Source organism: Arthrobacter sp. TJ-266, assembly GCF_058269115.1.
Map to the genome: position 1 here is coordinate 115,344 of NZ_JBZCNC010000002.1, position 56,035 is coordinate 171,378.

49 protein-coding genes and 2 tRNA genes (2 of these 51 only partly in view) are annotated in these 56,035 nt (G+C 70.5%); 30 read left to right on the plus strand and 21 right to left on the minus strand.

Annotated elements, in window-relative coordinates:
• A protein-coding gene (locus AC4D12_RS05335; RefSeq protein WP_490949487.1) for a DedA family protein crosses the window boundary here: on the plus strand, window positions 1-15 show its end. Its footprint begins 666 nt before the window's first position; the window shows 15 of its 681 coding nt (coding positions 667-681); the start codon falls outside the window, past its left edge; it ends in the stop codon at window positions 13-15.
• Window positions 12-815: a GNAT family N-acetyltransferase gene (locus tag AC4D12_RS05340; protein WP_490948886.1), complete on the plus strand. Its 804-nt coding sequence runs from the start codon at window positions 12-14 to the stop codon at window positions 813-815. The genes AC4D12_RS05335 and AC4D12_RS05340 overlap by 4 nt, the downstream gene beginning before the upstream one ends.
• Here AC4D12_RS05340 and AC4D12_RS05345 read toward each other — a convergent pair.
• Entirely contained in the window at window positions 714-1,355 is a 642-nt protein-coding gene (locus AC4D12_RS05345) for an HAD family hydrolase (protein ID WP_490948887.1), read from the minus strand. The two genes, AC4D12_RS05340 and AC4D12_RS05345, sit on opposite strands and share 102 nt — an antisense overlap.
• Before the next feature lie 96 nt (window positions 1,356-1,451).
• Here AC4D12_RS05345 and AC4D12_RS05350 point away from each other — a divergent pair, with 96 nt between their 5' ends.
• Window positions 1,452-2,444: an exonuclease domain-containing protein gene (locus AC4D12_RS05350; RefSeq protein WP_490948888.1), complete on the plus strand. Its 993-nt coding sequence runs from the start codon at window positions 1,452-1,454 to the stop codon at window positions 2,442-2,444.
• A 96-nt stretch (window positions 2,445-2,540) separates the two neighbouring features.
• Here AC4D12_RS05350 and AC4D12_RS05355 read toward each other — a convergent pair whose 3' ends face one another.
• Window positions 2,541-3,455: an SDR family NAD(P)-dependent oxidoreductase gene (locus AC4D12_RS05355; protein WP_490948889.1), complete on the minus strand. Its 915-nt coding sequence runs from the start codon at window positions 3,453-3,455 to the stop codon at window positions 2,541-2,543.
• Window positions 3,456-3,529: 74 nt separating this feature from the next.
• Entirely contained in the window at window positions 3,530-4,627 is a 1,098-nt protein-coding gene (locus AC4D12_RS05360) for an ADP-ribosylglycohydrolase family protein (protein WP_490948890.1), read from the minus strand.
• A 166-nt stretch (window positions 4,628-4,793) separates the two neighbouring features.
• Here AC4D12_RS05360 and AC4D12_RS05365 point away from each other — a divergent pair, with 166 nt between their 5' ends.
• From AC4D12_RS05365 to AC4D12_RS05380, 4 genes are all read left to right on the plus strand, one after another.
• On the plus strand, window positions 4,794-5,924 hold the full coding sequence (locus AC4D12_RS05365; RefSeq protein WP_490948891.1) for an MIP/aquaporin family protein: 1,131 nt from the start codon (window positions 4,794-4,796) through the stop codon (window positions 5,922-5,924).
• Between the two features lie 210 nt (window positions 5,925-6,134).
• Entirely contained in the window at window positions 6,135-7,298 is a 1,164-nt protein-coding gene (locus tag AC4D12_RS05370; protein ID WP_490948892.1) for an exonuclease SbcCD subunit D, read from the plus strand.
• Window positions 7,299-7,305: 7 nt separating this feature from the next.
• Window positions 7,306-10,359, plus strand: coding sequence for an AAA family ATPase (locus AC4D12_RS05375; RefSeq protein ID WP_490948893.1), 3,054 nt, complete (start codon window positions 7,306-7,308; stop codon window positions 10,357-10,359).
• Window positions 10,360-10,561: 202 nt separating this feature from the next.
• Window positions 10,562-11,866 (plus strand): MFS transporter, encoded by a 1,305-nt coding sequence (locus AC4D12_RS05380; protein ID WP_490948894.1) that lies wholly within the window; start codon window positions 10,562-10,564, stop codon window positions 11,864-11,866.
• A 4-nt stretch (window positions 11,867-11,870) separates the two neighbouring features.
• Here AC4D12_RS05380 and AC4D12_RS05385 read toward each other — a convergent pair whose 3' ends face one another.
• The gene (locus AC4D12_RS05385) at window positions 11,871-12,665 is read right to left on the minus strand and encodes an alpha/beta fold hydrolase (RefSeq protein ID WP_490948895.1); all 795 of its coding nucleotides are present in this window, start codon (window positions 12,663-12,665) and stop codon (window positions 11,871-11,873) included.
• A 255-nt stretch (window positions 12,666-12,920) separates the two neighbouring features.
• On the opposite strand from AC4D12_RS05385, the gene AC4D12_RS05390 reads away from it, so the two are divergent.
• Entirely contained in the window at window positions 12,921-13,748 is an 828-nt protein-coding gene (locus AC4D12_RS05390; protein WP_490948896.1) for a hypothetical protein, read from the plus strand.
• A gap of 31 nt (window positions 13,749-13,779) precedes the next feature.
• Here AC4D12_RS05390 and AC4D12_RS05395 read toward each other — a convergent pair whose 3' ends face one another.
• The gene (locus AC4D12_RS05395; RefSeq protein WP_490948897.1) at window positions 13,780-14,697 is read right to left on the minus strand and encodes an oxidoreductase; all 918 of its coding nucleotides are present in this window, start codon (window positions 14,695-14,697) and stop codon (window positions 13,780-13,782) included.
• Window positions 14,698-14,861: 164 nt separating this feature from the next.
• Here AC4D12_RS05395 and AC4D12_RS05400 point away from each other — a divergent pair, with 164 nt between their 5' ends.
• Window positions 14,862-15,665, plus strand: coding sequence for a transglutaminase-like domain-containing protein (locus AC4D12_RS05400; protein WP_490948898.1), 804 nt, complete (start codon window positions 14,862-14,864; stop codon window positions 15,663-15,665).
• A 33-nt stretch (window positions 15,666-15,698) separates the two neighbouring features.
• Here AC4D12_RS05400 and AC4D12_RS05405 read toward each other — a convergent pair whose 3' ends face one another.
• The 7 genes from AC4D12_RS05405 to bcp form a co-directional block, all read right to left on the minus strand.
• Window positions 15,699-16,262, minus strand: coding sequence for a MarR family winged helix-turn-helix transcriptional regulator (locus AC4D12_RS05405; RefSeq protein WP_490948899.1), 564 nt, complete (start codon window positions 16,260-16,262; stop codon window positions 15,699-15,701).
• A 90-nt stretch (window positions 16,263-16,352) separates the two neighbouring features.
• Complete coding sequence (locus AC4D12_RS05410) at window positions 16,353-19,571, minus strand: efflux RND transporter permease subunit (RefSeq protein WP_490948900.1); 3,219 nt, start codon at window positions 19,569-19,571, stop codon at window positions 16,353-16,355.
• Window positions 19,572-19,622: 51 nt separating this feature from the next.
• Entirely contained in the window at window positions 19,623-21,107 is a 1,485-nt protein-coding gene (locus AC4D12_RS05415) for a malate:quinone oxidoreductase (RefSeq protein ID WP_490948901.1), read from the minus strand.
• 161 nt (window positions 21,108-21,268) lie between these two features.
• Complete coding sequence (locus AC4D12_RS05420; protein WP_490948902.1) at window positions 21,269-22,975, minus strand: ABC transporter substrate-binding protein; 1,707 nt, start codon at window positions 22,973-22,975, stop codon at window positions 21,269-21,271.
• Between the two features lie 217 nt (window positions 22,976-23,192).
• Window positions 23,193-23,906 (minus strand): fasciclin domain-containing protein, encoded by a 714-nt coding sequence (locus AC4D12_RS05425; protein WP_490948903.1) that lies wholly within the window; start codon window positions 23,904-23,906, stop codon window positions 23,193-23,195.
• A gap of 368 nt (window positions 23,907-24,274) precedes the next feature.
• A tRNA-Leu gene (locus tag AC4D12_RS05430) sits at window positions 24,275-24,359 on the minus strand.
• Between the two features lie 146 nt (window positions 24,360-24,505).
• Entirely contained in the window at window positions 24,506-24,979 is a 474-nt protein-coding gene (gene bcp, locus AC4D12_RS05435) for a thioredoxin-dependent thiol peroxidase (RefSeq protein WP_490948904.1), read from the minus strand.
• Between the two features lie 165 nt (window positions 24,980-25,144).
• On the opposite strand from bcp, the gene AC4D12_RS05440 reads away from it, so the two are divergent.
• A complete protein-coding gene (locus AC4D12_RS05440) occupies window positions 25,145-25,654 on the plus strand; it encodes a MarR family winged helix-turn-helix transcriptional regulator (protein ID WP_490948905.1) in 510 nt (169 codons plus the stop codon).
• A 150-nt stretch (window positions 25,655-25,804) separates the two neighbouring features.
• The gene (locus tag AC4D12_RS05445) at window positions 25,805-26,665 is read left to right on the plus strand and encodes a sigma-70 family RNA polymerase sigma factor (RefSeq protein WP_490948906.1); all 861 of its coding nucleotides are present in this window, start codon (window positions 25,805-25,807) and stop codon (window positions 26,663-26,665) included.
• 77 nt (window positions 26,666-26,742) lie between these two features.
• On the opposite strand, the gene AC4D12_RS05450 is transcribed toward AC4D12_RS05445, so the two are convergent.
• Complete coding sequence (locus AC4D12_RS05450; protein ID WP_490948907.1) at window positions 26,743-27,747, minus strand: glycosyltransferase family 9 protein; 1,005 nt, start codon at window positions 27,745-27,747, stop codon at window positions 26,743-26,745.
• 109 nt (window positions 27,748-27,856) lie between these two features.
• Between AC4D12_RS05450 and AC4D12_RS05455 the strand changes: the two genes are divergently transcribed.
• The 7 genes from AC4D12_RS05455 (at window position 27,857) to AC4D12_RS05485 (ending at window position 34,748) form a co-directional block, all read left to right on the plus strand.
• Complete coding sequence (locus AC4D12_RS05455; protein WP_490948908.1) at window positions 27,857-28,405, plus strand: D-glycero-alpha-D-manno-heptose-1,7-bisphosphate 7-phosphatase; 549 nt, start codon at window positions 27,857-27,859, stop codon at window positions 28,403-28,405.
• Window positions 28,402-29,505, plus strand: coding sequence for a glycosyltransferase family 9 protein (locus tag AC4D12_RS05460; protein WP_490948909.1), 1,104 nt, complete (start codon window positions 28,402-28,404; stop codon window positions 29,503-29,505). The genes AC4D12_RS05455 and AC4D12_RS05460 overlap by 4 nt, the downstream gene beginning before the upstream one ends.
• Window positions 29,502-30,518, plus strand: a complete 1,017-nt coding sequence (locus tag AC4D12_RS05465; RefSeq protein ID WP_490948910.1) for a glycosyltransferase — start codon at window positions 29,502-29,504, stop codon at window positions 30,516-30,518. The genes AC4D12_RS05460 and AC4D12_RS05465 overlap by 4 nt, the downstream gene beginning before the upstream one ends.
• Entirely contained in the window at window positions 30,515-31,807 is a 1,293-nt protein-coding gene (locus AC4D12_RS05470; RefSeq protein ID WP_490948911.1) for a glycosyltransferase, read from the plus strand. The genes AC4D12_RS05465 and AC4D12_RS05470 overlap by 4 nt, the downstream gene beginning before the upstream one ends.
• Window positions 31,808-31,983: 176 nt before the next feature.
• On the plus strand, window positions 31,984-32,553 hold the full coding sequence (locus AC4D12_RS05475) for a D-sedoheptulose-7-phosphate isomerase (RefSeq protein ID WP_490949488.1): 570 nt from the start codon (window positions 31,984-31,986) through the stop codon (window positions 32,551-32,553).
• Window positions 32,550-33,917: a PfkB family carbohydrate kinase gene (locus AC4D12_RS05480; RefSeq protein ID WP_490948912.1), complete on the plus strand. Its 1,368-nt coding sequence runs from the start codon at window positions 32,550-32,552 to the stop codon at window positions 33,915-33,917. Before AC4D12_RS05475 ends, AC4D12_RS05480 begins: the two co-directional genes overlap by 4 nt.
• Before the next feature lie 114 nt (window positions 33,918-34,031).
• Window positions 34,032-34,748, plus strand: a complete 717-nt coding sequence (locus AC4D12_RS05485; RefSeq protein WP_490948913.1) for an SDR family oxidoreductase — start codon at window positions 34,032-34,034, stop codon at window positions 34,746-34,748.
• Here AC4D12_RS05485 and AC4D12_RS05490 read toward each other — a convergent pair.
• Entirely contained in the window at window positions 34,714-35,799 is a 1,086-nt protein-coding gene (locus AC4D12_RS05490; RefSeq protein ID WP_490948914.1) for a glycosyltransferase family 9 protein, read from the minus strand. The two genes, AC4D12_RS05485 and AC4D12_RS05490, sit on opposite strands and share 35 nt — an antisense overlap.
• A 456-nt stretch (window positions 35,800-36,255) precedes the next feature.
• Between AC4D12_RS05490 and AC4D12_RS05495 the strand changes: the two genes are divergently transcribed.
• The 4 genes from AC4D12_RS05495 (at window position 36,256) to AC4D12_RS05510 (ending at window position 40,412) form a co-directional block, all read left to right on the plus strand.
• Window positions 36,256-37,725: an aldehyde dehydrogenase family protein gene (locus tag AC4D12_RS05495; protein ID WP_490948915.1), complete on the plus strand. Its 1,470-nt coding sequence runs from the start codon at window positions 36,256-36,258 to the stop codon at window positions 37,723-37,725.
• Window positions 37,725-39,293 carry a PfkB family carbohydrate kinase gene (locus AC4D12_RS05500; protein WP_490948916.1) on the plus strand — a complete coding sequence of 523 codons (1,569 nt, stop codon included), beginning with the start codon at window positions 37,725-37,727 and terminating at the stop codon, window positions 39,291-39,293. The genes AC4D12_RS05495 and AC4D12_RS05500 overlap by 1 nt, the downstream gene beginning before the upstream one ends.
• Window positions 39,290-40,153, plus strand: a complete 864-nt coding sequence (locus AC4D12_RS05505; RefSeq protein ID WP_490948917.1) for a glycosyltransferase — start codon at window positions 39,290-39,292, stop codon at window positions 40,151-40,153. The genes AC4D12_RS05500 and AC4D12_RS05505 overlap by 4 nt, the downstream gene beginning before the upstream one ends.
• A 70-nt stretch (window positions 40,154-40,223) precedes the next feature.
• Entirely contained in the window at window positions 40,224-40,412 is a 189-nt protein-coding gene (locus AC4D12_RS05510) for a DUF2795 domain-containing protein (RefSeq protein WP_490948918.1), read from the plus strand.
• 78 nt (window positions 40,413-40,490) lie between these two features.
• Here the strand turns inward: AC4D12_RS05510 and AC4D12_RS05515 are convergent, their stop codons facing one another.
• Window positions 40,491-40,961 carry a VOC family protein gene (locus AC4D12_RS05515; RefSeq protein ID WP_490948919.1) on the minus strand — a complete coding sequence of 157 codons (471 nt, stop codon included), beginning with the start codon at window positions 40,959-40,961 and terminating at the stop codon, window positions 40,491-40,493.
• A gap of 194 nt (window positions 40,962-41,155) precedes the next feature.
• Window positions 41,156-41,228: transfer RNA gene (locus AC4D12_RS05520), tRNA-Lys, on the minus strand.
• Window positions 41,229-41,462: 234 nt separating this feature from the next.
• On the opposite strand from AC4D12_RS05520, the gene AC4D12_RS05525 reads away from it, so the two are divergent.
• Window positions 41,463-42,491: a 2-hydroxyacid dehydrogenase gene (locus AC4D12_RS05525; RefSeq protein ID WP_490948920.1), complete on the plus strand. Its 1,029-nt coding sequence runs from the start codon at window positions 41,463-41,465 to the stop codon at window positions 42,489-42,491.
• A gap of 36 nt (window positions 42,492-42,527) precedes the next feature.
• On the opposite strand, the gene AC4D12_RS05530 is transcribed toward AC4D12_RS05525, so the two are convergent.
• Complete coding sequence (locus AC4D12_RS05530; protein ID WP_490948921.1) at window positions 42,528-43,022, minus strand: hypothetical protein; 495 nt, start codon at window positions 43,020-43,022, stop codon at window positions 42,528-42,530.
• 275 nt (window positions 43,023-43,297) lie between these two features.
• Here AC4D12_RS05530 and ilvD point away from each other — a divergent pair, with 275 nt between their 5' ends.
• The 7 genes from ilvD to AC4D12_RS05565 all read left to right on the plus strand — a co-directional run bounded on the left by ilvD (window position 43,298) and on the right by AC4D12_RS05565 (window position 52,212).
• Window positions 43,298-45,025, plus strand: coding sequence for a dihydroxy-acid dehydratase (ilvD, locus tag AC4D12_RS05535; protein ID WP_490948922.1), 1,728 nt, complete (start codon window positions 43,298-43,300; stop codon window positions 45,023-45,025).
• Between the two features lie 318 nt (window positions 45,026-45,343).
• Complete coding sequence (locus tag AC4D12_RS05540) at window positions 45,344-47,221, plus strand: acetolactate synthase large subunit (RefSeq protein ID WP_490948923.1); 1,878 nt, start codon at window positions 45,344-45,346, stop codon at window positions 47,219-47,221.
• A gap of 2 nt (window positions 47,222-47,223) precedes the next feature.
• Window positions 47,224-47,736, plus strand: a complete 513-nt coding sequence (gene ilvN / locus AC4D12_RS05545) for an acetolactate synthase small subunit (RefSeq protein ID WP_490948924.1) — start codon at window positions 47,224-47,226, stop codon at window positions 47,734-47,736.
• A gap of 121 nt (window positions 47,737-47,857) precedes the next feature.
• On the plus strand, window positions 47,858-48,883 hold the full coding sequence (gene ilvC, locus AC4D12_RS05550) for a ketol-acid reductoisomerase (RefSeq protein WP_490948925.1): 1,026 nt from the start codon (window positions 47,858-47,860) through the stop codon (window positions 48,881-48,883).
• A gap of 146 nt (window positions 48,884-49,029) precedes the next feature.
• Complete coding sequence (gene serA, locus AC4D12_RS05555) at window positions 49,030-50,622, plus strand: phosphoglycerate dehydrogenase (RefSeq protein WP_490948926.1); 1,593 nt, start codon at window positions 49,030-49,032, stop codon at window positions 50,620-50,622.
• Window positions 50,623-50,660: 38 nt separating this feature from the next.
• Entirely contained in the window at window positions 50,661-51,608 is a 948-nt protein-coding gene (locus AC4D12_RS05560; RefSeq protein ID WP_490948927.1) for an acetamidase/formamidase family protein, read from the plus strand.
• A 76-nt stretch (window positions 51,609-51,684) separates the two neighbouring features.
• Window positions 51,685-52,212, plus strand: coding sequence for a TetR/AcrR family transcriptional regulator (locus tag AC4D12_RS05565; protein ID WP_490948928.1), 528 nt, complete (start codon window positions 51,685-51,687; stop codon window positions 52,210-52,212).
• A gap of 90 nt (window positions 52,213-52,302) precedes the next feature.
• Here AC4D12_RS05565 and AC4D12_RS05570 read toward each other — a convergent pair whose 3' ends face one another.
• The 4 genes from AC4D12_RS05570 to AC4D12_RS05585 all read right to left on the minus strand — a co-directional run.
• Entirely contained in the window at window positions 52,303-52,851 is a 549-nt protein-coding gene (locus AC4D12_RS05570) for a hypothetical protein (RefSeq protein ID WP_490948929.1), read from the minus strand.
• Entirely contained in the window at window positions 52,844-53,170 is a 327-nt protein-coding gene (locus AC4D12_RS05575) for a PadR family transcriptional regulator (protein ID WP_490948930.1), read from the minus strand. The genes AC4D12_RS05570 and AC4D12_RS05575 overlap by 8 nt, the downstream gene beginning before the upstream one ends.
• A gap of 411 nt (window positions 53,171-53,581) precedes the next feature.
• Complete coding sequence (locus tag AC4D12_RS05580) at window positions 53,582-55,222, minus strand: MFS transporter (RefSeq protein ID WP_490948931.1); 1,641 nt, start codon at window positions 55,220-55,222, stop codon at window positions 53,582-53,584.
• A gap of 215 nt (window positions 55,223-55,437) precedes the next feature.
• Window positions 55,438-56,035 carry the 3' portion of an alpha/beta fold hydrolase gene (locus tag AC4D12_RS05585; RefSeq protein ID WP_490948932.1) on the minus strand. Its footprint extends 245 nt past the window's final position, so only the last 598 of its 843 coding nucleotides appear in the window; the start codon falls outside the window, past its right edge — the gene reads right to left on this strand; it ends in the stop codon at window positions 55,438-55,440.

Genomic DNA, 56,035 nt, shown 5'->3' on the forward strand with positions numbered 1-56,035 from the left:
AAGCGGGTGCAGTGACCGGAGCGGTGCCAGAGCCGGCGTCGCCTTCGGGTGGCGACCAGCCGGCCGCGGCTCCGCTCGCCGCGGTCTGGCCGCTCTTCGGGCTCGTCATCACGACCCCGCGCCTGGTCCTGACGCCCCTGCGCGACGAGCACCTGCCCGGACTCGTCGATGCCGCGCTCGCAGGTATCCACGATCCGGCGGTGATGCCGTTCAGCGTCCCGTGGACGGATGCCCCCCGCGACGTGCTCGTGACCGAGACCCTGAAGTACCAGTGGCGGACCCGGGCGCAGACCGGACCGGACGAGTGGACCGTGTCCTTCGCCGTCCTCCGCGACCGGCAGGTCATCGGCGTGCAGGATCTCATGGCGCGGCGGTTCCGCACGCTGCGGCAGGTCGAATCCGGCTCGTGGTTGACCGCGTCCTCGCAGGGTCAGGGCCTCGGTACCGAGATGCGGGCGGCCGTGCTGCAGTTCGCCTTCGACCGCCTCGGGGCGACGTCCGCCGTCTCGGCCGCCGCCGAGTGGAACCACGCGTCCCTCGGCGTCTCGCGTCGCCTCGGGTACGTCCCGAACGGCACCGCCCTCGTGGAGGCGCGCGCCGGCGAGCCGGGTCACGAGCAGAGGCTCCTGCTGCAGCGCGACCAGTTCGTCCGGCCCTCCTGGTCCGCGAGCATCGCGGGTGATGAGGCTGTCGGGGCGTTCCTGCTGGGTGGGTCAGGTGAGGTCCGGGACCATCGGCGCGACGCGGGCGGGCCGGGCGAGCTCCCGGGACAGATCAGCGGCCGGATCGAACAGTCGCGCGTCCAGCCCGAGTGAGAGGGCCGTGTCGATGTTCGCCGGGGCGTCGTCGATGAAGGTCACCTCGTGCGGCTGGACCCCGAGCTCGGACAGGACGAACCGGAAGATCTCCGCCGACGGCTTCACGAGGCCCAGCGAGGAACTGAAGAAGCGGTGGGGGAAGAGTCCCGTCCAGGGCGCGTGCGCCAGCTGCGTCACCATGGCGGCGGGCATGTTCGACAGCAGCGCCAGGCGCTCACCGTGGGCGTCCAGGTCCTGGAGCACGTCCAGCGTCTCGAGGTTGGGGTGCGACCACTGGTTGCCGTCGAGGACGTCGAGCCAGGACGCCCTCGCGGACTCGACCCGCTCGCCGCACACGAGCGACCAGTACTCGATCGAGGTGAGCGAACCGGCGTCGTACGCGAACCGGTGCTGCCAGTAGGACGACGTCGATTCCTGCGGGGACGGCACTCCGGTCGCCTCGGACATGAGTTCCCAGTCCTCGGGCGTGGGCGACGTCGAGATCACGTTCCCGTAGTCGAAGAGGAAGAGGCGGCGGGGGCGGTCGGAGCGAGCCATGGTCAAGAGTAGGACGGCGACATCCCGGACGCGCCGCGCCGGGAGTGAACGTTGCATGAACGGGAAGTGGGGGAGGGCGGCGGTAAACTCATGGACGTGGGAATCGCGTTCACGGCCATCGACTTCGAGACGGCCAACGGCTTCCGCGGGTCTCCCTGTGCGGTAGGTCTCACGAAGGTGCGCAACGGCCGCGTGGTCGAGGAGGCCTCGTGGTTGATGCGCCCACCCGCCGGGCACGACCACTTCGATGCACGCAACATCGCCATCCACGGCATCACCTCGGGCATGGTGGCGGACGAGCCCCGCTTCGGGGAGCTTTTCCCCGAGATCGGGGGCTTCATCGGCTCCGACGTGATCGTGGCCCACAACGCGGCGTTCGACCTCGGTGTGATCCGGTCCGCCCTCGAGGTGTCCGCGCTCGCCGGCCCCGCCTGGGAGTACGCCTGCACCGTCATGCTGTCGCGGAAGAGCTACTTGCTGCCGTCCTACTCCCTGCCCTTCGTGGCCGAGGCCGCCGGCGTGCCGCTCGTCAACCATCACGACGCCGTGGAGGACGCCCGGGCGTGCGCGGGCATCATGATCGACATCGCCCGGCGGAACGAGGCCGTGACCGTCGAGGAGGTGCTCGGCCGCCACGACCTCGCACTCTCCCGCGCGGAGCCGTACGCCCCCGGCGTCGACGACTTCTCCAAGGCCACGCGCAACGCCCTGCAGCAGCGGACGACGCCGGCGGGGTGGGGCGGCTGGCCGGAGGAGGGCGCCAACCCGCACGCCAACGCGCAGGCGGACCCACGGCATCCGCTGTACGGGCAGACCGTGGTGTTCACGGGCAACCTGGGGATCTCGCGGCCGCTCGCGAAGGAACGGGCGGCGAGGCTCGGGGCCCAGCCGGCGAGCGCCGTCACGCGCCGCACCACGGTACTCGTGGTCGGCGACGGGTTCGTCGCCTCGGACCTGCGGAACGGGCGCGTGACCGGCAAGGCGCGGCGTGTCCTGGAACTGCACGAGCGCGGGCAGTCCATCGAGGTGCTCTCCGAGGCGGAGTTCCTGCAGATGACGGGCGGGCGCTGGCCCGTCGGGAGCCAGTAGCCACACCTGTGCGGGAGCAGTTCCGCAGCGGAGCAGGAGTTGCAGGAGCAGTTCAGGCGCTGAAGAGGCGGATGACCGGCTTGGCCGATATACCCGTCAGAGGCGCAGCTCGATGCCCGTCAATCCTGCGGAGAGATCGATCAGGCGCGACGCGGCGTTGCTCTCCCGGGCACGCGGCTCGGCATTTACCAGGGCGGGCTGCCCTGCGAGCTGGAACCATCCGTCCGGTCCGCAGTACGCGCATTTCGGGATGTTGCGGTCGACCGCCGCGCGCACGAGCGGCCAGGCGCCCGCGTCCTTCCCCTGCGCCACGTGCCGCATGATGCTCCTCCGCCACGGCGCGGCCTCGCTGTGCGCGTCGACGCCCGGCCGCTCGGGGGTGAACATCCGGAGCGCGAAGCCGGGGTGCGCCACGACGCTCGTGGCCGGGCTCAGCGTGAGATCGAGCCGCCGCGCGAGCTCGAACCCGAAGGCCATGACGGCGAGCTTCGACGTCGCGTAGGCGCGCGCATTGCGGTACCCGGCGGGCTGGAGGCTCGAGGGCGTCAACCGGGCCCACCGGTGGCTGATGCTCCCGAGGTGCACGATCCGCGCGCCCGCCGTGGAGAGCGCGGGCAGCAGGAGTGCGATCAGCGCGTAATGCCCCAGGTGGTTCGTCCCGAACTGCAGCTCGAACCCGTCCGCCGTCGTTCGACGTGCCGGGGACCCGACCACGCCGGCATTGGCGAGGAGAGCGGTCAGCGGTAGGCCCGCGGCCACGGCCTCCGCCGCCGCTCGCACGGACGTCAGGTCCGCGAGATCCAGGGGCTGGAAGGCGACGTCGGCATCCGGGTACCTCCCACGGATGGCGGCGATGGCACGCATCGCCTTGTCCTCGCTCCGCGAGGCCATGACGACGGCGGCCCCCGCCGCGGCGAGCTGCTCGCAGGCGAAGTAGCCGAGACCGGCGTTGCCGCCGGTGACCATCACCCTGTGCTGCGAGAGATCGGGGAGCGCCTCCGGGTTCCACATGGGATCAGCGTAGACGGTCGTTCTCACCGTCGGATGTCCGCCGACGCGGGCGCGACCGGGCGCCGCGTCGCGGGTCAGCTGCCCGTGGTCGCGGCGATCAACGACTGCGCCACGGTGCGCACGACGCCGGTGAGACCCTCCGCGGAGAGGTACGCGGGAGGGAGGGCGGCCGTGCCGTGCAGCGCCCCGATGATCCCACCGGCCAGCGACGCTGCAACGCCACCGGCGGCGTCGGGCCGACCCGCGTCCGCCGCGTGCGCGAGGGCGGCGTCGAGGTGGTCCCGGGGGGACACGGCATGCGCCGTCTCCGCCACGGCCTGGAGTGCGGCGTCGAGGGTCGCGTCCGCCGTGGTGCTGCCCGGGGCGCCCACGGCCATGCTCCCGCTCGCGGTGCGGGGTGCGTCCTCGTGCGTGGCCCCGACCAGCGCCGGGTCCTCGCCGCCTGCTCCGGCGGCGACACCGTTCGGGTGCCCTGCGCGCCGGGGGCGGGCGTCGCCGTCGTGCGCCGCTGCGGCGAGGCGCTGTTCGACGCCACGGTCAGCCTCGAGGGCCGCCAGGAGGTCGCGATGCTCGACGACGAGGGAACGGATGAGGCTGCTGTAGCGCGCGGCCGCCCCCTTGGCGGCGGCCGAACCGTGCGTCAGCGCCGCGGCGTCGAACGTGAGCCGCTCCACCATCGAGTCGGGGATGCGCGGTACCAGGCCGAACGGTGCCGAGCGCATCAGCGCTCCGGGGCCGGTCGCGAGCGGGTTCAGCGGCCGGGCCCGGGTTCCCATCTCGCCCGTCAGGAGGGCCCGGACCGTGTCCTCGTCCGGTCGGTCCACCACCAGGAGGTCCTCCTGCCGGTCCAGCCACCGGCCGGGCTGCACCGGCAGATTGCTGGGCAGGTGCTCGCCCTGTCGCGTCAGCCACCGCAGGTACGCGAGCCACACGCAGGCGATCTCGTCCGCCGCGATGCCGTCGTTGGCCCACTCCAAAGCCTCCGTCAGGGCGTCGACGGTGGAGAGCGTGAGCTGCGTGGCGTCGGTGACGACGGCGGAGGCCGGGTCCGTGAACGCGGCGCGCGGATCATCGCCGGCGGAGTGGAGGACACCGAAGGCGTCACCCGCGGCGGTGCCCAGCAGGCAGCCGAGGACGCGGTCTTCATAGGACGGGGAGGGGGTGATTGTCACGCGTCCAGTCTAGGGAGGCACAGGGATCCGTACGCGCGGCCTGAGCGGGCGCGTGCGCACGGCGCCCAGCTACCGTGCAGACTACGATGGAACGCTTGTCGGCGGCCCTCACGGACGCCACACTGCCGGGCCAGATCTCCCGACGCCAACCGAAGGACTCCTCACCATGACCGACCACCCGTCGTCGTCCGCGCCACCGCGCCCCTCCGCCCCTCGGGAGCAGGCCGCCCGGGCCGCTGCCGAGCAGTATCCTGCCGCCTCGAACTCCTCACCCCACCGCAGTGGGGTCGCGGCCCGGTCCCTCGCGGAGGGCGTCGGGTCCTTCCTCGTGATCGTGGCCGGTCTCGGAGCCACCATCACCGCGTCCGACACGGCGCTGGAACCTACGCTCGTCTTCGGGCTCGCCGTCGTCGCCGCGATGATCGCGTTCGGTTACGTCTCGGGTGGACACTTCAACCCGGCGATCACGCTGGGGTCCCTCGTGGCCGGTCGCACGTCGGCCAAGGACGCGGGCCTCTACGTCCTCGCGCAGCTCCTCGGTGCGGTGGCCGCCTCAGGACTCGTGTGGCTCGTGTTGAGCGCGAACCCGCAGCTCACCGACATCCGCGTGTTCTTCAGCACCGCGTCCAACGGGTTCGCGGAGCACTCGCCGATCCAGTTCCCGCTCGCCAGCGCCTTCCTCCTCGAGGTGGTCGCGACGGCGCTCCTCGTCGCGGTGTTCCTCGGCGCCGGGTCAGCCCGCGCCCGGCGCGACCTCGCGCCCTTCGCCGTCGGGCTGGCCTACGCCGGTCTCCTCACCTTCCTGCTTCCCGTCACGAACGGCGGCCTCAACCCGGCGCGCTCGACGGCGTCCGCGGTGTTCGCCGAGCCGTGGGCGATCGAGCAGCTGTGGCTCTTCTGGGCAGCGCCCGTGGTCGGCGCGCTCGTCGCCGGGCTCGCCTACCGTTCCGTCGGTTCGCCCCATGCCGGTTCGCCCGATGCCGGGACGTCCGACGGCGCGATGCGCGACGGCGCGACGACCGGCGCACCGGGAGCCCTCGCGACCGATGCTGCGCCCGGGCCGACGCCTGCTAGCACGGGCGTGTCGATCATGGACACGGACGCCGGGCGCCTGTCTGCCGGGCCCGGTTCTGCCGCCTACCCGTGGCCCGCGGCACCGGCCGATCGAGTGGACGAGCAGCAGGCGGGACGTGCTGTCGACGGATCCGCAGCCTCGCCCCGTCCCGGCCTCTCGGATGATCGTGGCGACGATGCCGCGGCCTTCTTCGACGATGCCCCGGAGGATCCCCGCCGCTGACCGGGTGGGCTGCCGTCTCCTGCCCGTGCTCCCCGTCCGGGTCCTCCATCCGGTCCCTCGGCCGGCGGGTCGCCGGACCGACCCGTGCGGGTGCCGGGATGCCCTGCGGGGCGCCTCGATGGTGGACTGGAAGGGCCCGCCGAGGTCTTGAACGGGGCTCGCCGCGAGCTCGGGCGTCGAATGTCGGAGAGCAGCGGTAGCGTGAAAATCATGAAGATCCTGCACACGTCCGACTGGCACCTGGGCCGTTCCTTCCACGGCACAGGCACCCTCGACGCCCAGCGGATCTTCATCGACAACCTCGAGAAGACGGTGCGGGAGGAGGGCGTGCGGCTCGTCCTCGTCGCGGGTGACGTCTACGATCGGGCGCTTCCCGCCGTGGACGTCGTCGCTCTCTTCGACGACGCGCTGGAGCGGCTCACGGTCGCCGGTGCCCAGGTGGTCGTGACAAGCGGCAACCACGACTCGGCCACGAGGCTCGGTTTCGGTGGGCGCATCCTCGCGCGGGGCGGGGTCCACCTGCGCACGCGCCTCGAGGACATCGGCACACCCGTCATCGAGCCGCTGGGTGAGGACACCCATCTCGCGGTCTACGGCATCCCCTACCTCGAGCCGCGCGTCGTGGCCGGAGCGCTCGAGGCGGAAGCGGGGACGCACACCGCGGTCACGCGAGCCGCGCTCGCCAGGGTGCGCGAGGACATCGCCCGCCGGAGCACGGAGGGTCGGGTCGTCTCGATCGTCATGGCCCACACCTTCGCCGCCGGGGGCGCGAGCACGGACAGCGAGCGCGATCTCGCCATCGGGGGCCTCGGATCGGTGCCGCTCGGCCTCTTCGACGGCTTCGACTACAGCGCACTCGGGCACCTGCACGGCAAGCAGAAACTGTCCGAGACGGTGCGGTACTCCGGGTCGCCCCTCGCGTACTCGTTCTCGGAGGCACGGCAGAACAAGGGCGCCTGGCTGCTCGACGTCACCGCGGACGGCATCGGTGAGATCCTGAGCGTCGACTGGCCCGCGCCCCGTGAGCTGGCGGTGATCAGCGGAGCGCTGGAGGACCTCCTGGCGCGCGAGGACCTCGCCTGGGCGGAATCCGCGTACTGCCATGTCACGCTCACGGATGCGGAGCGGCCGGCACGAGCCATGGAGCGGTTGCGCACGCGTTTCCCCGATACCCTCGTCCTCGCGTTCGCGCCCGAGGGCGGCGCGCGCGAGGACCAGCGCACCTACAGTCAGCGCATCGCCGAAGCACGCGATGATGCCGAGATCTGCTGCGGATTCCTCGATCACGTCAGGGGGCGCACCACCTCCGAGGAGGAGGAGACCGTCATCCGGTCCGCGGTCGACGCCGTCCTGAGCCTCGCGCACGAGAGGTAGAAGCGGCATGCGACTCCACCGTCTCGAGATCCAGGCGTTCGGTCCCTTCGCGGACAGGCAGAGCGTCGATTTCGACGTGCTCTCGAGTCAGGGACTCTTCCTCCTCAACGGCCCCACGGGAGCGGGCAAGTCCAGCGTGCTCGACGCCGTCTGCTTCGCCCTCTACGGTTCGGTGCCGGGTGCCAGGCACGCCGCCAAGAGGCTCCGCAGCGACCATGCCGCGGATGGGGTCGCGCCGGAGGTCTCCCTGGAGTTCTCGGCGGGGGGCCGCCGCTACCGCGTGGTGCGCTCGCCCTCCTGGGAGCGGCCCGCGAAGCGCGGCGGCGGAACGACGAGTGAGCAGGCACGGACCCTCCTGAGCGAGTACGTGGCGGGCGAGTGGGTGCGGAAATCGGCTCGGAACGACGAGGCGGGGTTGGAACTGCAGACCCTGCTGGGGATGGACAAGGATCAGTTCACGAAGGTCGTCATGCTGCCGCAGGGCGAGTTCGCCGCCTTCCTCCGTGCCGACGCGAAGCCACGCCGGGAGCTCCTCCAGCGCCTGTTCTCGACGGCGCGCTTCGAGGACCTCGAGAGCCACCTCACCGAGCAGGGTCACCGTGCGGCGCGGGAGGTGTCGGAGCACGAGGAACGCCAGCGCAACCTCCTGCTCAGGGCCGTCGAGGAGGCGGAGCGCCATGACGTCGCGGCCCTCGAGCTCGGCGTGGACCCGGAGACGGTGAGCGATCGTGCCGGGGCGGTGCAGACGCTCACCGAGGCGCTGGCGGAACGGCGGGAGGCCGCGGAGGCACAGAGTACTGATCTGGCCGAGCGGAGCGCGCTCGCCGACGGCGCCCTGAGCGCGCTCCGGCGACGACGCGAGCGCCGGGATGCCCTGCAGCGCCTGCAGCGCCAGCGCGCCGAGCACGAGGCACTCGGGAACGATGTCGGGCCGGCCACGGAGCTCCTCCGGCGTCACGACGAGGCGCTCGGCCTGTCCACACTGCTCCACCTGGAGGACGAGGCGCGGGCTACCGCCGACGAGGCTACCGGGTCCCACCGGCTCGCCGTCGCTCGTCTCGGGCAGAATGCCGTGGTGTCCGCCTTCATGGGGGGCGACGCGCAAGCACCGACCGAGCAGTCGGGCTCCGTGCTCACGACCGCGTGCGCGGCAGCCACCGCGGCGCTCACTATGCTGCGCGCTGCTCTCCCGGACGAGGAGCGGCTCCTCGCCCTCCGCTCCGAACTCTCCACGGCCGACGCACGGCTCGTGCAGATCGCCGACCGGACGATCGAGATCGACGTCGAGCTCGAGCGGCTTAGGACCGCCCGGACTGCCGCCACTCGTGACCTCGCCGCCGCCCGCGTGGCGGCCGAGGGGATCGAACACCTGCGCGCCGAACTCACGGCCGCGGAGGCGGCGGAAGCCCTCGTCGTGCAGTACGAGGACGCCCGACGGCGGCTCGACACGACGGAGGACACGCACCGTGACGCTGCGGCACGGTTCCTCGAGCTGAAGGAGCACTGGCTCGCGCTGCTGCAGCGGCGGCTCGAGGAAGCGGCCGTCGAACTCGCCGATCGGCTCCAGCCGGGCCAGCCCTGCGCGGTGTGCGGCAGCATCGACCACCCCCGGCCCGCCTCCTCAGGAGGAACCGGACGCATCACGCTCGATGAGGAACAGTCCGCACGGGACGTCCAGGCCGCCGCCGAGGAGGCACTGCACGAGGTGCGTGACCTGCGGGACGCGACGCGCCTCGAGGTCGCAGATCTCGGAGCCCGGGGCGGCGCCGTCGGCAGGCAGGAGGCCGCCGCGCGGACGCGCACCGCCAGGGGAGCGGTGGACGGCGCGCACGCCGCGGAAGTGCGTATCCGATCGCTGGACCGGCAGATCGAGCAGATGGTGCGGGAGGAGGACGCCTCCTTGGCTACCCGGGAGGCCCTGCGCGACGAACAGTCCACCGTGGCGTCCCGTCGTGTCTCCTGGCTCGAGCAGGAGGCCTCACTCGTGGACCGCCTCGCAGAGCTGCAGCGGGACGCGCCGTCCCTCTCGGCACGGCTGGAGGCGGTGGAGTCCGCCGCCGCCGATCTCGATGCCGCCCGCAGCGCGCTGGACGCACTCCTCGGGGCCCAGGACGCCCTGACGCGCAGTCGGCACCGATTGCAGGACGCACTGAAGGACACGGCGTTCGCCACCGGGGACGCGGCGCGGGGCGCGCTGCTCCCCGAGACCGAGCGGATCCACCTGACCACCCTCGTCAAGGACCATGAAGCGCAGGGCCACCGGCTCGAGGCCGCGTGGTCGGAGGCCGTGGTCCAGGAGAGCCTGCGGGAGGAGCAAAGCGGCGTTCCTGCCCCCACGGATGACGACGAGGCCCGGGCACGCACCGAGGCGGAATCACTGCGGGCGCGGGCGCACACGGCGGGTATCGGCGCGGAAGTCCTCGCCCAGTCGGTGACGCAGCTCAGGACGTACGCGCGGCGGCTGGCGGAACTGGAGGCCGTGGCCGGACCGCTGCGCTCGCGCGCCCGGATGATCACGGGCCTGGCCGAGACGGCGCGCGGGGGAGGGGAGAACCTGTACAAGATGCCGCTGGCCACCTACGTCCTCGCCTCCCGGCTCGAACAGGTCGCGGCTGCAGCCACGGAGAGACTGCTGCAGATGTCGGACGGTCGGTACGCGCTGGTGCACAGCGATGCCACGTCGGGGAACAGGCGGTCGGGGCTCGGGCTGAACGTGATCGACGGGTGGACGGGCAACCGCCGTGACACGGCGACGCTGTCCGGAGGGGAGTCCTTCATGGCCTCTCTCGCCCTCGCGCTCGGCCTCGCCGATGTGGTGCAGCAGGAATCGGGCGGCCTCGACATCGAGACGCTCTTCGTCGACGAGGGGTTCGGGTCGCTCGACGACCAGGCGCTCGAACAGGTCATGGACGCACTCGAAGGGTTGAGGAGCGGTGGGCGCGTGGTGGGCCTCGTCAGTCACGTCCCGGAACTGAAGCAGCGCGTCGGTGCCCAGCTGCAGGTCGTGAAGGGTCGGCAGGGCTCGACACTGCACTTCGTGGAGCAGCCCGTCAGCGTGTAAAATCGGCGTGTTGACGGGTTGGGCGCATCGGGAGGGGGGACGATGCGCGATCCAAGCACCCGGAAAGCACATGCGATCTTCCTCTTCCCCGGCGGCAACGTCACACAGTCCCGACGCGGTCACCTCGAGTTCGACCGCCCAGCCGACGTCGGCCCCTCGCGCCAGACTCGATAGCAGCGCCAAGAGCAGCGCCGCCAGCCGCATGGACACGAGCTCCGAGAGACGATCGCGTCTCGGCAGGTTCGGCGTCCTCCCGCGGCTCGCAGGGCGCTCCTTCCTCGTCATCGGCCTCTTCGCACGGCTACCGTTGGCGATGCTCACGGTCGGAGCCCTGACCCTCGTGACCACCCAGAGCTCGTCCTACGCCGCGGGAGGCTTCGCGGCCGGCGCCGTCGGCGTCGGCTCCGCGCTCGGTGCGCCGCTGCTCGGCTTCCTCGCCGACAGGCGCGGCCAGCGGATCGTCCTCCTCGTCTCCGCGGTGCTGAACACGGCGGTCACGCTCGCGCTCCTCGCCGCCGCGCTCCTCGTCGACGACTTCAGCGGCAGCGCCCTCGCCGTCGTGCTGGTCGCCTCCTTCGCCGTCGGTTTCACCTGCCCGCAGATCGGGCCGCTCGCACGTGTTCGCTGGATGGCGATGACGCAGCGCGGGCCGAGGTCGGATCTCGACACCGCACTCTCGTACGAGGGCACGGCGGACGAGCTCACGTTCGTGCTCGGCCCCGCGCTGGTCGGCCTTCTCGCCAGCCTCATCGCGCCGTGGCTGCCCCTCGCCCTGGCCGCCGCCCTGACCATCACCCTCGTGACGGCGTTCGCCGTCCACCGCACCGTGGCCGAGAGCGACGCCGCGTCGCAGCGTGCGAGGACGCCGTCGCCGGCGGAGAACGTCCCCGCCGGTTCACCCGATACCCATACCGCGGACGGTGAGGACGCGTCGTCGGACGGGCCGTCGAGCACCACCGCACTCGTGCTGCTCCCCGTCCTCGGGATGATCGCGATCGGGACGTTCTTCGGCTCCACCCAGACCTTCCTCACCGCTTTCGCGGGTGAGTTCGGCGCCGCCGAGACGTCCGGGCTCCTGTATGCCGTGATGGGCCTCAGCTCGGCTGTCGCAGCGTTGTCCGTCGCCTACTGGTCGCCGCGCTTCGCGCATGCGGGCAGGTGGACGGCGTCGGCCGCGGGTATGGTCCTGGCCGCCACAGCACTCGCCCTCCCGGCGACCATCGTGTCGATGTTGCTGGTGCTGTTCGTCCTCGGTGTCTTCGTGGGCCCCACCATGGTCACGATCTTCTCGATCGGCGCGGACGTCGCTCCCGCTCATCGTCTCGGGACGGTCATGACCCTGCTCGCGAGCGGGATCGTCACGGGTACGGCGATCGGCTCCGCCGTCGCCGGGACACTGGCGGAATCGGCGGCTGCCGGCGCCGCAGCGGTGGTGCCGGCGGCGGCATCGGTGGTGCTGCTGGTGCTCGGCGTCGTGTCCGCGGCGGTCCTCCGCCGTCGTCCGTAGCCGCTCAGCCCAGGAACGTGACCGCGGCGTCCTTGAAGCTGCGCGCCGTGATCGTGCTCGCGTGGTTGCGGCCCGGGATCCTCAGAACGTCCGCGCCGGACCACCGCGCAAGATCGTCGATGCCTCCCGCGTAGTCGTCGTCGTCGCCCGCGACCAGCAGGACGGGCATGCGGGGTACGGCCGCCTCCGGGTCGAAGGGTTCCGTCCCGACGGCGGAGGCCATGGCGAGCAGGGACGGCAGGTCGTTGTCCGGAACCGCGCGCGCCATGCGGAGAAGATCCGCGGTCGTCGGGTCGGACGGTGGCGGGCCGCCGGCGATGGAGCGCTCGGCGCCCTCGAGATCGAAGGTGGCGAGCGGGTCGGCGGTGCCCGGTCCGCCGAGAACCATGCGACGGACCAGTTCCGGCTGGGTGGCGCCGAACTCCCAGGCGAGGCGCGCTCCCAGCGAGTACCCCACGACATCCACGCCCGAGCGCGGATGATCCGTGTGGAGGGGGACCACCCGCTCGTCGAACAGGGCCTGCAGGATGTCGGCGCGCATCCGGCTGGGCGTGTATGCCCCTGCATCCCCAGGAGCGGCACTGTCCCCGTGCGCCGGAAGATCGATCATGATCACCGAACGCCCGGCCTCGTTCAGGACCCGGACCCAGCCCGTGTCCACCCAGTTCCTCCGCGACGACGAACCGAAGCCGTGCAGCAGGAGCACCGGAGGTAGCTCGAGCGGAGCGGCCGCGTCGCTGCGGGTGATGGTGAGCCGGGGGTCGATGCCCTCGACGTCGGTCACTGCGTGATGATCCATGCTCACACTGTAGGTGAGCGCCCGGGTCACCACGGGCGCGCCCTCGTGTTCCGGGGACCTTGCGCCCTGCCGAACCGTCGGCGGTGTGGGACGCCGAGGTGCCCGGCCGGGCTGGGCCGGCTTGGTCGGGTCCGCCGGACTCCACCTGACTCCACCTGGCGCACGGCACGCGGCCGCCGCGCCGACCGGCACGGCACCGCCCGGCTCGTAGCGCCCTAGACTGGCCGCACCGGGCACGGCTGAGGGAGGGACGCCATGGACAGGGTCATCAGCGCGACTACGAGAACGACGGCGGGGAGCCGTGGTGCAGTGCGTTCCCGGCGGACCGCCCTCATCCGTCCGCGGCTTGCCGTCGTCGCCCTCGCGGCGTCCCTGCTCCTGACCGGCTGCACCGGCGGCGGGCAGCCCGAGGCGGACAGTACGCCGACGGCCTCCGGTGCTCCGGCGGCGACGCCCACCGCTGAGGAACCGACCGTGCCCGTCCGTGAAGCGCGCGAGGGGTGGAAGGTGTTCTCGGACCCCTCGCGGCAGCTGAGCTTCGAGCTGCCCGAGGCCTGGGTGGTCCAGCCCCTGCAGCCCGAGCCAGGCGTGTACGCACCCGACTCGCTCCACTACGCCGTCCGGACTCCCGAGGGTGCCACCGTTGCGGAGGTCCACTCGGGCATCCTCACGCAGGAGGAGCCCTGCCCGGACGCGCAGCGTGCCGAGTACTTCGTGATCGGGAGCGAGCCGCTCGCGCTGACGGAGGTCCCTCCGGCATCGACCGACATCGAGCCGCGCTTCGTGGTCCGCCTCATCACGGGCTTCCGGTTCTTCGGTGCCTACGGCGTCACGGACCAGGTGGGCGGCGCCGACGGACTGGCGTGCTCACTGACGAACACGGTCGACGGCGGTGGGACGCTGGGGCGCGTGAGCTTCGGGGATCTGGAGGTGCTCGCACCCAAGGCACCCGCGAACACGGGGCCGCAGACGGTGTCGTTCGGCACCATCGGCGAGGCCGAGGCCTACTACGAGACCCCGGAGTTCACGACCATCCGCGAGATGATCAGCTCGCTCCAGCTGGCGACCGCTCCGGCGCAGTGACAGGGGAGCGGCCGCGTCGATCCGGGTGGGTTCAGCCTGCGGGTCGCAGCGCCGAGTAGTCGACGCCGGTGAGCTCCATGCTCCGGTTCCAGAGCCTCACGGCGATGTCGCGGTCGAGCACGCGCGGGACCGGAGCCACGAGCCGTGGAGCGCCGCGGGTCTCGCCGGGGCCGGAGGGTCCGTAGTAGTCACCGCCCTGGACATCGGGCATGGTCGCCGCGTAGAGGGTGGGCAGCGCGCCGGCGGCGTCCGACTGGGCCATGACGCTGACGAAGCCGCTCAGGAGGTCCAGGACCGGGGTCTTCATGCCCGCTGTGAGGTTCGTCTTCGCGAGGCCGGGATGGGCGGCCGTCGAGATGACATCCCATCCGGCGGCGCGGACGCGGCGGTCGAGCTCGACCATGAAGTACAGGTTCGCGATCTTGCTCTGCCCGTAGGCAGCCCAGCGCCGGTACCGCCGTTCGGACTGCAGGTCTCCGAAGTCGATGCGTCCGCGCTTGTGGGCGAGGCTGGAGAGCGTGACCACGCGCGCCGAGCCGGCTGCGTGGAGCAGCGGGAGGAGCAGGCCGGTCAGGGCGAAGTGCCCGAGGTGGTTGGTGCCGAACTGGAGCTCGAACCCGTCCGCCGTCGAGGCCTTCGGGGTGGCCATGACGCCGGCGTTGTTGACCAGGATGTCCACCGGATCCGACAGCCCGGCCGCGAAGGACCGCACCGACGTGAGGCTCGCGAGGTCCAGCAGGCGCAGCTCGGCGGAGTCGTCGCCCACGAGCGACCGGACGCGCCGCTCGGCATCCCGCCCCCGCTGTTCGTCACGGCACGCCAGTACCACCCTGGCTCCCTTGCGTGCCAGGGCGACCGCCGTCTGCAGGCCCAGCCCGCTGTTGGCGCCGGTGACGACGGCGTGCTTTCCTGTCAGGTCGCCGATCATGTCCGCTGTGAAGTCGCTCACGAGATACCTCTCCTGCTGCTGCGCCGCCGGATGAGCGGCGCCCGGTGTTGTCCGATCCCCAGCATAGAGTTGGAACGACCTCGCTCATCCACGCCTGATCGGTCTGCGGAGGAGCGCAACGGACGCGTCGATCAGGGGCGCCGACCATCAGGAGCGCCGATCACATGCAACGCACCGTCACCGCCGACCTCACGGGCACCACGATCGCCGGCACCCGCTCGGTCCTCGCTGTCGCGGTCGCGCGGCCCGAGGACTACGACGACGTCGACGAGCGCCTGACCGTCCTCGTGGACGGTCGCGAGACCGCGCCGCGCGAGCACCGCGACGCGAACGGCGCCCGGCTGCACATCGTGGACACACCGCGGGCCGTGGAACTCCGCGTGCACTACCGCGCCGTGGTCACGGGGACCGCCGATCAGCCACCGACGGACGACGTCGATCTCGTGACGTACGTGCGCCCCAGCCGCTACTGCGAATCCGACGTCGTGCTGCCGACGGCCTACGCCCTGTTCCCGGGTGTCCAGGGGCTCGAGCTCATCCAGCAGGTCAGGGACTGGGTGGCCGACGAGCTCTCCTACGTGCCGGGGTCCTCCCGCTTCACCGACGGCGCGGTGGACACGCTGCTCTCCCGTCGGGGGGTGTGCCGCGACTACGCGCACCTCGTCATCGCGCTGCTGCGCGCTCGGGACGTCCCGGCGCGGCTCGCGTCCGTCTACGCGCCGGGTCTCGATCCGATGGACTTCCACGCCGTCGTCGAGGCGTGGGTCGACGGCTCGTGGCACCTCGTCGATGCGACGGGTCTCGCACCCCGGGCCTCGATGCTGCGCATCGCCACCGGCCGGGACGCGACGGATACGGCCTTCCTCTCGACGGTGGGAGGATCTCTGCAGCTCTCCTCACTGACCGTCACGGCGACGGTGGATCACCTGCCGGTGGATCGGACGGGCGAACCGGTGACCATGCGCTGACCATGCGCTGAGTCGTCGTCTGTCGGGGCCGCGCTAGCCGAGGTGCGCGTTGATCTTGTCGGTCAGCGCCTTCAGCTGCTCCATCTCGGCGGCGTCGAGCACGGGCGCCAGCACCTCCTGGATGCGGACCACGTGCGTGGCGCCGATACGCCGCTGGAGAGCACGCCCCTCATCGGTCAGCGCGAGCTCGACGCCACGGTGGTCACCCTCTGCGGGTCGCCTCCGCACGAGGTTCTTCGCCTCGAGCCGGTCCACCATCCGACTGAGGCTCGGCTGGCTGATCAGCAGGTGGTGATTGAGTTCGTTGAGGCGCGTCCACCCCGTGGGGCACCGGGTCAGGTTGAAGAGGACGTCGTACTCGCCGATGGCCAGTTCGCGGAACACGGGATCCTGGCGGATCCGGCGCATGACGCCCACCTGCGCACGGAACAGCGACTCCCACGTCTCCGAGGCCTGCCGCACCCCGGGCCTTCCGGTTGCCGCGGCACCACCCGCCGATTGCGTGGGAGAGGAATCCGTCGGTGCGTGGCCCGCGCTCGCGGGGGCCACGTGCGGAGCCTCGCGCGGTGCGGGATGCACTGTCTGGTGCTCCGTCATGACGACCGTCCACCTTCCGTCGTCGCAGGTCGATACTTTTGCATCTAGTCTACGCCGATTGTCTGCCCGTCGGTGCCGCGATGCCTGACGTCAGCCAGCGGCACGTCGTCGGTCGGCGCGCTCCTCCCGGCGTCCCTCCACCAGCCGGTAGAGCACGGGAACGAGGACGAGCGTCAGCGCCGTCGAGGACACCAGACCCCCGATGACCACGACGGCAAGCGGCTGCGAGATGAAGCCGCCCTTGCCGGTGAGCCCCAGCGCCAGGGGCGTCAGGGCGAAGATCGTGGCGAGCGCCGTCATGAGGATGGGCCGGAGGCGCTGGCGAGCGCCCTCGCGTATGGCGTCCGGCACCTTGAGCCCCGGCCGACCCTGATGCGGCAGCCTGTACTGGTTGATGAGGTCGATCAGGACGATCGCGTTGGTGACGACGATCCCGACGAGCATCAGCATGCCGATCAGGGACGGCAGGCCGAGCGGAATGCCCGTGACCAGCAGGAGCGCGATGGCGCCGGTGGCCGCGAACGGGATCGAGACGAGCAGGATCAGCGGTTGGACGAGACTCTTGAAGGTCGCGACCATGATCACGTAGACGATCGCGACCGCCGCCCACAGGGCCAGGAACAGCTGGTCGAAGGACTCTGCCTGCTGCGCCGACGCGCCGCCCACCGTAGCCATGGCGCCGGGCGGCAGGTCAATACCCTCGAGCCGCTCGGTGACCGCCGTCGTCAGCGTCCCGAGGTCGTTGCCAGAGGGCGTGATGGTCACCTGGGCGGTGCGCTCGCCGTTGGAACTTGTGACGGTGAGGGGAACCTGCACCTCCTCGACGGACGCGACGGCGGTGAGGGGAACGGGCCCCTGCGCCGTCGGGATCTGCAGGTTCCGCAGCTGGTCGAGACTCGTGATCTCCGTTCCCTCACCGATCAGGACGGGGAAGTCCTCGGCCCCGAAGCGGACGGACCCGGCGGGGACGGGACTGATGCTCCCGCCGAGCAGCCCGGCGATCTGACCCTCGGTCAGCCCCGAGGCGACGGCCGCCGCGCGGTCCACGTCGATCTGCACCTGGGGCTGCGCGGACGAGAGGTTGCTGCTGATCTCACCGGCGCCGTCGACTCCCTGGAGGCCGTCGAGGACGGCGGTGTTCGCTGCCTCGAGGTCCTCGGGGAGGGGTGCTGTGATGTCCACGTCGATCGTGCTCGAGGTCCCGAAGCCACTCTGCTGCGACGAGACGGAGAAGGTTCCGGCGTCCTGCAGGCCCTCGAGGTCCGCGCGCACCGACTCCTGAAGGGAGTCCTGGTCGGCGTCCTCGTCCGTGATGACGGTGAAGGTGGCCACCGACGCACCCCCGGAGAACTGGGCGGCGAAGGCACCCTCGGCGTTGCCCACCGTCAGTTGGACGTCACGGATCTCGGGTGTTCCGGAGAGGAGGTCCTCGGTGCGCTCGGCAGCGGCCGCGGTGGTCTGCAGGCTGGATCCCGGCGCCAGGGTCTGCGTGACCGTGAAGCTGTTCTGACCCGAACCGCTGAGCAGGTTGGTGGGGAGGAAGGGCACCATCGCCGCCGTCGCCCCGAGGACGATCAGCCCGCTGATCAGCGTGATCACGGGGTGCCGCTGCGTGACGGTGAGGATGGGCAGGTACCCGCGCTGCAGCAGCGGGAGCCGCTCGCGCCCGGCCGGCGCAGCATGCGCTCCGTCCGCACCCCGGACGGCGGGAAGGCCCGCAGTCGTGCCGCCCGAGGTGGCTGCGTCGGCGGCAACGGAATTAGGGGACGACGCGTCACCCGCGGCGGCGTGACGGGCCGACCCACGCCCGGAGGTCGCGGTGCGCGGCAGGATCCAGTACGCGAGGACGGGGATGATGGTGAGCGACACCGCGAGCGAGGCGAGGAGCGCGATACCCGTGGTGATGGCGAACGGACGGAAGAGCTCGCCGGCGAGACCGCCGACGAAGCCGATCGGCGCGAAGACCGCCACCGTGGTGAGGGTCGACGCGGTGATGGCTCCGGCGACCTCGCGGACGGCGGTCAGGATGGCCTCCCGCTTCTCCTCGCCGTAGCCGAGATGCCGCTTGATGTTCTCGATGACCACGATGGAATCGTCGACCACGCGGCCGATGGCGATGGTCAGCGCACCGAGGGTCAGCAGGTTCAGCGAGTACCCGGCGGCATAGAGCCCGATGAACGTGATCAGGAGCGAGAGGGGGATCGAGATCGCGGTGACGAGCGTGGACCGGACCGAGAGCAGGAACACGAGGATGATGAGCACCGCGAAGCCGAGGCCGAGGACGCCCTCGGTGGTGAGGTCGTCGATCGACCGTTCGATGAAGGGCGCCTGGTCGAAGACGACGGTGATGTCGGCGCCGTTCCCGAGTTCCGCCTCGAGTTCGGGAACGAGGGCCACGACCTGCTGCGAGATCTCGACGGTGTCCGCGTCCGGCACCTTCGTCACCGTCAGCGCGAGCGTCTCGACGCCGTTGGTGCGCGCGATGGACGTGGGCTCGTCGTCGGCGAGACCCACCTCGGCGACGTCGCCGATGGTGAGGGCGGGGCCCGACGGCGGCCCCTCCTGGTTCGCCGGCAGGACGGGGAGCGCGGCGATGTCCTCGAGGGAGCCGACCTGGCTGCCGGCCTGGATGGTGAGTGAACGCGGGGCCTCGTCCAGGGTGCCGACGGGGAACAGCGCGCCGTTGTCCTCGAGCGTGCTGGTGAGGTCACCGACCGTGAGCCCCGCCGCGTCGAGGGCTTCCGGTCGCGGGAGGATGGAGACGTGCTGCGTGGTGCCGCCCGAGATGTCGGCCGTCCGCACACCCTCGATCTTCTGCAGCCGGGGCACGGTCAGCCGCGCGAGATCACCGTTGAGCTCGCTGAGCGGCTGGTCCGAGGACACCGCCATGAAGACGATCGGCAGGTCGCTGATGCTCCCCGCCAGCGCCTGCGGCTCGACGTCCTCGGGCAGGGTCGGCCGCACCGTCGAGATCGCGCGGTCCACCTGCGCCCGTGCCCTGTCGAGGTTGGTGCCGTACACGAAGGTGAGGCTGACGGTGGAGACGCCGGTCCGGGACGTCGAGGACGACGACTCGAGCCCCTCCACGCCCGTGAGGGCCGCCTCGAGCGGTTCGCTGACCTGCTGGTCCAGGTAGTCGGGGGAGGCACCGGGCACCGTCGAGAGCACCGTGATCTGCGGGAACTCCAGGGACGGGATGAGCTCCTGCTTGAGCGACCCGAGGGTGATCACACCGAACACCGACGCGAAGACGGTGATCAGGGCGATGAGCGCGCGGTTGCCCAGGGAGAGATGCGCCAGACGGAACACGAGACCTGCCTTCGATGCAGACGGCCGCCCGGTGACTGGCTCCGCCGTTCTTTACGTGAGTTTGAGGACCTGATCGGTGAGCGACTGCACCTCGGCGGCGAGTGACGGGTTCTCGTTGAGTTTCGCGCCGTACCCGGGGAGCATCTCCTTGAGCTTCGGCTCCCAGCCGGACATGCGGCTCGGGAAACAGCGCTCGAGGAGCTCGATCATGATGGGTGCGGCGGTCGAAGCTCCCGGTGATGCGCCGAGCAGCGCGCCGACGGTGCCGTCCGAGGACGTGATGACCTCCGTGCCGAACTGCAGCACCCCGCCCTTCTTCGGTGCCTTCTTGATGACCTGAACACGCTGGCCGGCGGAGATCAGTTCCCAGGTGCCGCCTTCTGCGGTCGGCAGGAAATCGGTCAGGGCCTCGTTCTTCGCGTCACGGTTCTTCAGGACCTCGGTGATGAGGTACTTGGTCAGCGACATGTTGTCCTTGGCGACCGCCAGCATTGGTACCAGGTTCGACGACCTGATCGAGGTGGGGAGGTCGAGGTACGAGCCGCGCTTGAGGAACTTGGTGGAGAAGCCGGCGTAGGGGCCGAACAGGAGGGAGCGTTCGCCCTTGACGAAGCGTGTGTCGAGGTGAGGCACGGACATGGGCGGCGCGCCCACCGACGCCTGGCCGTACACCTTCGCGTTGTGGCGTCCGACGATCTCCGGATCGGTGCAGCGGAGGAACTGTCCCGAGACCGGGAAGCCGGCGAACCCCCGGCCCTCAGGGATGCCGCTGCGCTGCAGGAGGTGGAGTGCTCCACCGCCGGCGCCGATGAAGACGAACTTCGTGGTGACGGTGCTCGAGGCGCCGGTCGCCGTGTTCTTGACCTTCACGTCCCAGCGACCGTCGGTCGCTCGGGCGACGTCGAGGACGTCGAAGCCGTAGTTCAGTTCAGCGCCCGTCCCCTCGAGGTAGGTGGTGAGCTGGCGCGTCAGCGAGCCGAAGTCGACGTCGGTCCCGCCTGCCACGCGGGAGGCGGCGACGGGCTGCGACCGAGCGCGGCCGTCCATGACCAGGGGCGTCCAGCCCGCGATGGTGTCGTGGTCCTCGCTGTGTTCCATGGTGCTGAAGAGCGGCTGGGCGCTGAGCGCCTCGTAGCGGCGTCGCAGGTACTCCGCATTGGCCTGGCCCCACACGAAGCTCATGTGCGGGACCGGGTTGATGAAGGTGCGGGGATCGCCGATCAGTCCTTCGGACACCATGTGGGACCAGAACTGGCGCGAGACCTGGAACTGCTCATTGATGGCGACGGCCTTCGCCGGATCCACCGAGCCGTCCTTGCCCGCGGGGGAGTAGTTCAACTCGCACAGGGCGGAGTGGCCGGTACCGGCGTTGTTCCAGGGATCGGAGCTCTCGAGGCCCGCGACGTCCAGCCGCTCGAAGAGCGAGATGGACCACTCCGGCTGGAGTTGGCGGAGGAAGGCACCGAGCGTGGCGCTCATGATGCCTCCGCCGATGAGGACGACGTCGGTTGTTGCAGCGGGGGTGCCCTGGCTCATAGCGGTCAACCTTGTCTCCAGTCGCGAGGTCCTAGCAGCCAAAGCCTAGCCGCTGGCAGTGACCTTACTTAAATCCGGGAGTCGACCGCAGCCATCCCCCGCGACCGCCCGACGGCGTGCCGGGGCGGCCCGTCGGGACGTCGTCCCGGGAGAGCTGCGGGTCAGTCGGAGGGCTCCGGGAGAGGCTCCACCCCGGCCAGGTCGATGCGGTTGAAGACCTCGTTCATCACCGGGCTCACGGGGTAGGAGGTGACGCGTGCGCTCATCGCGAGGGCCGAGATCGGGAAGGCGAGCGGCACCGCCGGGAGACGGTCCGCGATCTGCGAGCTGATGTCGGCGTAGGCGGCCGTGCGCTCCTCGCCGTTCGGGAGACTCCGGGCCCGGTTGATCTTGCTGAACAGCTGCGGGTCCTCGTAGCCGAACTCCTCGCCGTACGCGCCGAAGAGGGGGCCCACGAAGTTGTCGGGGTCCTGGTAGCTGCCACTCCACCCCAGCAGGTGGAAGGCGCGGTCGCCCGATTGCTGCACGGCGGCCACGTACCCGTCGCTCCAGGCGATCGGGACGGGCTTGAGGACGAATCCCGCCTCGGTCAGCTGGCGGCTCAGCTCGGCGTACGCCTTCTCCGGCGCGGGCAGGTAGGCGCGCGAGACGTTCCGCGGGTAGTAGAAAGGCAGTTCCCGTCCGTCGTACCCGGATTCCGCCAGCAGTTCCTGCGCGAGTTCGGGGTCGTAGCCGTAGTCGGGCACCGACCCGTCGCCGACCCCGAGCTTCTCCGGGATGAAGTGACGCGCGGGTGCGGTGCCGTTGAGGAAGCGTCCCTCGATCAGGGCACTCTTGTCGATGGCATGGGCGACTGCCTGCCGGAACAGGACGTCGTCGATCCCCGGGAAGTCCTCGTTCATGCCCAGGTACAGCACGGAGTACGGGTCGCGCTGCAGGAACTGCAGTCCGTTACGTGCGAGATCCACCGCGCTGTCGACGGCGACGAAGTCGTACCCGTCGATCCGCCCCGACGTCAGCGCCCTCGCCCTCGACTCCGGGCTGGAGATGGTGGTGAACATCACGCGCTCCACCTCGCCGCGCTCACCCCAGTACCCGTCGAAGGACGCGAGTTCGACGTCGCTCTCTCCCCAGGCCGTCAGGCGGAAGGGCCCGGTGCCCACGGGCGCCTGCCCGTAGCGCGAGAGCGTGATGCCCTCGCGCGTCTCGCTCAGGACGTTCGCGGCACCTGACGCGAGCGCCGCAGGGGAGGAGAGGGCGAACGACGGCGAGGCGAGGGCGGGGATCAGCCCGGTGATCCTTGTCGCCAGCCGGAGCTCGACGGTGTAGTCGTCCGCCGCGGTGCAGCCACGGTAGAGGGAGAGTTCCGGGTCGTCGGAGAAGGCCTTGAACACGTTCTCGAACGGCAGTTTCGACGCTCCGACGCGAGCCTCCTCGGGGAGCGTGTACCACCGCTCGAAGTTGGCACAGACGGCGGCGGCGTCCAACGTCTGCCCGTCGTGGAAGACGACGTCCTCGCGCAGCGTGAACTCGTACGTGCGCCCGCTGTCCTGTTCTTCCCACGACTCCGCCAGCAGCGGCGTGGGCTCGGACGTCAGGGGATCGACACCGACCAGGCCCTCGAGGATCTGCTGGGTGACGCGGTAGGACTCGGTGTCGCTGGCGAGCGCGGGATCCAGGGTGCGGGGGTCGGCCGCGGTGCCGAAGGTGAAGGTGGATTGCTCGACCACCGCCGGCGTCGTGCTGGGGGCCGGGGCGGGAGGGGCCACCTCACCCGCGGTGCAGGCCGTGAGGGCGAGCAGCGAGACGGCCAGACCCACTGCTGCACGGCCGCCCACTGGACGCCGGCCGCGGGCGGGACGGTGCACGGCGGGAGGATTCACAGGTGGGAACTTTCAGGACGTCTGGTGTCCCGGTCCGAGGGGACCGGGGGCGCGGGCCTCCAGTCTAGGTGATGAGGCGTTCGATGAGCCGCTCACCGCGGATCGGCGCAGACAAGAACGGACCCCCTCGCCGAGGGGCGAGGGGGTCCGTCCGTGATCCCTGGAACACGTTAGAGGTTTGTACCAGGGAGGTCATTCATGATCAGCCGGCGGCCGGCGGCGTCAGGACGGCGTCGATCAGGTACACGACGGCGTTCTGGGTCTGCACGCCACCACAGATGACGTTGGCGTCGTTGACCATCAGCGCGTCACCGGTACCGGTGACCTCGAGGGTCGCACCCTGCGCGGTGGTCTGCGTGGTGCCCTCGAGCTCGGCCGGCTGGATCTTGCCGGGGACGACGTGGTACGTGAGGATGCTGGTGAGGCCCTCGGTGTCGGTCTTCAGGCTCTCGACCGTCTCCGGGGGAAGGGCTGCGAAGGCGTCGTCGACGGGTGCGAAGACCGTGAAGTCGCCGCTGTTCAGCGTGTCGACCAGGTCGACGTCCGGGTTCAGGCCACCCGTGACGGCAGCGGTGAGCTGGGTCAGGATCGGGTTGGCGGCAGCGGCACCGGTGACGGGCAGGAGTGCCATTCCGGCAACGGAGCCGTCGCCCTCGGGGACCTGCTCGGCGTATCCGGCGCAACCGGGCCCGACGAGGTTCGCGGCGGGGTCCATCATCTCGTCAGCCGAAGCCGAGGCCGAGGGCGCCATGCTGGCTTCCTCGGTTGCCTCCATGGTCGCCTCGGTGGTCTCTGCTGCACTGCTCGGGGTGGCCTCGGCTGCCGGCTCGTCGCCGCCGCCGCAGGCCGCGAGGCCGAACATGGAAACGGCTGCGATGCCGAGGATCGAAAGATTCCTGCGCTTGGTGATGCCCATGACAATTCCTCCATAAATGAGACCCGGCGGGTGCCTGTGGTCACTGGTTCGTGCGGGGGTTCTTGCGGTGAAACACATCGTGTCGATGTCTCGGGGGTACTTCGGGCGTCCGTAGAAGATGGATGGGTCGCACCGGAAAGAAATTCGCGGGGCCATGATCGTGACCTGCCCGTGACCTGCGGTGATACCCCATATGCCATGGCCGGATCAGTCGCGCAGGACGGCCAGGACAGGGGAAAGCCCCGCCGGTCCGTGGTCCGACGGGGCTTACTGTCCTGGGTCGAGCGAGCGCTGTCCGACCAGATGGCCGACCGGGTGGCCGTCCTCGCGGACCGTCGTGTCGGGAGGGCATGCCGACGGTTCACAGGTGGTGCGCAAGAGGGGACTTGAACCCCTACGTCCGAAGACACTGGAACCTAAATCCAGCGCGTCTACCAATTCCGCCACTCGCGCGTGGGTGTCGCTCCGTCGAGCGACCCCTCCAACTCTATCCCGGCCTCGACAGGGCCGGCGTGGTGGCCGGGAGGGGAACTCCTACCGCCCGGCCGACTCTCGGACAGCCGTCCGGAGCCGGTCCGGGCGTTGCTCCTGGTGGTGATTCAGGCGTCTATGCCGAGGTCACGGCGCAGCTTGGCGACGTGGCCCGTGGCTCGCACGTTGTACTGGGCGAGAGCGACGTTGCCCTCGGGGTCCACGACGACCGTCGAGCGGATGAGGCCCTCGTACGTCTTCCCGTAGTTCTTCTTCTCGCCCCAGGCGCCGTAGGCATCGGCGACCGCGTGGTCCTCGTCCGAGAGGAGGGGGAAGTTCAGGGCTTCCTTCTCGGCGAACGGAGCGAGTTTCGCCACCGGATCGGGTGAGATCCCGAGGACGGTGTAGCCGGCTGCCTTGAGGGAGGCGAGGCTGTCGCGGAAATCGCAGGCCTCCGTGGTGCACCCGGGGGTCGCCGCGGCCGGGTAGAAGTACACCACCACACTCGACCCTCGCAGGGCTGACAGCGTGACGGGCCGCCCGTCCGAGTCCTGCAGTGTGAAATCGGGGGCACTTTCGCCGATGACGAGTCGTTGCGACATCAATACTCCTGGTTCGTGATGCGGGCCGCTTGCGTGTGAGGGGCCTCCTGTCAAGGCCCGGGCGTGCGCGGAGGAACGTTTGACGGACAGGCCTAGTTATCATAGGTGGGAAGTCACAGCCGACGACGAGCGCCGGTCACCGAGCGAGAGGAAGTGCGCAGACACATGCCCGATCTGGAGCAATGGCCCACCGGTCGCCTGCTGACGACAGCGGCGCGGCTCGTCGAGCACGCCTGGAACGAGCGGCTGGTCGACATCGGTGTGACGCATGCCGGCGTGATCGCCCTCGGCGTCCTCGCCGACCAGGGTGCCATGACACAGGCGGGGCTCGCGCAGATCGTCCGTGTGCAGGCCCAGACGATGGGCAAGACCCTGTCGCGCCTGGAGACCCGCGGCCACGTGACGCGCGTGCGGAACGACCTCGACCGGCGTTCACATCTGGTCTCGATCTCGCCTGCGGGCCGCACGGTGCTCGAGGCTGCCGACAACATCGAGCGCACGCTCGTGGCGGGCGGCGGGCTGGTCTCGGACGAGCTCCGCAGCCACCTGCAGACCGTCATCCGGGAGCTCGGCGCCCCTCGCTGGAACGTGCCGCAGACCGCCGCCGCCCTCGATGCCGGCTCGGCGCTCGGTGACCCGAGCCCGTCCGGCCCCGCTGCCCCGATCCCGGGCTGAGGCCCGTTCCTCCAGCCCATACACTGCTTCGCCGCGAAGCGGAAGGCCCTCGGCGAAGCACCCCGTTCTCCAGATATCGCTTGCGTACTAAGCAGGCTGATGTTGTGTTTGGGAAGCACCAGTGCCCCCACGCCGGACGGAGAACACAGCATGCCGAGTACGCCCGCACCCCAGGCCGCTCCCCAGGACCTCGTCGACGGCGAGCGCACCGACACGGGAGACCCGGCGAAGGGCGCCGACGACGGGCAGCTCGAGCAGCACGAGGTCCTCACGCCGTACACGGAGGGGCCGCTGAAGGCCGCACTCCAGGACGACATCGCGCTTCGTCACCTCGATGTGGCGGAGTCCGTGGCCCGCTCCTTCGGCACCATGGGCCCTGAGGCCTCTGACATCCGCCAGGTGGCGTACCTCGGCCTGATCAAGGCCGTGAAGAGGTACAACCCGGCGAGGGGCGTCCCGTTCACCGCGTTCGCCGTGCCCACCATCTCGGGCGAGATCAAGAGATACCTGCGGGATTCCTGCTGGGTGGTCCGGCCCCCTCGCGAGGTGCAGGATCTCCGCACTGAGATCGCGCGCACCGGACCGGTCATGGCCCAGCGGCTGGGCAGGGAGGCGACCGCCCGGGAGCTGGGCGAGGAGCTCGGGTGGCCCGAGCACAAGGTGCTCGAGGCGCAGGCGTCCCAGACGAGCCTCCGGCCGGACTCCCTGGACGCCCCTTTCGAGGGACGCAGCTGGGCCGACACCCTGGCTGCCGACGGTTCCGGCACGGACCGCAGTGATGACCTGATCTCCCTCAGGGGCGCCGTCAACGAACTCGAGCCCTCCGAGAAGGAACTGCTGTACCGCCGGTACTTCATGGAGCAGACGCAGCAGGGGATCGGTGACGAGCTCGGGATGTCCCAGATGCAGGTCTCGAGGTCGCTCGCCCGCATCCTGGTGAAGCTGCAGAAGAGACTGCTCGGCGCTCCGGCCTCCCAGGACTCGGCCGCGCCACGCTCGCGTTTCGCCTGAGGCCTGTCCTCGAGGCCTGTACCTGAGGCTTGAGCGTCACCTCCGAGGCGCCGATTCCAGGCTCCGCGGTGGCGGGGCTAGGCGATCCCGTGAGCCACCGCGGCCTCGAGCACCTGCTCCACCGTCACCGCCATGATCGCGGGGTCGGGGGTGGCCGAGAATGTGTCGCCCACCCGCACGGACCCGTCCGTCAGCACGGTGTGCGGTCCGGGGGGCGGGCCCCACTCCGACGGCGGAGCCGGTCCGAACAGCACCACGGAAGGTCGGGCGTAGGCCGAGGCGAGATGCGCGGCTCCCGTGTCCGCGGAGACGACGAGCGACGCCTCGGAGATCAGCCCAGCGAACACGTCGAGCGGCAGTTCGCCCGCCGCCACGGTGCTCGTGCCCAGCCCGGCGGCATCCGCGACGGCGAGGGCCCGCGGCCGCTCCTTCGCGCTGCCGGTGAACAGCACCTGGTGCCCGGCCGCCGCCAGCGTCCGTGCCACCGCCGCGAACCGCTCGACGGGCCAGAGCCGGCTGCCGTAAGCCGCGCCCACGTGCACCACCACGGCGCCCGGTGCGGGGCTGCCGGCGTCGGGCCGCAGAAGGCCGACGTCGAGCGGGTCCGCGGGCACGCCGTGCCAGCTCACGAGGGATGCCCAGCGTTCGCGTTCGAGAATGCCGTCGCGCCACTCGGGTCCGTCCCAGCCGGGGGAGCGGTGACCCATCCGGCGTCGCGCGCCGATCTCCTGCAGGCGGCCCCGGCTCTCGCCGCCGCTCCCGTGGAGGTTCACCGCGAGGTCGATGCGCCCGTGCTCGATGGGCAGGGGATCGTCCAGTCCGTGCGTCGGAAGGAGGTCGTCGATGGCGCCCGTGAGGGCGACGATCGGCCGCAACCATTCCTGGGCCGCGTAGAGGATGCGGTGCTCCGGGAAGGCCCTGCGCAGCCCCTTGAGCGCAGGCACTGCGACGAGCAGGTCGCCGAGTTTGAGGGCGCGGAGCGCGAGGATCTCGGGCCGTCCGTCAGGGGGTGGTGTGGTGGCGGGGGCCACGGTCCGGGTGATCTGGGGGGCGTTCACGGCGCCGGTGCCCTCGGAAGTCATGCGTTTCATCCTGCCAGAGGATCCGTACGGGCCGGGCGGCCACGGGGTCCGGGAGAAGAAGTTCGAGGAGAAGTGTTTAGTCCTGCTGCTTCTCGGGAACTAAGCCTGTATGGATGACTTGGTCGGACCGACGCACGCTGCCCCGCGGGCGGTCCTGTTCGACCGCGACGGCACCATCGTTGTGGACGTCCCCTACAACGGTGACCCGGCGCTCGTGCAGCCCATGCGCGGCGCCCTCGACGTCCTGGACGGGCTCCGCTCGCGCGGCGTGCCCGTCGGCGTGGTCACCAACCAGTCCGGCATCGCCCGCGGGTACGTGACGCGGGAGCAGGTGGACGCCGTCAACGCGCGCGTCGAGGAACTCCTCGGCCCGTTCGACGTGTGGGAGGTGTGTCCGCACGGGAACGACGACGGCTGCTCCTGCCGGAAGCCCGGCCCCGGCATGGTCCTCTCCGCGTGCTCGCGACTGGGTCTCGACCCGGCGGAGGTCGTCGTCATCGGCGACATCGGGGCGGACATGGGAGCCGCCGCCGCGGCCGGCGCGCGGGGGGTCCTCGTGCCCACCGACGTGACCCTCGACGACGAGATCGACGATGCTCCGGCCGTGGCCCGCGATCTCGCCGAGGCCGTCGGGCTGCTCTGGGCCGGCACCCCGTGAGGCGCCGCGTCCTCGTCGCCCGCCTCGACAGCGCCGGCGACGTGCTGCTGGCCGGGCCGGCCGTCCGCGCGATCGCCGCAGGTGACCACGGGGATTCACCCAACGACGTCGTCATGCTCTGCGGGCCGCAGGGCGCCGCCGCGGCGCGCCTGCTGCCCGGCGTCGTCGATGTGATCACGTGGCGCGCTCCCTGGATCGTGGACCCGGCACCCGAGCCGACGGCCGAGCTGATGGCCGAACTGCACGATGCCGTGCTCGACCTCGACGTCGACGAGGCCGTGATCCTGACCTCCTTCCACCAGTCACCCCTGCCGCTCGCGCTGCTGCTGCGCCTGGCGGGCGTTCAGCGGATCGCCGGAGCGTCCGTGGACTACGCGGGCTCGCTCCTGGACGTCCGGCTGAAGCCCGGCGAGGACTTCCCCGAGGACCAGCCCGAGGCGGAGCGGGCGCTCGGGATCGCTGAGGCGGCGGGGTACGCACTGCCGTCCGACGACGACGGCCGCCTGCGGGTCGCCAACCTGGTGGACGCCGTCGGGTTGGTGGGCGACGGCCCGTACGTGGTGGTGCATCCCGGTGCGTCCGTCCCTGCCCGGGCCTGGCCGCCGCTGCACCACGCGGCCGCCGTCGGACTCCTGACCGCGGCGGGCTTCCGCGTCGTCGTCACGGGCGGACCGGACGAGAAGGACCTCACCGCGACGGTCGCCGGGCCCGAGGCCCTCGATCTCGGCGGGAGGACGGACCTGCCCACCCTGGGCTCCGTGCTGGCGGGCGCCACCGTGGTGATCACGGGCAACACCGGGCCGGCCCACCTCGCCGCCGCCGTCGGGACGCCCGTCGTCTGCCTGTTCTCCCCGGTGGTGCCCGCCGTGCGCTGGGCGCCGTACCGGGTACCGGTCGAGCTCCTCGGCGACCAGGACGCGGCCTGCGCGCTCAGCCGCGCGCGCATCTGCCCCGTGCAGGGCCACCCGTGCCTCTCGACCGTCTCCCCGGAGGACGTCGTCGACGCCGCCCTGCGCCTCAGTTCCGGAATATCGTCACTCGGCTCACGCCGCTCCATCCGCCGTTCCGACGGCCGCAGAACCACGAGGGGAAACCGATGAGGATCCTGCTATGGCACGTGCACGGAGGATGGACCGACGCCTTCGTGCGGGGCTCCCACACCTACGTGCTGCCCACCACGCCCGAGGGCGGAGCCTGGGGGCTCGGCCGGGCCGGGCGGGACTGGCCCGCGTCCGTCGTCGAACTGGCCCCGCACGAGCTGGCAGGAGCCGACATCGACGTCGTCGTCCTGCAGCGGGTGGAGGAGATCGCCGAGTGCGAGCGGCTGCTCGGCCGGACGCCGGGGCGGGACCTGCCCGCGGTGTTCCTCGAGCACAACACGCCGCGGAAGGACATCGTGGGGACGGTGCATCCCCTGGCCGACCGCACGGACATCCCGATCGTCCACGTGACCCACTTCAACGAGCTGTTCTGGGACAACGGGTCTGCACGGACGCGCGTGATCGAGCACGGGATCGCCGATCCGGGCTACCTGTACACCGGCGACCTCGCGCAGCTCGCCGCCGTGATCAACGAGCCGGTGCGGCGCGGACGCATCACGGGGACGGACCTGTTGCCGCGCTTCGCCGGGATCGCGCCGCTCGAGGTGTTCGGCATGGGGACGGATCTGCTCGCCGACAGCCTCGACCTCGGTCCGGCAGAACTGCGCATCGGCGGTGACCTCCGGACCGCCGAGCTGCACGCGCGGCTCGGCCGGTCGCGGGCGTACGTCCACCCGATGCGCTGGACGTCGCTGGGGCTCTCGCTGCTCGAGGCGATGCACGTGGGACTGCCCGTGCTGGCGCTCGCGACCACCGAGGCGGCGCGGGCCGTCCCTCCGGGTGCCGGAGCCGTCTCGACCGACGTCGAGGACCTCGTGCGCATGGCGGCGCGGCTCATCGACGATCCGGACGAGGCGCGGGCGCGCGGGCTGGTGGCGCGTGAAGCGGCGCTCGAACGGTACGGCCTCGCCCGGTTCCTCACGGACTGGGACGGCGTACTGGCGGATGTGACGGAATCGGTACGGTCCGGGGGCACAGTGGTCACCGCGGTCAAGGAAAGGAAGGCGCTATGAGGATCTCCATGGTGTCCGAGCACGCGAGTCCGCTCGCTGCCCTCGGGGGAGTCGATGCCGGCGGGCAGAACGTGCACGTGGCCGAACTCTCCCTCGCACTGGCCCATCGGGGCCACGACGTCACCGTGTACACGCGGCGCGACGACCCGGCCCTGCCCGAACGGGTTCGCACCCACCCGCGCCTCGAGGTGGTGCACGTGACCGCGGGCCCGGCGCGCAGCGTCCCGAAGGACATGCTGCTGCCCTATATGGGCGAGCTGGCCGAGGGCATCATGGCCGACTGGGACGTGGAGCCGCCGGACATCGTCCATGGCCACTTCTGGATGTCGGGGCTCGCAGCTCTCGACGCCGCGGGCCGGTCGCGCGCGGCCGGCAGGCCGGTCCAGGTGGTGCAGACGTTCCACGCGCTCGGAACGGTCAAGCGGCGCCACCAGGGCGCCGAGGACACGAGCCCCTCCGAGCGGCTCATGCTCGAGGCCATGGTGGGCCGCAGCGCCGACCGCATTGTCGCGACGTGCTCCGACGAGGTGTTCGAACTCAAGGCCATGGGTGTGCCCGGCAGCCGTGTCTCCATAGCCCCCTGCGGCGTGGATCTCGGGTTGTTCTCACCGAACGGACCCGTTGAGGAACGCGGCCGCGCGCACCGCATCGTCAGCGTGGGGCGGTTGGTGCCCCGCAAGGGCATGGACCTCGTGATCCGCGCGCTGCGCGAACTCGCGACGCTCGGCCAGGACGACGTCGAACTCGTGATCGTGGGCGGCGCGGGAGGATCGGCGACGCTCGACGAGGACCCGGAGGCGCAGCGCCTCCTCGCGCTCGCCGTGGACCTCGGGATCGCGGACCGCGTGGTCCTCCGGGGCCAGGTGTCCCGGGCCGAGATGCCCGCCGTCCTCCGCAGTGCGAACGCCGTGGTGTGCGCGCCCTGGTACGAACCGTTCGGGATCGTGCCCCTCGAGGCCATGGCCTGCGGCGTGCCGGTCGTCGCGGCGGCCGTGGGAGGGCTCGTGGACACCGTGGTCGACGGCACCACGGGACTGCACGTCCCGCCGCAGGACCCTCCGGCGATCGCGGCGGCCGTCGCGGAGATGCTCCTCGACCCCGAGTGGGCCCGGGAGCTCGGCGACAACGGGTACCGCCGCGTCAAGGCGCGGTACTCCTGGAGCCGGATCGCCGCCGACACCGAGAAGGCCTACACGACGGCGCTGGGCGCAGCAGCGACCACCGCACCCACCACAGCGCGGCGGAGTTCCGCGCGTCGACTCGAAAGCACGGGAGGCAGGGCACTGTGACCACGCATCTTTCCGATGTCCAGACGGGCATCCGCACCGCGACGGGGAGCGCCGGACCGGCCGCGGACACCGCGGCCGCCCCCGCCGCTTCTGCCGCGACGGCTACGGCCCCGCATTCCCTGACGCGGACCGATCCGCGGGGGGACGACGTCCAGGCGGCGTCGCGACGCCTCGTGATGGATCACCTCCGCGCGGTGACACCCGCCGTCGAGTCCCTGGCGCGCAACGCCGGGACCCTCGCGGGCTGGGGCGTCGAGCTCGCCGACCGGCTCCTCGCCGGACACCGGCTCCTCGCGGCCGGCAACGGCGGGTCCGCGGCGGAGGCGCAGCACCTGACGGCCGAGCTCGTGGGCCGGTTCGACGGCGAGCGCGAGCCGTTCTCCGCGATCTCCCTGCACGCCGAGAGTTCGGCGGTGACCGCGATCGGGAACGACTACGGTTTCGAGCACCTGTACGCACGCCAGGTGACGGCGCACGGCCGGCCCGGGGACCTCCTGGTGCTGCTGAGCACCAGTGGCCGGAGCCCCAACCTCCTGCACGCCGTCGACGCCGCCCGCGCCGCCGGCGTCACCACCTGGGCCCTCACGGGTGTGGGCCCGAACCCGCTGACCGAGCGGGTGGACGACTACGTGGCGGTGGACGCCGCGTCCGCCAACGCGCAGGAGGGCCACCTGATTGCGCTCCACGCGATCTGCCGGGCCTTCGACGCGGAAGTGCGGCGCCGCCGTCAGGAGGAGCAGCGATGAGGATCGTGGTGATCGGGGACGTCCTGCTGGACACCGACCTCTCCGGCGGCGCCGGCCGCCTCTCCCCGGACGCGCCCGTCCCCGTGGTGGACGTCGACGCCGTGGAGCGCCGTGCCGGGGGTGCAGGCCTCGTGGCACGCATGCTGCAGGCGGACGGCCACGAGACCGTGCTGGTCACGGTCCTCGGTGACGACGACGCCGCGGGACTGCTGCGCTCGGAGCTCGACGGCGTGACGGTCGTGGCCGGCCCGTCCGGTGCTCCGACGCCCGTCAAGACGAGGGTGCGTGCCTCCGGCCAGCCGGTGGTCCGCTTCGACGAGGGGTGCGCCGTCCCGCCGGTCCCCGCGTGCGACGACGCGATGCTGGCCGCACTCGACGGCACGGACGCCATCATCGCTGCCGACTACGGCAGGGGCCTGCTCGCGAACGAGCGCATCCGTGCGCGTCTCACCGAACTCACACGCTCCGTCCCCGTGGTCTGGGACCCGCACCCGGCGGGAGCCACACCGGTCCCCGACGTCGCCGCGGTGACGCCGAACCTCGGCGAGGCACTGCGCTTCGCGGGGGTGCCCGGATCCGGGACCCAGGCGGCGGCCGAAGCCGCCGACGCCCTGCTGGAGACCTGGCGGAGCCGCGCGGTGATCGTCACGATGGGCGAGCACGGTGCGCTCGTAGGTGCGGCCGGGCTCCTGCCGCAGGTGGTACCGGCACCCCGCGTCACCTCGACGGATCCCTGCGGGGCCGGCGATCGCTTCGCCTCCGCACTCGCGGTGGCCCTCGCGGGTGGTGCGGCCATCGACGCCGCCGCGCAGCAGGCAGTCGAGGCGGCCGCCGCGTTCCTCGCCTCCGGAGGGGTCGGTGCACTTAGCCGACGCCGGGAGGACGCACCGCGCCGGCTTCCCGTGGACGGTCTCGACGCCCTCGAGGTGGCCCGCAGGACGCGGGAGGCGGGCGGCACGGTCGTGGCCACGGGCGGCTGCTTCGACCTGCTGCACGCAGGTCACGCGCGCACCCTCGCCGCGGCACGCCAACTCGGCGACTGCCTCATCGTGTGCCTCAACTCGGACGAGTCCGTCCGCGGGCTGAAGGGGGAGAGCCGGCCCATCATCAAGCAGGAGGACCGCGCCGAACTGCTCGCCGCCCTCGAATGCGTGGACGCCGTGCTCGTGTTCGGGGAATCGACGCCGGAGAACGCCATCGCCCGGCTGCAGCCGGACATCTGGGTCAAGGGCGGCGACTACGCCGCAGAGGACCTCCCCGAGGCGGCGCTCGTGCGCACCTGGGGCGGCCGCACCGTCACCGTCCCCTACATCCCCGCCCGCTCCACCACGAAGCTCGCCGCCGCGCTCGCGCGCGTCGGCTGAGCGACCAAGACCATCACGCCCGCCGAACCCCGCGGCGTGGAGCCCGTCCCGACGGACATCGTCACGGACGGACATCGTGACTGACGCAGCCCGTCAGGAACCGAAAGGAACAGCATGAGCGAGAACACAGCAGCACCCACTCCCTACAACCCGGGGCGCGTCCTCGTCACCGGCGGAGGCTCGGGCCTCGGCGCGGCGATCGTGCAGGGCGTCATCGCCGCCGGGGGCACCCCGGTGGTCCTCGACCGCGACATCAGCCGCGTCACGGGCGTCAAGGCGTTCGAGGTGGACGTCGCCGACCGCGAGGCCGTGGAGAAGGCGGTCCGCGAGGCCGCCGAGATGATGGACGGGCTCGACGCCGTCGTGACGGCGGCCGGCATCGATCGCTGCGGCGCCCTCGACACCGTCCCCGCGGACCAGTGGGAGAAGGTGATCGGCGTGAACCTGATGGGAACGGCGTCGACCGCCCGCGCGGCACTGCCGTACCTGAAGCAGTCGCACGGTCGCGTGGTCACCATCGCCTCCACACTCGGCATCAAGGCCGTGGGTGACGCCACCGCCTACTGCGCGTCGAAGTTCGGCGTCATGGGCTTCTCGCAGGCCCTGGCCGCCGAGACCACCGGCCAGATCGGCGTCACGACGATCATCCCGGGCGGCATGAAGACCCGGTTCTTCGACGACCGCGACGAGCAGTACAAGCCGCAGGACGACTCACGGCTGAACGACCCCGAGCGCGTGGCGGAAGCCATCCTGTTCGCCCTCTCGCAGCCCAAGAGCTGCGAGATCCGCGAGATGGTCATCGCCCACGCAGAAGAAGGCTCCTGGCCCTGAGTTCCGATACGTCCGCGTAGACGTCCTCGGGCTGGACGGTCGCAACGAACGAGTCATCGTGCTCGCAGCGTTCGGCCGTCCAGCCCACTTGCCTGACGTCCGCGCCGCACACCGGGCATTCGGACACCCACGAGAAGAGCACGCGGTGGAGTGATCGGCCGATCGCTCCCGCGTTGATGACGTTGCCGATCCAGTAGACGCCGACCGTCGGGGTGCCGACCGCCTGCGCGAGGTGGCGCGGTCCGCTGTCATTGCCCACCATGACCGCGCTGCGATCGAGGACCCCGGTCAGTTCGCCGAGGGTGAGCCGGCCGGCGAAGGAGCGGACGTCCGCGTCCGGCGCCGTCGCGTGTACGAGCCGCACGATCTCCTCCGCCGTCGCCGCGTCCGACGCGTCGCCGACCACCACCACCTCGCACCCGTCCGCCGCGGCGCGCACCGCGACGTCCGCGAAGGACGACGACGGCCAGCGCCTCCGCGGGTCGGTGGCGCCCGGGTGCAGCGCGACGACGGGTCCGTCGCCGGTCAGCTCCTTCGCCCGGGCGATCTCCGCTGCGGTGACCTCCACCCGCGGTTCCAGGTCCACCGGCACGGCGCCCGCGAGGCCCACCACCTCGAGGGCGCGGAAGACCTCGTGCTGGTAATAGACGTAGGGGATGGAGCGCTCCAGCTCGGCGGCGTCCGCGGTGCGCGTCCCGATGGTGTGCCGGGCGCCGAGCCGCAGCAGGAACGGGTTCGAGTTGCGGCCGCCGCCGTGCAGCTGGACCGCCAGGTCGAAGGTTCCCTCGAGGGCCTCGAAGAAGCGCTCCACGCCTGCGGGGTCCACCTCGCCCGGGCGCACGCCCGGGGAGAACGGGAGCTCCACGACACGATCCACGGGCCCGGGCCTGCCCCCCAGCAGCGCGGCGTGGCCGGGCATGCCGAGCAGCGTGATCTCCGCTTCCGGATAGCGCGCCTCGAGCGCGGCGATGGCGGGCAGCGCGAACATCAGGTCACCGAGACCGCCGCCACGCAGGACGGCGATGCTCCGGATGTCCTCGAAGGGTGCCATCACGGGTCCTACGGACCGTGCGGTCCCGGCGTGTGCGTCCATCTCCGCTGTCCTCGTGCTCTGCTCCACGTCCCTGATCCCGTCCGTCCGCTTCTCCCGCCCGATCGCCGGGCGCTGCCAGATCCACCGTCACATCCACAGCACATCCACCGTCACACCCACTGCGCTGTCCGACGCCACATCCACCGCCACATCTTCTGCCAGATCCACCGTCACATCGGTGTCGCGAACACAGCTGTGCCGCCGCTGTCCATGCCACGTGGGAGGACACCGGGGGTGCCGCAGGACCTGCTGCCACACTATGCTAAGCGTGCTGATCGTTGCGGCGCGCAGCACAGAATTCACGCGGGTTGCCGTGTGAAGCGGGGCCATCCGGGTACAGGGCCAGTAGCCGTTCCGGGAGGTCCGGCACCCGACGGCCCGCGAGGCCGCCGGTCCCCGAAGCCAAGGAGCAGAATGTCGATCCAGTCCCACGCACAGATGCCGCTTCCCGTCCCGGGCACCGCATCGTCCGGTGGACCGTCCTCGGGCGGAGGGGCGCCGTTCGAGGTGGAGGGCGGCCAGACCGTCACGATCATCGACCCGCGCGATGGCACCGAGATGGGCACCGTGGTCTCGGCCGTCCGTGAGCAGGTCTCCCTCGCCGTCTCCCTGGCGCGCGCGGTGCAGCCCGAGTGGGCGGCGACGAGCCCCGCCGACAGGGGCGCCGCCCTCCGCCGGGCGGCGGGTGCCCTGCGCGGCGGCCTGCAGGAGCTGGCCGAACTGAACACCCGCGAGACCGGCAAGCCGCCGCAGGACGCCCTGGGCGGGGTCGAGGCCGCCATCTCCACGCTCGAGCAGTACGCCGAACTCGGTCCGGTGCACCGCGGGCTCAGCCTCCGCGGAGCCGTGACCGCCACCGACTACACGGTCGCCGAACCGCGCGGCGTCGCAGCCCTCCTTACACCGTGGAACGATCCGGTGGCGGTGGCCGCAGGCCTCATCGGCGCAGCGCTCGTCACCGGCAACACCGTGATCCACAAGCCGAGCGAGCGCTGCCCCCACACCGGCGAACTGCTCGGCAGGCTGCTGCAGCCGGCGTTTCCCGACGGCGTCCTCACCACGCTGACCGGCGGGGCCGAGGTCGGTCAGATCCTCACGCAGGAGACCGACGTCGACGTCTTCGCGCACGTCGGGTCGAGCGTCACCGGCGAGAGGATCGCCCGCGCGGCAGCCCTCGGCGGAGCGCACGTGATCCGTGAGAACGGGGGCAACGACCCGCTGGTCGTGGACGCCGACGTCGACCCGGCCTGGGCTGCTGGGCAGGCAGCTCTCGGCGCCTTCGCGAACGCCGGGCAGATCTGCACGTCGGTCGAGCGCATCTACGTGCACCGCGCCATCGCAGAGCCCTTCCTCGCCGCGCTGGTCGACGAAGCGCGGACCCGCAACGCGAGTACGCAGCCCCAGCCGCTCGTCGACCGCCGGATGCGGCAGGCCGTGCACGAGCAGGTTGCCGAGGCCGTCAGGCTCGGTGCCACGTGCCTCGAGGGCGGGAACCTGCCCGAGGGCCCCGGCGCGCACTACCCGGCGACGGTCCTCACCGATTGCACCGACGCGATGACCGTCATGGCGGAGGAGACGTTCGGGCCCGTGGCCCCGGTGACCGTCGTCGAGAGCTTCGAGGAGGGCCTCCGCCTCGCCGCCTCCGGACCCTACGGCCTCGCCGCGACGGTCCTCACGGCGGGCATCGCGCACGCGCAGCAGGCCATCGCCTCGCTGAAGGTCGGCACGCTCAAGATCAACGCCGTCTTCGGCGGCGCACCCGGCGGGTCGGCGCAACCGCGCGGGATCAGCGGCGCGGGCTTCGGCTACGGCCCGGAGCTGCTGGACGAGTTCTCGCTCGTCAAGGTGATCCACATCAGCACCCCGCCCGCGGCGGGCGCGTGATGGACGTCTCGGGGGCGGACCGGCCCGAGACCGGCCTGCCGGAAGCCGATCGGTCCGGCGCGGGTGGCTCGGAGCTCGACGGCGTCCAGGGCCTCGCGGCCTGGTTACCGGCCGCGATCGCCGACCACGCCCCCTGCGTGACGGTCATCGGCGACGCCATGCTGGACGGCTGGTGGAGCGGCAGCATCGAACGCTTCTGCCGGGAGGCGCCGGCTCCTGTGGTGGACGTCAGACGCCGTGACTACGCGGCCGGTGGCGCTGCCAACACGGCCGTGAACCTGGCCGCCCTCGGTGCGCGCGTCCGCATGTGCGGTCTCATCGGCGCGGACGACGCCGGGCGTCGCCTGCGCACCATCCTCGAGGACGCCGGCGTGGACACCACCCACCTCCTGGAGGACGAGGGCGTGGGGACCACCACGAAGTACCGCATCCTCGGCAACGACCAGGTGATGCTGCGCATCGACGACGCTCCGGAGGAGCTTCCCGCGGCGGCGATCACCGCGCTCGCCGAGCGCGTTCCGTCGGCCGTGGACGGCGCCGAGGCGGTCGTGGTGTGCGACTACGACTCCGGGGCCCTGGGGGACGAGGTGCGCGCCGCACTGGGTGCGGCCGCCGGTCTCGACCCGTCGCTGCTCGTGGTGGTCGACGCGCACGACACCGCCGCATGGGCGGGCGTGGGGCCGGACCTCGTGACGCCCAACGCGCAGGAGGCCGCCCGCATGCTCGATGCGCGGCTGGATCCCCGCAGCGATCGTGCGCGCACGGTCTCCGCGCGCCGCGACGAGCTGCTGGCGGCGACCAACGCCGGCGCCGTCGTCGTCACCCTCGACCGCGACGGCACGGTGCTGCTGGGCCGCGACGGCGAGGATCACCGCACCTGGGCGAAGCCGGCCACCGAGAAGCAGGCCTCCGGTGCCGGGGACACCTTCGTGGCGAGCCTCACCGCGGCCCGTGCCGCCGGCCTGCCGCTGGGCACCAGCCTCGATTTCGCGCAGGCCGCCGCCGACGTCGTGGTGCACCGCCCGGGGACGTCCGTGTGCACGACGGCGGACCTCACCGCGCATCTCCAGCAGGTCGCCGACACCGCGATCGCCACCGAGGACCTGGTCCGGCGGGTCGCGGAGCACCGGGCCGCGGGGAAGCGGATCGTGCTGACCAACGGGTGCTTCGACGTGCTGCACCGCGGCCACACGCGCTACCTCGACCAGGCCAAGCAGCTCGGCGACGTGCTGGTGGTGGCCCTGAACGACGACGACGGCGTACGCCGGCTGAAGGGCCCGGACCGGCCCATCAATCCGCTGGCGGACCGCGTGGGGATCATCGCGTCGCTCAGCTGCGTGGACTACGTCACCGTGTTCTCCACCGACACGCTGGTGCCGCTGATCGAACTCCTCCGCCCCGACGTCTACGCCAAGGGCGGCGACTACACCGCGCAGATGCTGGAGGAGACGCCGGCCGTCGAGGCCTGCGGGGGGCGGGTCAGCATCCTCGACTACGTGCCGGAGCGCTCCACGGCGGCAGTGGTGCGGCGCATCCGATCATCACGCCTGGCCGGTGAGGCGTCATGACGCCGCGGTGGTCAGGGGAGTGGGCGGTGCACGGCGAGGACGAGGAGCCTCTGGTCGACGTGCTCATCCCGTCCTTCGACCGGCCGGCCGAGCTCGCGGTCACACTGTCCGGTCTCGCCGCGCAGGAGGGCGTCCCCTTCCGTGTGGTGGTCAGCGACCAGTCCGAGGGTGAGGCCGCAGGCTTCACCCAGCCGGCGGTGCGGGCGATGGTGCGGGTGCTCGAGGCGCAGGGCAGGCAGGTACGGCTGGAGAGGCACCTGCCCCGCCGCGGCCTCGCCGAGCACCGGGAGTTCCTCCTCGGCCTGGCCCGCGCGCCGTTCGTCCTCTTCCTCGACAACGACGTCTGGCTGGAACCGGGGACGCTGCACCGCATGACCGACGCCCTGCGCACCGCGAAGTGCGGTTTCGTGGGGTCCGCCGTGCAGGGGCTCTCCTACCTCGACGACGACCGCCCGCACGAGCGCACCGAGCTGGCCTTCTGGCCCGACAACCAGGTGCGGCCCGAGCGCATCAGGCCAGGCAGCGAGGGCTTCGCCCGATGGCCCCTCCACAACGCGGCGAACCTCGCGCACGCGGCCGCGGAGCGCGGGATCCCCGCGGGCGGCTGGGACCTCTACCGCGTGGCGTGGGTGGGCGGATGCGTGCTCTTCGACCGCGCCGCGCTCGTGGAGTGCGGGGGTTTCGACTTCTGGGACCAGCTCCCCGCCGAGCACGCGGGGGAGGACGTCGCCGCCCAATGGCGCGTCATGGAACGGTACGGCGGCGCGGGGATCATGCCGTCCGGAGCCGTGCACCTCGAGGCGCCCACCACGGTCGTGAACCGTGACACAGACGCTGCCCACGCGATTCTGGGCCAGTGACGGCGCCTTCCGAGGCGCCGTGAGCAGTACCCGAGCACCACACCTGATCGACCGACGAAGGAGCATCACCATGGCAGATCCGAGCCCCATCGACATCCAGAAGGCCCTCGGCGGTATGGACTACCCCGCCTCGAAGGAGGACCTCGTCAAGCACGCGAAGGACAAGGGCGCGGACGGCGACGTCCTGGAGACGCTGGAGAACCTGCCCGACCGCGAGTTCGATTCCCCGACCGACGTGAACAAGGAAGCCTCGAAGTAGGCACCGGACGGCGGCGCTCCCATCGGGGGCGCCGCCGTCGTCATGTCCGCGGACGTCCGGTCGGGCGGCACTGCCCGCTCAGACGCCCGTCGCGTCGCCCGATGTCTCGACCGGCGCGGTCGACGGCGCCGCGTCCTGCTGCGGTCCGGCGATGTTCACCATCCACGTGACGCCGAAGCGGTCCGTGCACATCCCGAAGCTGTCACCCCACGGGGACGCCGCGAGGGGCATGATCTCGGTGCCGCTCCCGGCGAGCGCCTCCCAGTAGCCGCGGAGCTCCTGCTCGTCGTCGCCGCTGATGGACAGGGCATGCCCGGCGGGGGAGGTGCTCCCCATGCTGTTCGGCGTGTCCGCCGCCATGAGCACCTGCCCGCTCGGGGTGGTCAGCATCGAGTGCATGATCTTGTCCTTCTCCGCAGGGTCCTCACTGACCTGGAACTCGGCGAAGGTGCTGCGCTGCAACTCACCGCCGAACACCGACTGGTAGAAGTCCATGGCGTCCCGCGCCGTGTCCGTGAAGTTGAGGTAGGTGTTGATGGTGGCGGCCATGATGAGTTGCTCCCTACGTCCTGTGGCCCGTGCCACGCGAGTGTGCTGACGGAAGCGATTATGGAGCACCGGGGCGGCCGGAGGAAGGGCCGGGGGAGAGGCAGGGGAGGGCGCGTGGGTGTGTTCACCACCGGCCCCGGACGTACGAAACCCCGCCCCCCAGGCGGCGAGACCTGGAGAACGGGGAATCGATGTGCACCCCTCGGGACTTGAACCCGAAACCCATTGATTAAGAGTCAATTGCTCTGCCAATTGAGCTAGAGGTGCGAGGCGGTTCGCGTCCCGGTTTTCCCGGTCCGGCTCATCCGCAACAGCATTGAACTCTACCAGCACTTCGGCGCAAAGGAGAAACCGGAACGGCTCCCCGCACCCCTGCCCGGACCCGGGGAGCGCGGGGATACCCGGGATTCCGGGAAGCGCCGGCAGCACATGGACGGCGTACCTCTCGCCGGAGTCGTGGAACCCGGGACCCCGACCGCCCTACGCGGTTAGGCTGGCGCCATGACCAGTCCCGCCGTGCAACCCGCCGTGAATCCCGCTGCCACCCCCGCTCCGGAGGCCTCGCCGGAGTCCCGCACCGACGCACCGCAGCGGGTTCGCGTCCTGAGCGTGCCGTCCGCGGACCTGCGCGACGCCCTCGCCGACGTCTCACCCGCCGTCAGGGTGGTCCTGTGGGACTTCGAGGGTGCTCCGGAGGGCGCGGATCCGGCGGAGCTGGACGCCGTCGTCCTCCCGTACACCGGCCGCGCCCACCTCGAGGGTGCGCTCGACGCCGCGGTGAACCTCGCACTGGTGCACACGCAGTCCACGGGGTACGACGGCGTCGCCGACCTGGTGGCACCCGGCGTGGCGATCGCGACCGCGGCGGGCGTGCACGCGGCCGCCACGGCGGAGCTCGCCGTAGGCCTCGCGCTCGCCTCGCTCCGCGGGCTCGACGACGCGGTGCGGCAGCAGGGTCAGGGCCTGTGGCGCAGCGCGCGGTACCCGGGGCTCACCGACCGCCGGGTGCTCCTGGTCGGGGTGGGCGGGATCGGCGAGGAGATCCGGCGCAGGCTCGTCACGTTCGAGGCGGAGGTCACCCGCGTGGGGAGTTCCGCGCGGGACGACGACCTCGGGCACGTCCACGGCAGCGACGAGCTGGTGGCGCTGGCACCCCGGCACGACGTCGTGATCGTGATCACCCCGCTCAGCGACTCGACGCGCGGACTCATCGGGCGTGAGGTCCTCGCCGCCCTGCCGGACGGCGCGCTGGTGGTGAACGTGGCGCGCGGCCCCGTGGTGGACACCGACGCCCTGACACGCGAGGTGATGGCGGGTCGCCTGAAGGCAGCGCTCGACGTGGTGGATCCGGAACCGCTGCCGGAGGGGCACCCGCTCTGGCACGCCCCCGGCGTCATCATCACCCCGCACGTGGGCGGGAACACCGGGGCCTTCCCGCCGCGCATCCTCGAGCTGCTGCGCGGGCAGGTCGAGCGACTGGGGGAGGGCAGGGAGCCGCTCAACCTGGTGCGGCGCGGACCCTGGGGGTAACAGCGGCTCGGCGGAGCGGTCGGGGCAGCCCGGAGGTCAGGCCAGGTCGATGAACGCGTCCATGAACGCGTCGAAGTCCACGGCGTCGTCGGACTGATCGAGGCGCAGGGGCGTCCCGGGGCCGATGTCGAGCACAGCGTGGGGTGTCACGGAGAAGCGGAACACGCGGCCGGTACTCGTGCCCACCTCGTAGGTGCCGTCCTCCTGCCACTGCAGGGCGTGCGCGAGGTTGGTCATGTTGACCTCGACGGGTACACCGGCTCCGGTGATCGCGGCGAGATCGAGCGGAGCGATCATGAGCTCGGCGGGCTTCCAGCGGTACCCGACCACGAACGATGCCGAAGTGCCGGCCGGCCTGCCCGGCACGGCCGGACCAGCCTGTCCGGGAGACCCGGCCGGCGTGCGGTCGGCGTAGACCAGGTTGTAGTCACCGTAGTTGGGGATCTGGCCGTCGAAGACGCGGCGGAGGGCTGCCTTGAGGCTCTGCCCGCCGTCGAGCGGTGGTGATGATGCGGCACGTTCAGGGGTCATGGGGGGCCGATGCGCTAGGAGTCGGTGCGGTCGCCGCGGGGCGATCCGACAGGACGGGCCGTGCACGGGCGCCGGCGACGGAGGGAACGCCCTCCGCGTCCGGGCCTGCCGTCGAGTCGAGGACGCCCCGCGGGAGCCACACGTTACCGGAGCGGCGGCGCACGCCACGAGGGCCGCGCGGGCCGAAACGCGGGCTTTACCGGAGCGATACGTCACCTGTAACAGGACGGTCACATGGCGGAACGCGCCGACGGCGCAGGCCTAGACTCGATGCCATGAGTGTCGACACCCCCGCTGGAGCGCCCCTGAAGACCACACCGGACATCAAGCCCCGCAGCCGGGTCGTCACCGACGGCATCCATGCAGCGCCCTCTCGCGGCATGCTGCGTGCGGTCGGCATGGGCGACGACGACTTCGCCAAGCCGCAGGTCGGTGTCGCGAGTTCCTGGAACGAGATCACCCCGTGCAACCTCTCCCTCAACCGCCTGGCGCAGGGCGCGAAGGAGGGTGTCACGGCGGCCGGCGGCTTCCCCATGCAGTTCGGCACCATTTCCGTCTCCGACGGCATCTCGATGGGCCACGAGGGCATGCACTTCTCCCTCGTCTCCCGTGAGGTCATCGCGGACTCGGTCGAGACCGTCATGCAGGCCGAGCGCATCGACGGGTCCGTGCTCCTCGCGGGCTGCGACAAGTCCCTGCCGGGCATGCTCATGGCGGCGGCCCGCCTCGATCTCGCCTCCGTGTTCCTGTACGCGGGCACCATCATGCCGGGCTTCGCCAAGCTCGAGGACGGCACGGAGAAGGAAGTCACCCTGATCGACGCCTTCGAGGCGGTGGGTGCCTGCGCCGCCGGCACCATGAGCCTGAAGGACCTCGACAGCATCGAGCGTGCCGTCTGTCCCGGGGAGGGCGCCTGCGGCGGCATGTACACCGCCAACACCATGGCGTGCATCGGCGAGGCCCTCGGGATGTCACTGCCCGGGTCCGCCGCCCCTCCCTCGGTGGACCGCCGCCGCGACGCGTTCGCCCAGAAGTCCGGCGAGGCCGTGGTGAACCTCCTGCGCCTCGGCATCACGGCGCGCGACATCATGACGAAGAAGGCCTTCGAGAACGCCATCGCAGTCACCATGGCCTTCGGTGGTTCGACCAACGCCGTACTGCACCTCCTGGCGATCGCCCGCGAGGCCGAGGTGGAGCTCACGCTCGACGACTTCAGCCGCATCGGCGACACCATCCCGCACCTCGGCGACCTCAAGCCCTTCGGCCGCTACGTCATGTACGACGTCGACAAGGTGGGCGGCGTCCCGGTGATCATGAAGGCACTGCTCGACGCCGGGCTGCTGCACGGCGACTGCCTCACCGTCACGGGCAAGACCCTCGCGGAGAACCTCGCGGACATCGCGCCGCCGGACCTCGACGGCAAGATCCTGCGCGCACTCGACAACCCCATGCACAAGACCGGCGGCATCACCATCCTCCACGGGTCCCTCGCCCCGGAGGGCGCCGTCGTGAAGAGCGCCGGGTTCGACGCCGACGTCTTCGAGGGCACCGCGCGCGTCTTCGAACGTGAGCAGGGTGCGCTCGACGCCCTGGACGCCGGGGCCATCCACGCGGGTGACGTCGTCGTGATCCGCTACGAGGGCCCGAAGGGCGGGCCGGGGATGCGCGAGATGCTCGCCATCACCGGCGCCATCAAGGGTGCCGGGCTCGGCAAGGACGTCCTCCTGCTGACCGACGGCCGGTTCTCCGGCGGCACCACGGGCCTGTGCATCGGGCACGTGGCCCCGGAGGCGGTCGACGGCGGTCCCATCGCCTTCGTGCAGGACGGCGACCGCATCCGCGTCGACATCGCGGCGAAGAGCTTCGACCTCCTCGTGGACGAGGCCGAGCTCGGGCAGCGCAAGGTCGGCTGGGCGCCGCTTCCGGCGCGGTACACGAAGGGTGTCCTCGGCAAGTACGCGAAGCTCGTCCACTCGGCGTCGACGGGTGCGTACTGCGGCTGACATACGGCCGGCCCGGTTGGGTTAGTGTCCACTCACTGGACACTGTGTCCACCATGTGAGACTCGACCGGGGCCGGTTGACACTGTTCCGAGGGCGCGAGGAAACTACAGGGTATGCAGCTCATCCCCGTGGTCGTCCTTACACAGCGCGTGGCCTGAAGCCCGTCACACGACGACTCCAGTCACGCGCAACCCCTCGCAGAGCCTCACCGGCTGAGGGGTTTTTTTGTTGACACGACCTGTCGACGAAGGACGCGCGGTAGCCGTACGAAGTCACCCGCTGCACCCGTGCAGCGAACGTTCCGAAGGAAGTCCAGACATGTCCAAGGGATCGCCCATCAGCCCCGCGCTGCTGGCAGCACGGCCGGCTCCGCCCGCAGCGCCCACCCGGGACGCCGTACCCGTCCTTCCGGTGAGCGCGGTCCGGGGATCGAACACCGTGATCCGCCCCGTCGAGATGCTCGGTTCCGCCGCGATCGTCAGGTCGCTCGAGGAGCTGGGGGTCGACGACGTCTTCGGTCTCCCGGGCGGAGCGATCCTCCCGACGTACGACCCCCTCATGGCATCGACGAAGCTGCGCCACGTGCTCGTCCGGCACGAGCAGGGCGCGGGCCACGCGGCTCAGGGCTACGCCATGGTGACCGGCCGCCCCGGCGTCTGCATCGTGACCTCGGGCCCCGGCGCCACCAACCTCGTGACGGCGATCGCCGACGCACACATGGACTCGGTGCCCATGGTGGCCATCACCGGCCAGGTCTCCAGCGCGTTCATCGGCTCGGACGCCTTCCAGGAGGCGGACATCGTGGGGATCACGATGCCCATCACGAAGCACTCCTACCTCGTGACCAACGCACAGGACATCCCGCGCGTCCTCGCCGAGGCCTTCCACATCGCGACCACAGGCCGCCCGGGGCCGGTGCTGGTCGACATCTCCAAGGACGCCCAGCAGGCCAGCATGAGCTTCTCCTGGCCGCCCAAGGTGGACATCCCCGGGTACCGGCCCGTGCTGCGCGGCCACTCCAAGCAGGTGCGCGAGGCAGCCCGCCTGATCGCGGCAGCCGAGCGCCCCGTGTTCTACGTCGGGGGCGGCGTGGTCAAGGGCCACGCGTCCATGGAACTGAAGGAGCTCGCCGAACTCGTCGGAGCGCCCGTGGTCACCACGCTCATGGCCCGCGGCGTCTTCCCCGACTCCCACGAGCAGCACGTGGGCATGCCCGGCATGCACGGCTCGGTCTCGGCCGTCACCGCCCTGCAGCAGTCGGATCTGCTCATCACCCTCGGCGCGAGGTTCGACGACCGCGTGACCGGTGTGCTCTCCAGCTTCGCCCCGCACGCGAAGGTCATCCACGCGGACATCGACCCGGCAGAGATCTCCAAGAACCGCACGGCCGACGTGCCGATCGTCGGCTCGGTGAAGGAGATCATCCCCGAACTGACGTCCGCGGTCCGCGAGGCCTTCGCCGACCAGCGCCCCGACATCTCCGCCTGGTGGAAGACCATCAACCACCTCCGCGAGACCTACCCGGTCGGCTTCACGCAGCCCGACGACGGCCTCTCGGCGCCGCAGCAGGTCATCAAGCGCATCGGGGAGCTCACCGGACCGGAGGGCGTGTTCGTCTCCGGCGTGGGCCAGCACCAGATGTGGGCGGCCCAGTTCATCCAGTACGAGCGGCCGCACGCGTGGCTGAACTCCGGCGGGCTCGGCACCATGGGCTACTCGGTGCCCGCCGCGATGGGCGCGAAGGTGGGCAACCCGGACCGCGTGGTGTGGGCCATCGACGGTGACGGCTGTTTCCAGATGACCAACCAGGAGCTCGCCACCTGCGTCATCAACAACATCCCGATCAAGGTGGCGATCATCAACAACTCCTCGCTCGGGATGGTGCGGCAGTGGCAGACCCTCTTCTACGAGGGCCGCTACTCGAACACCGACCTCAACACCGGGCACGACACCGTGAGGGTTCCCGACTTCGTGAAGCTCGCCGACGCCTACGGGTGCGTGGGCCTGCGCTGCGAGCGTGACGAGGACATCGACGCCACGATCCAGCAGGCACTCGCGATCAACGACCGCCCGGTCGTCGTCGACTTCGTGGTGAGCCGCGACTCGATGGTCTGGCCCATGGTGCCCTCGGGCGTGAGCAACGACCTCATCCAGATTGCCCGGAACATGACCCCAACCTGGGAACAGGAGGACTGAGCATGGCACGCCACACCCTCTCCGTACTCGTGGAGGACGTCCCCGGCGTCCTGACCCGCGTGGCCAGTTTGTTCGCGCGGCGCGCGTTCAACATCAACTCGCTCGCCGTGGGACCCACGGAGGTCGCCGGCATGTCCCGGATCACCGTGGTGGTCGAGGCCGAGGGAGATCTCCTCGAGCAGGTGACGAAGCAGCTCAACAAGCTCATCAACGTCATCAAGATCGTCGAGCTGACCAGCGACCAGTCCGTGCAGCGCGACCACATCCTGATCAAGGTCAGGGCCGACGCCGCGACCCGGCTGCAGGTCACCCAGGCGGCGGACCTGTTCCGCGCGGCCGTGGTGGACGTCGCCACGGACTCCCTGATCATCGAGGCCACCGGCACCCCCGAGAAGCTCTCGGCGCTCCTGTCCGTCCTCGAGCCGTTCGGGGTGCGCGAGATCGTGCAGTCCGGGACGCTCGCGATCGGCCGCGGTGCGAAGTCCATGAGCGATCGCGCCCTGCGCAGCGCCTGATTCCCACCCCGGGGCGCGTGCAGCCGCCGTCGACGACGGCGGCACGACGCCGCGCGCATCCCGACCCGCAGCACCACCCCCAAGCCCACCACCGCTCAACCAACTCCAAGGAGAACCACCCGTGACCGAGATGTTCTACGACGACGACGCCGACCTTTCGATCATCCAGGGCCGCACCGTGGCCGTCATCGGGTACGGCAGCCAGGGCCACGCCCACGCGCTGAGCCTCCGTGACTCCGGGGTGGACGTGCGAGTCGGCCTGAAGGAGGGATCGGCGTCGCGCGCCAAGGCCGAGGCCGAGGGCCTGCGGGTGCTGTCCGTCGCCGACGCCACCGCGGAAGCCGACCTCATCATGGTGCTCACGCCGGACCAGGTGCAGCGCCACGTGTACAAGGACGACATCGCGCCGAACCTGCAGGCGGGAGACGCCCTGTTCTTCGGCCACGGCTTCAACATCCGCTTCGGCTACATCCAGCCGCCGGCCGACGTCGACGTCGCCCTCGTGGCGCCCAAGGGACCGGGCCACATCGTGCGCCGCGAGTTCGAGGCGGGGCGCGGCGTGCCCGACCTCATCGCCGTCGAGCAGGACGCCTCCGGGAACGCCCGTGACCTCGCGCTGTCCTACGCGAAGGCGATCGGAGGAACGCGTGCCGGCGTCATCGAGACCACGTTCACCGAGGAGACCGAGACCGATCTCTTCGGCGAGCAGGCGGTCCTCTGCGGCGGCGCCTCGCAGCTCATCCAGTACGGCTTCGAGACCCTCACGGAGGCCGGGTACAAGCCCGAGGTCGCCTACTTCGAGGTGCTGCACGAGCTCAAGCTCATCGTGGACCTCATGGTGGAGGGCGGCATCGCCAAGCAGCGCTGGAGCGTCTCCGACACCGCCGAGTACGGCGACTACGTCTCCGGCCCGCGCGTCATCACGCCCGAGGTGAAGGAGAACATGAAGGCCGTGCTCGCGGATATTCAGAGCGGTGCCTTCGCGCAGCGTTTCATCGACGACCAGGACGCCGGGGGCCCCGAGTTCGCCGAGCTGCGGAAGAAGGGCGAGGACCACCCGATCGAGAGCACGGGCCGCGAGCTCCGCAAGCTCTTCTCCTGGATCACGACGAACGACGACTACACCGAGGGCTCGGTAGCCCGCTAGGCCTGCCCGCTCGTTCGACCCTCCGCCTCCCGGCAGGACACACGATCATCGCTCGACGAGTGAACCGGTGTCCTGCCGGTGGCGTGTCCGGCACCCACCCCCGTCGGCCCTGATCCGGGCCCCCACCAGCTGAAGGAACCTCACCCGTGACCACCAAGCCCGTCGTCCTGCTCGCCGAGGAACTCTCACCCGCCACCGTGGAGGCCCTCGGTCCCGACTTCGAGATCCGCTCGACCGACGGCGCCGACCGCTCGCAGCTCCTCGCCGCCCTGGCCGACGTCGACGCCGTGCTGGTGCGCTCGGCGACGCAGATGGACGAGGAGGCGATCCGCGCCGCGCCGAAGCTCAAGGTCATCGCGCGCGCCGGTGTGGGTCTCGACAACGTCGACATCAAGGCCGCCACCCAGGCGGGCGTCATGGTGGTCAACGCGCCGACCTCGAACATCATCTCGGCCGCGGAACTGACCGTCGGTCACATCCTGAGCCTCGCCCGGAACATTCCCCAGGCCAGCGCCGCGCTCAAGGCGGGCGAGTGGAAGCGCTCGAAGTACTCCGGCACGGAGCTGTACGAGAAGAACATCGGCATCATCGGGCTCGGCCGGATCGGTGCCCTCGTCGCGGCGCGCCTGCAGGGTTTCGGCACCCAGATCCTCGCCTACGACCCCTACGTCACCTCCGCCCGCGCCGCGCAGCTGAACGTCCGGCTGGTGACGCTCGACGAGCTGCTCCGCGAGTCGGACTTCGTGACCATCCACATGCCGAAGACCCCCGAGACCGTCGGCATGCTGGGAGCGGAGGCGTTCGCCCTCATGAAGGACACCGCCTACGTGGTCAACGTGGCCCGCGGCGGGCTGGTCGACGAGGCGGCCCTGCACACCGCGCTCGAGCGAGGTGAGATCGCCGGCGCCGGGGTGGACGTCTTCGTGGCCGAGCCCAGCACCGACCTGCCCTTCTTCGCTCACGAGAGCGTGGTGGTCACCCCCCACCTCGGCGCGTCGACCGAGGAAGCCCAGGAGAAGGCAGGCATCTCGGTGGCGAAGTCGGTCCGGCTGGCCCTCGCGGGTGAGCTCGTACCGGACGCCGTCAATGTCGCCGGCGGCGTGATCGACCCCGCCGTCCGCCCCGGCATCCCGCTCATGGAGAAGCTCGGGCGGATCTTCACGGCCCTGACGCACGCCTCGCTGACGCAGATCGACATCGAGGTGGCAGGGGAGATCGCAGCCCTGGACGTCAAGGCGCTCGAACTCGCGGCGCTCAAGGGCGTCTTCACGGACGTCGTCTCCGAGCAGGTCTCCTACGTCAACGCGCCCGTCCTCGCCGAGCAGCGCGGCATCACCTCGCGGCTCATCACCACGCCGGAGTCCGAGGAGTACCGGAACGTGCTGCGGCTGCGCGGCGCGCTGTCCGACGGCTCGCAGATCTCGGTGGCCGGCACGCTCACGGGCCCCAAGCAGGTGGAGAAGCTCGTGGGCGTCAACGGCTACGAGCTCGAGATCCCCATCAGCGACCACCTGCTCGTGCTGCTCTACACCGACCGCCCCGGCGTGATCGGCGCCCTCGGCCGCCTCCTCGGCGAGCGCGGCATCAACATCGCCGGCATGCAGGTGGCCCGTAACAAGGAGGGTGGCCAGGCGCTCTCCCTCCTCACCGTGGACAGCTCGGTGCCGCAGGACGTCCTGGACGCCATCCGCGCGGAGATCGGCGCCACGGTGGCTCGCGAGGTGGACCTCCAGGACTGAGGGACGGAACCGACGACGGACGCCGCGGAAGGACACCGATGACCACGCACCACTTACCCGCCGAGCCGCGCACCGCGACCGAGGTGTTCTCCCGCGACACCCCGGCCGTCCTGAGCATCGCGCCGGGTGACCGCCTCGTGGTGGACTCCCTCGACGCCTGGGGCCACCTCGAGCGGCAGGCCTCGCCCGGTGCCGCCACGCCCTACCGCTTCCCGGACCGCCGCGGGCACGCCCTGACGGGTCCCGTCGAGGTCTCGGGGACGGTCCCGGGGGACGTGCTGGCACTCCGCCTCGAGAGGTTCGAGCCCGCGACGTGGGGCTGGACGGCCGCCGGGCGGCGCGCCGACGCCTTCGCGCGCAGCCTCGGCCTCGAGGGGGAGGAGCCCGCCTGGCTGCTCTGGGATCTGGACAGCCATGCGGGGACCGGTACGGACCAGTACGGTCACGTGGTGGATCTGGCACCGTTCCTCGGTGTGATCGGCCTGCCGCCGACCGAGCCGGGCGAGCACTCGACGACGCCGCCGCGCGCCGAGGGCGGCGGCAACATCGACTGCCGCGAACTCACCGCGGGCTCCACGCTGTTCCTGCCCGTCACGGTGCCCGGCGCCCTGCTGCATCTCGGGGACGGCCATGCGGCCCAGGGCGACGGCGAAGTGGGCGGGACCGCGATCGAGTGCGGCATGACGACCACGCTGACGGTCGACGTCGTCCGCGACACCCCGGTGCCGGGCATCCACGCCATCACCCCGACCGCCAGGATCACCTTCGGTTTCGACGCCGACCTCAACCGGGCGACGTCGGACGCCCTCGGCGCGATGCTCACCTGGCTCCAGCAGCTGCACGGCCTGGAACGGAAGACCGCGCTGGCGCTTGCGAGCTCCGTCGTCGACCTCCGGGTCACGCAGATCGTGAACCGGACCTGGGGCGTACACGCCGTCGTAGCGCTCGACGCCGTCCGCCGGGTGGAACCGGACGAGCGCTCCTGACCGACCCGAGTATCCCGGGGTCCATTCAGGTATCGGCGAACGGCTGCAGACCTCGAGGCCGCTCCTCGCCTTGGCGATGTTCGACGAGCAGGGCTTCGAGGAGACGACCGTCGATCAGATCGCCGCAGCGGTCGGCATACCGCCCCGGAGCTTCTTCCGATACTTCGCCTCGAAGGAGGACGTCGTCCTGGGTGACCCGATGCTCTACGGCGAACCTGTTCGTCAGCGTGTTGCTCAGAGCATGGAATCGATGCGGGTCTGGGACGCTCTGCGGGCAGGTTTCGAGGTGGTTGTGGAAGCATTCGAGGCCGAACCCGACCGGGCATTGACGACGATGCGGGTGATGATCAGCACCACGTCTCTGCGGGCTCGGAACACGGAGAAGCATTTCGCCTGGATGAATGTGTTGGTTCCGCTGATCGCTGACGTCCTGACGGGCAGCGAAGCCAAGCGTGAGTTTCACGCCCGCGCGGTCACCATGTGTGCCCTGACCTGCCTGGATATCTCCTCAGCGGAGCTCGTGCACAGTGGGGGCGCGACGACTACGAGGATACTTCTCGACGAAGCCTTCCGGCTTCTGGAACCTACGGCGCTCACCAAGTAACCCTGCTCTCGAGGGCCCCCGAAAGCCAGCCAGCTACTGAGCGCACATTGTGCTGACCACGTCGGCTCACCGGCCGAGCACAGCCGGCGACTAGCTCGTCAGGCCCTCTGGAGATGTCACCCGGCGCCAGCCTCTGGCCCCGAGGAGGAAGGCGAGAGCAGCGATGACCGTGGGGACGATAAGCCAGGCCCAGTCGCTGGTCCAGCCGATGCCGAAGGCTTCGTCGCTGGAGAATGCAGTGACCTTGATGGTGAAGAACGTGGCGTCTGCTTCGGCGGAGCCGGTGGACTCTACCGCGGCGAGCATCCCGAACACATAAGACAGGAACACCGTCCAGTAGACGAGCAGGGCCGCGCCGGCGGAGATGACGCCGATGGACCACAGGGGTCTGCGGCGCGCATCGGCGCCGTACTGGTCAGCGAGTGCTTTCGGCGAGCCTAGGTCGCGAAGGCTGGTGGTCATGTCCCGGGGATCGCTGGCCAAGCTCTGTCGGAGCTCTTTGACCGTTGATCTGCGTTCCTTGCCCGGCATGACTGCTTCCAGGTGCCAGTCGAGTCGAGTCAGGTATGCCTCGGCCTGCAGCCGGTCACTGATCGAACGGGGTCGCGTTCTCGTCGTTCCGGACGTGGTGTCAGACATGAGATGTGTGCTCCTTCTCGGTAGCGGCGTGAACGGCGGCAAGAACGACCTGCCACTGGTGCTTCACGGATTCCGTTGCCGGATGGCCGGCCGGCGTCAGGGCGAAGTATTTCCGAGGTGGTCCGCTCGTCGACGGAACCATCCGGGTACTGACCAGACCATCCCGTTCAAGCCTGCTCAGCAGCGGGTACATCAGCCCGGTCGTCACCTCGAGACCGAGATCCGCCAGACGTTCGATGAGCTGATAGCCGTAGGACTCCTCGTCCGCAATCAGGGTGAGCGTCAGCAGGGGCAAAAGCTGCCCGCGTGAGCTGCGCATCCTGCTGCGCTTGTCACGTCTCTAGCGTCGACACGAACGAAGCCTTCGAGCACCTTCGAGCACCTTCGTGCGCACGCCCGCGCACACAAGACGAGTCTGCGCGACGCAGCAGAAGCGGTCCTCAACCACACCCCTCACCATCCAAGAATCGCTTGAGGATCTCGCGGTCGCGGAGCCTATTCATCGAGGTGAGGACGTCAGGAGGAAACGGCCGAATCGGGTAGACGCAAAGGTGAGGACTTCCGAGACGAAACACGACGAGACAAGTTTCCAGGACAACGAAAGCGTTGGAATCACGGCGGAGTGGTCGCCCGACGACGGACCTCTGCAGGTGTCTCGGGAAGGTTTGGTTCTTCTAGACGCCTGGTACGGGTCGTGGTTGGAGTCGGACAAGCTGTCGTGACGTCCCTTCTACGTTTGGGATGTTGTGCTGGTTCTTGACGGTGTTCCTGTTCTTGGTGCGCTTCGCATGAGAAGGGCTGCGATGAGGGCGCTTGAACCGAAGAGGACTGCCGCGCCGATGAAGACGGCACGGTAGCCGGACAAGACGTCTGTACTAGTTGTGACTGTAGCGATGGTCATCGCGAAGACTGTGCTGAGCAATGCCGTGCCTAGGGCGCCGCCTAGCTGCTGGGTCGTGTTGACGATGGCGCTGGTGATACCTACGTCGTCGGAGTGAACTCGGTTGAGGGCGACAGCGTTGAGTGGAACGAAGACGAGACCGAGGCCGAGGCCGGTGACGATCTCCCCGGGGAGGACGCCTGAGAGCCAGGTGGACTCTTCGTTGATGAGGGTGAGGAGGATGGTGCCGATGGTGGCGATGATCGCTCCGCCTACGAGCAGAGGTTTGGCTCCGACTCGGGGAAGCAGCGTCGAGGAGACCATGGCGCTGATGATGATGCCGGCGCTGAAGGGTAGGAAAGCCAGTCCGGTCTGCAGGGGCGTCATGCCGAGCGTTGTCTGTAAGTAGTAGGCGAGGAAAAGAAGCAGCCCGAACATCCCTGCTCCGACGAGGGAGGACAGGGCGAACGCGCCCCCACGATCGCGGTCGAGGAGGAGTCGTAGGGGGAGCAGTGGGGCGGTGACTCGTCGTTCGACGACCACGAAGGCTACGAAGAGAGCGAGTGAGAGAACGATGGGAATCAGCGTCTGTGGGGCGGCCCATTCCTGGTCTTCGGCAGCGGAGGTGAAGCCCAGGACGAGTGCGCTGGCTCCGAGGGTGACCAGCACGGCGCCGGGGATGTCATAGGTACGCGTGCCTGTTGCTTTGCTTTCTCGCAGCGTTGGGATGGCGGCGAGGAGCGTGGTCACAGCGATGGGGATGTTGATGAACAGGCACCATCTCCAGCCCAGGTACTCGGTGAGGAGACCGCCGAGGATGAGGCCGATGGCGCCACCAGCTCCCTGGATGGCTCCGTAGACGCCGAATGCTTTGGCCAGTTCTCGCGGGTTGGTGAAGGTTGTCGCGATCAGCGATAGGGCTGCGGGGGCGAGGGCTGCGGCGAAGAGACCCTGTAGTGCGCGGGCGGCGAACAACGTGAGGTCGGTTGCGGCGAGCCCGCCGAGTGCTGACGCGAGAGTGAATCCGATGAGGGCCCCGAGGAACACGCGTTTATGTCCGACGAAGTCCGCGACGCGCCCACCGAGGAGCAACAGACCGCCGAAGGTGAGGGTGTAGGCGGTGATCACCCAGTGCCGGTTAGCCGTTGTCAGGTTGAGGTCCTCCTGCGCCTGCGGAAGAGCAATGTTCACGACGGAGGCGTCCAGAACGACCATCAAGGACGCCATGGAGATCACAGCTAGTGCAATCCAGCGGCGCGGGTGTGTGACGTCGTCGATGTGAGGGGGTGCGGTGGTGCTCACAGTGTGTGTTCCGTTCGCTGAAGTGCTGAAGCAGGTTGGGTGCACGCAGTACGACAGGTTGCGTGCTTCCCTGCTGCCATGGGGGACGAGCAGGGGGAAGTGCCTTGAGAGAGGGGTCAAGCAGGGGACGATGCCCGACGAGATGTGTGTCCGGTCGTTGGGGAGCCCGCTCCTGACGGTGGTTTCCATGTGAGGGGAGATCTGCTGATACGAAGGGCGCTCCGTGGCCCGGGCATCCGGCGGGACGCTGGGCCACGGAGTGACGTGAATGCGTATGGAATCTGATGCGCTGACGAACCGGGCTGTGCGGCTCTGCGTTTCGTGACGTCACCAGTTCAGGCTTCATCCACGAGTGACCCTGCAGAGCGCGGCGATCATCAAGGCGCTTGTACTGCAGAGTGCTTTTACTGCTGGGTATCGTTTTGGGTGCTTGATGCTCCGAAGAAGGTCAGCAGTTCCTCTGTGACGAAGTCCGGGTTCTCTTCGGGGAGCCAGTGACCGGATCCGGGTACTTCGACGGCTCGGACGAGTTGCGTCATGAGCGGCTCAACAGTTGCACGAGTTGAGGGCAGGACCCCTTCGGCTGTGAGGAGCATCGTGGGCATGTTGATCGGGGTCGAGGCTGTGTTGTCGCGTTCGTCCTGTTCCAGCGTCCTGTACAACTCGAAGCCGCCGGTGAGCGCTTCGGGCGTGGTGTAGGTCCGGGCGAACTCGTCCAACTGTTGATCGGTGAAGGGCGATGGTGCGCCCGTGCCGCCGAAGCTCTCTCCGCCGTAAGCCACGTATCCGGTGAAGAGTTCGATGTAGTCGCGCACGTCGTTGCCGACGACAGCTTCCGGAATCTCTTTCTGGTCGTGGAAGGACAAGTGCCAACTGAAGGACCGGAAGTCCTGTGCGCTGAGGGCCGGGCCGGGGAGTGGGTAGTCCAGGTGCGCGTATCGCATGACGTCGTCGGGGAACTGTGCGGCGTACTGGTATCCCACGCCGGCACCGAGGTCGTGC

Excerpts from the sequence above, each read along its gene's own strand:
- AC4D12_RS05355 (WP_490948889.1), bottom strand. The coding sequence starts at position 3,455 with ATGTGGAACCCGGAGGCGCTCCCCGATCTCTCGCAGCACAGGGTGATG.
- AC4D12_RS05565 (WP_490948928.1), top strand. The coding sequence starts at position 51,685 with ATGTTCGACGAGCAGGGCTTCGAGGAGACGACCGTCGATCAGATCGCC.
- AC4D12_RS05445 (WP_490948906.1), top strand. The coding sequence starts at position 25,805 with ATGCCGAGTACGCCCGCACCCCAGGCCGCTCCCCAGGACCTCGTCGAC.
- AC4D12_RS05575 (WP_490948930.1), bottom strand. The coding sequence starts at position 53,170 with ATGCGCAGCTCACGCGGGCAGCTTTTGCCCCTGCTGACGCTCACCCTG.
- AC4D12_RS05345 (WP_490948887.1), bottom strand. The coding sequence starts at position 1,355 with ATGGCTCGCTCCGACCGCCCCCGCCGCCTCTTCCTCTTCGACTACGGG.
- AC4D12_RS05480 (WP_490948912.1), top strand. The coding sequence starts at position 32,550 with ATGAGGATCGTGGTGATCGGGGACGTCCTGCTGGACACCGACCTCTCC.
- ilvN (WP_490948924.1), top strand. The coding sequence starts at position 47,224 with ATGGCACGCCACACCCTCTCCGTACTCGTGGAGGACGTCCCCGGCGTC.
- AC4D12_RS05475 (WP_490949488.1), top strand. The coding sequence starts at position 31,984 with ATGGATCACCTCCGCGCGGTGACACCCGCCGTCGAGTCCCTGGCGCGC.
- AC4D12_RS05580 (WP_490948931.1), bottom strand. The coding sequence starts at position 55,222 with ATGGAAACCACCGTCAGGAGCGGGCTCCCCAACGACCGGACACACATC.
- AC4D12_RS05440 (WP_490948905.1), top strand. The coding sequence starts at position 25,145 with ATGCCCGATCTGGAGCAATGGCCCACCGGTCGCCTGCTGACGACAGCG.
- AC4D12_RS05400 (WP_490948898.1), top strand. The coding sequence starts at position 14,862 with ATGCAACGCACCGTCACCGCCGACCTCACGGGCACCACGATCGCCGGC.
- AC4D12_RS05530 (WP_490948921.1), bottom strand. The coding sequence starts at position 43,022 with ATGACCCCTGAACGTGCCGCATCATCACCACCGCTCGACGGCGGGCAG.
- AC4D12_RS05465 (WP_490948910.1), top strand. The coding sequence starts at position 29,502 with ATGAGGATCCTGCTATGGCACGTGCACGGAGGATGGACCGACGCCTTC.
- AC4D12_RS05490 (WP_490948914.1), bottom strand. The coding sequence starts at position 35,799 with ATGGCACCCTTCGAGGACATCCGGAGCATCGCCGTCCTGCGTGGCGGC.
- AC4D12_RS05455 (WP_490948908.1), top strand. The coding sequence starts at position 27,857 with ATGGATGACTTGGTCGGACCGACGCACGCTGCCCCGCGGGCGGTCCTG.
- AC4D12_RS05380 (WP_490948894.1), top strand. The coding sequence starts at position 10,562 with ATGGACACGAGCTCCGAGAGACGATCGCGTCTCGGCAGGTTCGGCGTC.
- AC4D12_RS05405 (WP_490948899.1), bottom strand. The coding sequence starts at position 16,262 with ATGACGGAGCACCAGACAGTGCATCCCGCACCGCGCGAGGCTCCGCAC.
- AC4D12_RS05570 (WP_490948929.1), bottom strand. The coding sequence starts at position 52,851 with ATGTCTGACACCACGTCCGGAACGACGAGAACGCGACCCCGTTCGATC.
- AC4D12_RS05505 (WP_490948917.1), top strand. The coding sequence starts at position 39,290 with ATGACGCCGCGGTGGTCAGGGGAGTGGGCGGTGCACGGCGAGGACGAG.
- AC4D12_RS05470 (WP_490948911.1), top strand. The coding sequence starts at position 30,515 with ATGAGGATCTCCATGGTGTCCGAGCACGCGAGTCCGCTCGCTGCCCTC.
- AC4D12_RS05525 (WP_490948920.1), top strand. The coding sequence starts at position 41,463 with ATGACCAGTCCCGCCGTGCAACCCGCCGTGAATCCCGCTGCCACCCCC.
- bcp (WP_490948904.1), bottom strand. The coding sequence starts at position 24,979 with ATGTCGCAACGACTCGTCATCGGCGAAAGTGCCCCCGATTTCACACTG.
- AC4D12_RS05485 (WP_490948913.1), top strand. The coding sequence starts at position 34,032 with ATGAGCGAGAACACAGCAGCACCCACTCCCTACAACCCGGGGCGCGTC.
- AC4D12_RS05365 (WP_490948891.1), top strand. The coding sequence starts at position 4,794 with ATGACCGACCACCCGTCGTCGTCCGCGCCACCGCGCCCCTCCGCCCCT.
- AC4D12_RS05375 (WP_490948893.1), top strand. The coding sequence starts at position 7,306 with ATGCGACTCCACCGTCTCGAGATCCAGGCGTTCGGTCCCTTCGCGGAC.
- AC4D12_RS05560 (WP_490948927.1), top strand. The coding sequence starts at position 50,661 with ATGACCACGCACCACTTACCCGCCGAGCCGCGCACCGCGACCGAGGTG.
- ilvD (WP_490948922.1), top strand. The coding sequence starts at position 43,298 with ATGAGTGTCGACACCCCCGCTGGAGCGCCCCTGAAGACCACACCGGAC.
- AC4D12_RS05415 (WP_490948901.1), bottom strand. The coding sequence starts at position 21,107 with ATGAGCCAGGGCACCCCCGCTGCAACAACCGACGTCGTCCTCATCGGC.
- AC4D12_RS05450 (WP_490948907.1), bottom strand. The coding sequence starts at position 27,747 with ATGACTTCCGAGGGCACCGGCGCCGTGAACGCCCCCCAGATCACCCGG.
- AC4D12_RS05510 (WP_490948918.1), top strand. The coding sequence starts at position 40,224 with ATGGCAGATCCGAGCCCCATCGACATCCAGAAGGCCCTCGGCGGTATG.
- AC4D12_RS05500 (WP_490948916.1), top strand. The coding sequence starts at position 37,725 with ATGGACGTCTCGGGGGCGGACCGGCCCGAGACCGGCCTGCCGGAAGCC.
- AC4D12_RS05370 (WP_490948892.1), top strand. The coding sequence starts at position 6,135 with ATGAAGATCCTGCACACGTCCGACTGGCACCTGGGCCGTTCCTTCCAC.
- AC4D12_RS05495 (WP_490948915.1), top strand. The coding sequence starts at position 36,256 with ATGTCGATCCAGTCCCACGCACAGATGCCGCTTCCCGTCCCGGGCACC.
- AC4D12_RS05540 (WP_490948923.1), top strand. The coding sequence starts at position 45,344 with ATGTCCAAGGGATCGCCCATCAGCCCCGCGCTGCTGGCAGCACGGCCG.
- AC4D12_RS05390 (WP_490948896.1), top strand. The coding sequence starts at position 12,921 with ATGGACAGGGTCATCAGCGCGACTACGAGAACGACGGCGGGGAGCCGT.
- AC4D12_RS05385 (WP_490948895.1), bottom strand. The coding sequence starts at position 12,665 with ATGGATCATCACGCAGTGACCGACGTCGAGGGCATCGACCCCCGGCTC.
- AC4D12_RS05425 (WP_490948903.1), bottom strand. The coding sequence starts at position 23,906 with ATGGGCATCACCAAGCGCAGGAATCTTTCGATCCTCGGCATCGCAGCC.
- AC4D12_RS05515 (WP_490948919.1), bottom strand. The coding sequence starts at position 40,961 with ATGGCCGCCACCATCAACACCTACCTCAACTTCACGGACACGGCGCGG.